Origin of the sequence: Pseudomonas sp. UBA4194, assembly GCF_002379585.1 — a bacterium.
Taxonomy (GTDB): domain Bacteria; phylum Pseudomonadota; class Gammaproteobacteria; order Pseudomonadales; family Pseudomonadaceae; genus Aquipseudomonas.
In genome coordinates, this window is sequence record NZ_DFUE01000042.1 from 37,679 (window position 1) to 90,237 (window position 52,559).

Genomic DNA, 52,559 nt, shown 5'->3' on the forward strand with positions numbered 1-52,559 from the left:
AGGAGCGGCGTACAGCCGCGAAGGCGCCAGCAGCGCCACCACCTGATCCGAAATGTGTAGCGCCAATGATGCCCCCATCGCGGGCAGAGCCCGGTCCCACAGGGTCCTATGACTCAGCGCAACACCGACCACACGGCCAACACCGCATACCACAGCACCCCGGCTCTGACGATCATCTGCCACAGATCATCCAGGCTCTCAACACCGGCAGCGCCGGTCACTGCATCGGGCGCTTCTGCGGCCACCCGCCCTACTCGCGCGATCAAGGCGGGCGCGGTGATTTCCCAGCTCAGCACCTCATGCAGCATTACTCGGCTGACCGCCACGAAGTTGCCCACCATCGCAAAGCTGGCGGCCAGCAAGCGCACCGGCAGCCAGTCGAAGGCGTGGCGCAGTTGGCCGGCGCGGTCGGCGACGGCGGTGTTGCGGGATTGCTCGGTGCTCAACGCCAGCAGCCGATACACCAGCGCCGCGACCGGGCCCAGCAAGGCGTACCAGAAGATGACCGCGAAAAAGCTCTGATAGGACTCCCACAACAGATGCCCCTGAACCCGCTTCAACAAACCTGTTTCATCCTCGGCGATCACGCCCATGTCACGCTCGGCGACATGCACCGCAGCCTGCACGTCTTCGCGTCGCCAGGCGTCACGAAACGGCCCCAGCCCCAGTTTGATATCACCGCGCCCCAGGCTGTAGACCAGCACCAGAAAATGCACAGGCAGCGCCAGTAAGCCGTAGGCCACTGGCTGCAGCACATGCAGAGTGAACGCCAGCAACAGCGCCGGCAGCAGCACGCTGATTGCCAGCACCAGCCAAGGCTGAGCGGCTAGCCGCGGGTGGCTTTCCAGGCGACGTAACTCGCCCAGGAAAAACCCGTCACGCTGAATCCGTTGACGCAGCGCGGAGAATTTTTCGGCCAGCAACACCAGCACCAACACCAGGAAAATCATTGTGTACCTTCTTTGTTCGTCAGCGCGGCGCGGTAGCGCGGCCAGTCGAAGTGGGGCCCAGGGTCGGTCTTGCGCCCGGGGGCGATGTCGCTGTGGCCGCAGATACGCTGCACCTCGATGGCCGGAAAGCGGGCCTGTAACTGCAAGGTCAGGTCGGTCAGCACACGGTACTGCGCTTCAGTGAAGGGCTGATCATCGGTACCTTCAAGCTCGATGCCCAGGGAGAAATCGTTACAACTTTCCCGCCCGTCGAACACCGACACGCCGGCATGCCAGGCTCGATCCAGGCAAGACACGAACTGGGTGACGGTGCCGTCGCGCTCGATCAGAAAATGGGCCGATACCCGCAGGTGCGCAATGCTTTCGAAATAGGGATGCTCGCTGCTGTCCAGGCGGTTCTGGAACAGCGCGTGAACCTTGCCCGTGGCAAATTGGGCGGGCGGCAGGCTGATGTTGTGAATGACCAGCAACGAGACTTCGCCACCCGGGCGTTCGTTGAAGTTTGGCGAGGGGCAATGCTGCACGCCTTCGCACCAGCCGCTGAGAGGGTCCAGCTGCATCGGGGTTCCTTGCTGCAGTTCGATCGGGGCGCTCAGTATGCCCCCTCCCGGCAGCCCAGGGCAGCCCTGGCAAAATGAAATCCCCCGATCAGGCTTTCAGCTTGCGCAGGTTGTTGACCACCGAATCCAGAGCGCGATCGAACAATAGGGTGTCATCGAGCACCCGCACCGTGCCGCGGCGGAACTCGACCGCCAGGCCCATGCGGGTCTTTTCCAGCACCTTCATACCCGTGCGGTTGACGAAGATGTACTTGCCCGACGCCTCGATGATGGCGGTCAGCTTGCAGCGCAGCTTGAACTCCTCGTCTTCCTGGATCTCGACCCAGGAGCCGACGCGCAGCTTGTCCACTTCGAGCAGGCCGGGATCGTTGTCCGGCAGACGGATCTGCGGCTCCAGCGGAACGCTTTCGCCGGGTGCGGTGAGGACGATTTCGTCGATCACCTCCACCATCGAATCATCTTCCTGGGCGCTACCTGGGGCATCGGTCAGCTCACGCTGGAACGCCTGCACATGCAGCAGCTCCAACTGACTGAAGAATTCGCTGGTCGCGAAAGGGTCGAACGCCGAGCTGGTCAGGCCGTCGCGCAGGGACTTCAGCAAGCTGGGCACCAGCTCCAGCAACTGCATGCGCGTTTCCGCGTCATCGTGGGGCTCCACGCTCCAGATCAAATCGTCCACGGTGCTCAGGGCCGCTTGCCATTCGGCAGAATCGGCGCCGTGTTTGAGGCACACCAGCAGCAGCACTCTGCTCCAGGCCTCCTGCAGCAAACGCACAACGACTTGTGGCAGGGTGCGGCCGAGCAGACGGCTATTGAGTTCCTTTTCCACCAGGTGCCGGGCCAGATCGGCACGGGCACGGCCTTCCTCGGCATCGCGCGTACGTTGCTCGAGCAGTTCGCTGCGTCGACGTTCGTCGTTGCTGAAGGCGAGGAAATCCACCAGCAACTCGGAGAACAGCGCCGGGTCGTCGACGAAGTCGTTGAGCAGCCGCTGAACGATCTGGTCGATGCGCATGTACAGACTGTCGCGCTGGTAGTCGTCGCGATTGCCCCAGCCCATGGCTGCAGAGGCAATTTCATTGAGCAGCCGCCGCGCCGGGTGGGCACCGCGGCTGAAGAAACTCTTGTCGATGACCGCGACCTTGAGCATCGGAATTTGCAGGCGAGCAATGAGCGCCTTGAGCGAGTCAGGCAGATTGCGGTCGTCGAGGATGAATTCGAAAAGCATGGCGATCAGGTTGATCACGTCCTCGTCGACCACACCTACCACACGGAACTTGCCGCTCTTCACGCTCACTCGGGTCAGCAATTGTTCCAGCTGATAGCGCAGGTCGTAGTCGTCCTGCGGCGCCTGCTGCGGCACGTACTGCTGCAGGTGGGAAAGCAGGCGCATCAAGTCGTTGGTAGAAATGGGCAGCGCTTCGGACGGCGCCTCCATCTTTGGCGAAATGCTGCCACGCAGATCGTGCAGCAGGTGTTGCAGGGCACCGAACACTTCCTGCACGCCTTCATCGAACTGGGCCGACTTGACCTTGGCTTCGGCCTTGGCTTCAGGCTCGGGCTTGCGCGGGCGGTCACTGGCCCGATCCGCCGCCCGGCGCGCTGGCGCCGCCTTGAGTTCCGGCAGAATGCCAGCGGCGATCAGCAGCTGGTTGGCTTCGGCGTACAGCTGGTCGGTATCGGTAAGCACGTACTTTTCGAACAGCTTGAGGATGATCAACTTGACCTTGATGTCCACACCCAGGCTGCGCCCGGCCTGCAGGAAGTAATCGCAGAGCATGGCCGGGCCCAGGGGATTGGTCGCGTCATCCAGGCGCTTGCTCAGCAGGACATTCAGCCGGGTGGTGAGCTGGCCGAGGGCGAAGCCGTCGCGACTGAATACCTTGGCAACCATGGCATCCAGAGCGACCGTGCGCTCCAGTTCGTCATTGGGCACCAGCGCCAGCTTGTCGTAGCTCAGGGGCGGCGGCGGAACGTCCGCCACTTCGTAATGACCTATACGAACGAAGGTTTCGTAGAATTTCTCCAGAAACCCCCGTTCGATGCTCTTTCGCTTGAGGCGCAGGTCACGCATGGCCTCGAAAAAGGTGTTCTGGTCGGCGTTGTTCAGCGCCCTGTCGGCCATCTCGAACAACGTGTCGTCGGCGTTATCGAACAACACCTGCAACGCTTGCTTGAGTTGCAGCGCAGACTTGTCACGCACTTGCAGCAGGACGACAGGCAAACGAGCACTGGCAGGTTGATTCACGTGCTCTGCGGCGGCCTTGTTCAGAGGCACCACCTTCCCGTCGTTCGGCATGCAAGTCTCCCAATGAAAGAAGTGAATCGTTAGCGACAATGGCATGACGCCATTATTCCGGCACGCCCATTTTCCGCCTGCTGTGACTGCGATTCCAGACTTCAGTTCACGGCTATAGGACCCAAGTGAGAGATTGACCACAAAAATGAACAAAAGCTCATCGGAGCCGACCAAATGCAGCCGTTTCGTCCGATCGACAAGGCGTCTGCCACGGGGCTTCGCTCCAGCCATGGCAGTGCCCTATAATCCGGCCACTTTGCCGATGGAGCTCGCCATGCCCAATCTTCGCCTCGCCGACCTGACTGCCGAAGTCGAAGCCAACGTGCGCCGCGCACTGCTGGAAGACATCGGCAGCGGCGACATCACCGCGCAGCTCATTCCCGCCGAGCGCCTGGCCAAGGCCACCATCATCACCCGGGACGACTGCAGCGTGGCCGGCACGGCCTGGGTCGACGCGGTATTTCGCCAGCTCGACCCGCGCGTGGCTGTGCACTGGCAGGTCATCGATGGGCAGCGGGCCGAGGCCAACCAACCGCTGTTTCACGTCGAAGGCCCTGCTCGCTCGCTGCTGACTGGCGAACGCAGTGCCTTGAACTTCCTGCAACTGCTGTCAGGCGTGGCCACACGCGCGCAGACCTTGGCCAATCAGGTGGCCCATACCCAGGTCAAACTGTTGGACACCCGCAAGACCCTGCCCGGCCTGCGCCTGGCGCAGAAATACGCAGTGACCTGCGGGGGTTGCCATAACCACCGTATTGGCCTGTACGATGCCTTCCTGATCAAGGAAAACCACATCGCTGCCTGCGGCGGCATTGCCCAGGCCGTCGCCGCCGCTCACCGCATCGCCCCTGGCAAACCGGTGGAAGTGGAAGTCGAGAGCCTGGAGGAGCTGCGCGAGGCGTTGGCGGCCGGGGCAGATATCATCATGCTCGACGAGCTGAATCTGGACGACATGCGCGAAGCCGTGCGCCTGAATGCAGGGCAAGCCAAACTGGAAGCCAGCGGCGGCATCAACGATTCGACCCTGGTAAGCATCGCCGAAACGGGAGTGGACTACATCTCCATCGGTGCCCTGACCAAGGATGTAAAAGCCGTAGACCTGTCCATGCGCCTGAGCCTGTGACAGCCACACATTGAATTCGACCAGCAAAGGTATGGAGTTTTTCGCAGTGACCACCACATTCACCCAGGGCGCCGACCAGGTCTACATCACTCGCATCGACGGCACCCGCTTCGGCCCCTTCCCCACGACTGCCGAGCCGAACAAGGTACTGATCTACGAAGTGACCTTGAACGCCGGCGCCGGCGACCACCTCGAGTTACGCCTGGCCGACGGCAGCGTGCACACCCACGTGATCTCCAACACACACTTCCAACCGCAGATGAGTGACGTACCAGCGCACTACACCCTTCGCTGGCGCGACTGAGGATGATGGCGATGCGGCTCGGGCCTTGGTTCGAGCTGCATCGAACTCACCGCACATCGCCTTGCACGGTAAAACTCCTTGACTCACCCTATCGATTCGCCCAAAGGTGCTTGAAACAAAACCAGCGTAAGGAAGCAGCCTTGAGCATCGTCGAACAGTTCTACACCGGCCTCAAAGCCGCACTGCCTGCCCCGAGTCTTGACGAACTGTCGTTCGCCACCGGTGCCTCGTCCACCCAGCTGGCCAGCTTGAAAGAAGTGTACCCGCTGTGCCCCGACAGCCTTCTGCAACTGCTGGGCAAGGTCAACGGTACCCATTGGGAAAAATACGAGAAAGGTGAAGTCTCGGTGCTGATCCTGGGTTCGGACATCTCCGAATACCCGTATTACCTGCGCTCGGTGGAGCAAATCCTCGAGGACCGCGCCAAGAACGATCAGAGCATCGCCGACGTCTACGGCGACGACTTTCTGGAAAACCCGGACATGCTGGACCGCCGCATCGACTCCGACGTGGTCCAGGGCGAGCGCCTGTGCTTTTCCTACTGCATGAACAACGGCGGCACCTCCACCCTGTTCATCGACTTCGCGCCGACAGCGAGCGGCAAAGTCGGCCAAGTGATCCGCTTCGTTCACGATCCCGATGAATTCGTGGTCATCGCCGACAGCTTCGATGCCTACCTGCAGATGCTGGTGGACGACAAATTCGGCTTCATTCTGGAGGATTGATAGTGACGCAGCCGTGCCCGCCGCAATGGAGGGCATGGCTGCTGATGCCGCGCAATAGCTAGAGACATGTCGTTCGGGCCCCATCGAAGCGAACACCGAAGATGACTGCCTGTATGGCGAGATCCGGTTCATTCGCGCCTTGGTCAGCTACGAAGCCGCAACCGTATCAGCGCTGGCGGACCTCCTCGCGCAGTATGGGTGACATCAACCCAACACCACCAACCGATCCGGCAACTCGTTGCGCGCCTGAGTAAGCTGTACATGCTGCTTCAAGTGTTGCCCACACGCCTCGATACAGGCGACGAAACCCTCCATGGTTTCCCCGCGCGCCACGCGCCGAGTGAAGTCCTCGATGATCGCGGCCCAGGTCTCGTTGCCGATACGACTGGAAATGCCTTCATCCACCAGGATCTCCACATACCGCTCGGCCTCGGACACGAAAATCAACATGCCCGTACCATTCTGCGTGTGATGCAACTGGCGCTCCAGAAACTGCCGGCGCGCCATATTGCCCGCACGCCAATGGCGAACATGCCGTGGCACAAGCCGAGTGGTAACACTCGGAATACGGAACACCAACCCCAGTACGATGAACGTCGCCCACTGCGCCAACAGCAGCAGATGCGCGTTCAGCCAGCCCGGTATGTAATTGATCAATCCCGGCACCACCAGCGCTAGCAGCCCTGCCCATAGCAAAGGGATGTAGGTGTAGTCGTCCGCCTGTGGCGCCAGCACCGTGACCAATTCGGCGTCGGTTTCCAGCTCAACCTTGGCAATCGCCGCGGCCACCCGCTTCTGCGCAGTCTCATCCAGCATCGTCATGACTCATTCCCGCCTTGTTCACCAACCACCGGACGCACCTCCGCCACCAAAACCGCCACCACCGCCGCCGAAGCCACCTCCGCCGCCGCCAAAACCACCTCCGCCACGACCACCGCCAAGCACGCTGCCCAGCACAGCACCGGTCAATACCGACCCGCCACCACCGCCGCCACGCCGACCACCACCGCCGCCGCCCTTGATCATCAACACTACGATGACGATCAAGATCAGAAACGCTGGCCACGGCAACCGCTGCTGCGAATGCTGCGGGGCATTGCTCTGCTGCGGTTGCGCCAGCGGATCACCACCCAGCACCTGCAACATTGCCGCCGCCCCGGCTCGAATACCGCCGGCGAAATCACCCTGGCGAAACGAAGGCAGGATCACGTTATTGATGATGATCGAAGACTGGGCATCGGTAAGTGTGCCCTCCAGGCCATAGCCCACCTCGATACGCACCTTGCGCTCGGCCTTGGCCACCAGCAACAACGCACCATTGTCCTTGCCCTTCTGGCCGATGCCCCAAGCCCGGCCCAGCTGGTAGCCGTAGTCCTCGATCGCTGTACCTTGCAGGTCCGGCACGGTGACCACCACGATCTGCTCGCTGGTGCTCTGCTCGTGGGCCTGCAGCATCTGGCTCAACTGGGCACTGGTTTGAGCGTCAAGCAAGCCGGCCTGGTCCACCACACGTCCACTGAGCGCCGGAAACTCCAGCGCCCCTGCCGTCATCGCCCACAGCAGCAACAGCAGCGGCAGGCACCGCCACGGCCTCATTGGAACTTCACGCTCGGCGCTTGCTCGGCGTTCGGCGCAGTGGCCTTGAAGTTTTCCCGGACTTTCTGGTCACGGTACATGGTCATCTGCCACAGCTTCCCGGGGAAAGTGCGGATTTCGGTGTTGTACTTCTCAACCGAAGCGATGAAGTCGCGACGCGCCACCGCGATACGGTTCTCGGTGCCTTCAAGCTGCGACTGCAATGCCAGGAAGTTCTGGTTGGATTTCAGATCCGGATAGCGCTCCACCGTCACCATCAGCCGGCTCAACGCACCGCTTAGCTGCTGCTGTGCCTGATCGAACTGCTGCAGCTTGGCCGGATCGTCCAGGGTGCTGGCATCCACCTGAATCGACGTCGCCTTGGCCCGCGCCTCGATCACCCGCGTCAGGGTGTCCTGTTCCTGCTTGGCATAACCCTTCACCGTTTCCACCAGATTGGGGATCAGGTCGGCACGCCGCTGATACTGGTTCTCCACCTGCGCCCAGGCCGACTTCACCTGTTCGTCGTACTGCGGAATGTTGTTGATGCCACAGCCGCTCAACAGTGTGGTGAACATCACCACGGCGAGCAGCCGCGTGCGCAATGAAATGGTCATGATAAGACTCAGCTCCTTGAGGGGGTGCAACGTGCCCCGGCCCAGGCTGGGCAAGCGGCAGGTAATGAGAGGTTAGCAGCCTGGAAAACCGGCAGTCGCCAAATCGCAGACAAAGAAAAGCCCGCCGACGGGGAGGAAAGCGGGCTTGAAGAAGGAGCAAGGTCAACACTACGCCCCAGGATGTGAAGATGGCGTGAAACGGATGTGAAGGCCAAGTGAGCCGCACTTTTCTTCGCCGGCCCCACGCGATTAATGGCTATCAGCCACTTTTCGCTCAATCTCGGCAGTCTTGCGTTGCAGGGTTTCAGCGTCCTGCTCCTTCTCTTTGATGGAGGTAGGCGTAATCACCTTATCCACACCTTCAGTGGCGGGCGTCTCGTTCTCGATGTCGCGCTCGACAACGTCGACCGGCTTGCCGCTCTGGTCGAGGGTCGGGGATTTGGGTTGGGTTTGATCTTGGGTGGTCATGGCAGTAGGTCTCGATAATGTGTACATGAATTCGAGACGCTGGCAGGAGGGTAAGTTCGATCTGTTTGGGTGGGGCGGCAACTGGGCCGGGTATTTCATCGGCCAGGGGCAGATCCATTGCACGACCAGCGCCCGGGCCGGTCACACCCTTTTAGGAACCTTACCAGGGAGATGAATCATGGCCGTTTCAGTCAAGAAACTTGAAGGCACCGACGTCCCCGAAGCGCTGCAGGCACAGGGGTTGGAAACGGTATTCGAGGTGCGAGACAGCGAGGGGCAGGTGCATATCAGGAAGACCGATGAGGAGGCCGCGGCGCTGGCGGTGGAGTTTAGTGAACGGGAGCAGAAAGAGCGGTGAGCCAGGCGGCTGGACCGCGTTTCTAGCCTGGCGCTACATCCCGCTCATCTAGTCCGCCCTAGGCTCACATTTGCGTCCTGATCAAGGGCTCGCACTACTCAATGGCCGCTACTGCCTCCGCGAACCGGGCGTCAGTGATGGCCTCGGTGCCGCCTCTCTCCCGGAACCGTCGCAGCGCCTGCTCGAAATAGACGCCGCGGATACGGCCGTCAGAGCCGACAAATGCCAAGGCGTCTGGCTTGGCCGCGATGTAGGAGCCAGGACGGACAGTGAAATCCGTCGAGAGGCTGGTGACCGTGGTGATGCGCAGGGTGGTGGTAGCGAAAGGGTCGTCGGAAAGGTCGTCGGAGGCTTTCTTAGCGTGGGCTTCAGAGAGGAGAAAGAGTAGCGGTAGCAGTAAGGGGTAGGGTTTCAACGGGTCGCGATCCTTGCGGGGTGGTAACTGAAAGAGATGAGGACGATACGCCTTTATTCTCTCTTGGCCGGGGCCATTATCTCCTTGAGATAGCCTAGGACCAACCCACCGAATGCGCTGCTGAATAGCATCTTGTCCATAGACTGAAGATCGACGTCGCTCAACCACCTCACTTCCCAACCAAAAAAAGAATAAGGTCCCGCTACATGCCAAAAACGGATGGTTACCATCACGGCTATCAGGAATGCACCGTACCGTAGAGCATGCCTGGCAATCACGTGAAGCTCACCTTGAACAGCTGTCCGCCCAGCAGCCAGCGCCTTTTCCTCTTTTTCTGCGTTTATGAGCGCGCCCGTAGGCATCGAGTTAGCCCTGATGGCTTTGAAAGGGTCTTCCTTATCGACCATGCCACGTCCCTTGTGCGCTATATTTTGTTTTTGTAGTGCTTTTCGATCAGGTCGTTGGGAATGATCGCGCCGCAATAATTATCTCCCCCCGCCGCGCGCCAGGTTTCGTCCCAAGGGGTGCCGGCCTGATGAGTCATTGCTGACAGCTGCACGCCGCCAAACCGGCTGTACGTGTCCCAAACTCGGTCCAGCAACGCGATTGTGTGCGGGTTTGGCGGAGGGTTCGCCGCATCACCAACGACGCCATATCCCGAGATTGGGGAATCTATATCTCGGCGCCCGTAACCCTTTACCTTGCGGTATAGATCAGGAATCACAGGCCCATATCGCCAAGCCTGCACAGCGTCGTTGATCAAGTTTTCCGAAAAATATCCGCGATGCCATCCATGAGCGATGTACACCAGCTTCAACAGCTTCATCGGAGTCAACCCGATGCCAGTGTCGAATGATTTCTGGATGAAATAGTTGGCAACGGCTTCGCTGTTCAACACAACCGCTCCTCCTCGTTGGGTGATCCGATGCAACGCTAATGCGGCCGAATTATGACTCGTGGATGTGGGCTGTCAAACACGACCAGCCCTAATAAGTGGCTATCCATCCAGTACAGGAAATTTTGCACCCTGGCTTCCAACTGTGCACTAGGAGGTTCGCGGTACCTGCGGTAAGTGATCGCCGACACCGTGCGAGATCGATTACGCGTGAGCGTATCGGCTTCGGATAAAAGCCGAGCCGTTGATAACGGTCATACCCATGTGCCTTGCCCGCGCGAGACACACACAGAGACTGGTGACTTGATCAACTACCCACCAGAAGCGTACATTCCCGCCGTCGCTGCCAATTCAGCGACCGGGTTTGGCGACCCGAACAGTAAACGGCGCAACAGCGCCCCATCATGACCGCAGCTGATTCTCTGACGCTAGCGGCTTCGTGTTATGGCGGCTGTGCGCGGGAGACCTTAGAGTCTGCCGGGTTCCGTTTACCCCGGTTCGCCAACCTGCGTACAGCTGCCACCCTGACCATTTGGCGATGGTTGTTGGCGGCTCCCACTGTAAACGGAGCTCTACATATGACTGCTACTACGATTGTCAAACTTACCCGCATTCAATCCTGCCTCTTTGCAACCGCCGAAGCCGCGGAATCCTCATCGACGTTGCTTCGTGAGCAAGTAGCGCTGCTTTCGGACGGGCTATGCCGCGTGCAGAGCCTCGTCCGCGAGATAGGTGAGGTGAGCGCCGCTCTTGATACCCTCCAGCAATTGCTCGATACCGCAGAGGCCAATCATTTCTCGGGCGATCAAATGCACAGTTTGATTGGGCCGATCCACGCCAAATTAGCCGATAGCTTGGAAGGCTTAGAGCGCGTGCTTTAAGACGACGAAGGAATAGCGCTGCGTTACTGCCGTCAATGCAGCGCTATCAACGAACGTTGGATAGAAGCCGTATTCTTTGCGGGTAGATTCAGGCTGATGACTTACTTGGCTGCCTATGACGCGCGTACATCACCGGTGGTCCACCTGTTCCATTCCTGGCCTCCAGCTCGAAAGCATGTGGATAGCCTCTGATCAACTCACTCAATTTTTTGTAACCATGAGTGCGAGGATCGAACGCCGGTCTGAGCTTCGTGATGTTCATACCAAGGGCTCCCAGATGAGCCCAGCCATCCTCATCAGCGATGTCATCCATAATCTTGGCGATGAAATTGACAGGGGCTTTGGGTTTCTTGGGCCGCTCGACCGGAGGGGATTTAGCAGTATCGGCAGCGGCGACCAAGCTTGGAGAGGTATCTGCGCCTACTGGAACCACCGCCTCCTCCCGCAACAGTTCGATGTAGATGAACTTGTCGCACGCAGCGACGAATGGCCTGGGCGTCTTCTCCTCGCCAAAGCCATAAACGGTCAATCCTTCCTCTCGCAACCGAGATGCCAATCGGGTGAAATCACTGTCACTGGAAACCAGGCAGAAGCCGTCGAAACGTCGGGTGTAAAGCAAGTCCATAGCGTCGATGATGAGCGAACTGTCCGTAGCATTTTTACCTTTGGTGTAAGCGAACTGCTGGATCGGCTGGATTGAGTAATCGAGCAATATCTTTTTCCAACCACCGAGCTGAGGGCCTGTCCAGTCGCCGTAAATACGCTTGACGCTAGCGACGCCATACTTTGCGATTTCTTCGAGAAGTTCTTCGACAATGGCCGCAGGAGCGTTGTCGGCGTCGATAAGGACGGCGAGGCGTCTTTGCGAGTGATGGATGTTAGAGCTGGGCATGGTTCGTCCTTGATGGGTGATTCAGCCTACCGTGAAATTGGATCGTTATGTTTTCCGCACACAGATGCAGTTTGACCGTAAATTGAGCATCGAGATCAAGCCGCACTTATTTTTGGGAGCCTACGAGACGTGCCGGCCCCAATTTAGCCCTTCGCCAAGCTCCGCAAGAAAAGCCCGAGCTTGCCGATTGGAACGCAGGTGGACAACCCTGCAGGTCGAAGGCGCTGTTGCCGCCAACTGCCTCATCCTCGCACGCGCCGACTTCCGGGTGTCCCACATGAATTTGAAAAACCCTGGGAGGTTACCGAGCTGCTCAGGGCGGTTCACCGGAAGATCTGGCCGCGTGCTGCCGCGCTGAAGCACAGTTCTAAGCAGCACCCGCCAGAACCTCAGTGCAGAAGATCGATCAATCCAGACCAACAGATCGGCACGGGCAACCCTGTTATTCCAGGTAGTCGAGTGCCCGCCTTCGAATATCCAACGCTCGCCAGCCTCGACTTCAAGGCAAAGTCGGGTCTTCTCGGCAGCGCTGCGCTCGATCCAGCCAGGCTGCCAGTGAATAGTGTCGATGTGGATAACTGGCAGGCCAGTGCGCTTGCCCATTTCCCGTGCCAGAGTACTCTTACCGGAGCCAGGCTGGCCGATGATCATGACACGCTGCATATAACTTCCTTGTTGATGCGTAGGTTGATCCTATCAAGCCCAGCGCCAGATCTTCGCCGCAGCCCAAGCGTAGTCCGCCTAGCCCCTGAAGAACACATTAGTCTGTCACGAGGTCTGTACCAGAAGCTTTAGCGCCGGTTTTGAGAAGATAGGCGATTCGAGCACCTGCTCCGGGAGTGATCTTGCGCGGTTGTCTTTCAGCAAGTTGCTTTGAAAGGTCCAGCCCACCTTGGAGGCGCAGGCCGGTAATGACCGGAGGCAGGTAGTACCGGCGAAAAGACAGGTATGAAAGTGAGATACGGTAGCTAGCGATGGTGCCGGAGATAGGAATCGAACCTACGACCTTCGCGTTACGAGTGCGCTGCTCTACCGACTGAGCTACACCGGCGTTCAATCAGGATATAAAGACTCGATCTTGCAACGGCATGAATCAAGAGAATGCAGGCGGCAGCCTTTGATCCGGCTGCCGCGCGCGCTCTAAAGGCTCCGACCCGCGCGAATAGTCTTAGCGGCAGGCGTTGGCAGCCAAGCAGGTACCAGTCTGGCCCCATACCAAAGCGCTGCCAGCGGCGTTCTGAACAGGTGTCAGTATGCTTGTCAGGCCGCCGGCAGCCGCAGTGCCGGTCATAGTGATAACACCATCTACAACAGTCATACCACCTGCCAGGTTGGCGGTAGCGGCCGCAGCAGCAGGAACGCCGTTGGTGCCGGCATCGCATACGGTCAAGTCATTTGTGGTGCTGTGGCAAAGCGCAACAGCTGTCTTGTAAGAATCGCCAATCGAAACTACTTCAGCAAAACGTGCTCGAGTGGTGTAGTTGTTATAGGCCGGCAATGCAATGGCCGCCAAAATACCGATGATCGCTACAACAATCATCAGTTCGATCAGGGTGAAACCTTTCTGAGCCTGCATACACTTCTCCACAATAGATAGGAGGCCAAAAAACCAGCCTTGACTAGACCTAAGCATATGACGTGCCAACATCTTCAGGCTTAAGAACGTGAGGATCGGCCTTTTCCGCGTGATGCTAAGCGCCAAAAGGATCAAAAACTGACATTTTTGGTCACCTCGGACCGAAGCGTTTGGCTTCAATCGCTGACTGCGCTATAAGACACGTACTGCAGGTACTCGGTGCTCAAATGAACGACATCACCCTAACAGGCCTCGCCAAACAACTAGTAGTGGCGGAGCTTATAACAGATAAAAATGCCCAGTTGGCTATTCAAAATGCCCAGCGCGCGCGGACTCCTCTGATCCACTATCTTGTAGAAAACAAGCTTATAAAGAGTCGCGACATCGCCGAAGTGGCGTCTGACCAGTTTGGGATCTCTTTTCTGGATCTATCTTCATTGGATAGAGAAAGTCAACCCAAAGGACTAGTTAGCGAAAAGCTGGTGAGACAGCACCATGCATTGCCACTGTGGAAAAGGGGAAACAAACTATTTGTAGGCATCTCCGATCCGACAAACCACCAAGCCATCACGGACATTCAATTTAGCACCGGCCTGACCACCGAAGCGATATTAGTTGAGGATGACAAATTAAGCGATTTAATCGAAAAATTTTTCGAAACCTCAAGCACTGGTCTTGAGGAACTCAGCGATGTCAGTCTCGACGACTTAGATGTTCAAAGTATAAACGACGATAAAAACGACCCAGTCACCTCCCAAGACGCTGATGACGCTCCCGTAGTACGGTTCGTAAACAAGATGCTATTGGACGCAATACGAGGAGGATCGTCTGATCTTCACTTCGAGCCCTACGAAAAAACATATCGGGTACGATTCAGGACGGATGGTATTCTGAGGGAAATGGCCAGACCTCCGATCAATCTTGCCGGCAGGATAGCAGCTCGACTCAAAGTAATGGCAAGTCTTGATATTTCGGAACGCCGCCGCCCGCAGGATGGTCGGATTAAGATGAGAATATCAAAAAACAAGGCAATTGATTTCCGTGTCAATACCCTACCGACGCTGTGGGGTGAGAAAATCGTCATGCGAATACTCGATCCTTCGAGTGCGCAGATGGGTATTGATGCATTGGGTTACGAACCAGACCAGAAAGAGCTTTACGTTCAAGCTCTTAAACAACCTCAAGGAATGATATTAGTAACAGGTCCGACGGGCTCAGGTAAAACCGTCTCCTTATACACCGGGATTAACATCCTAAACACCGTTGACATAAATATCTCGACGGCTGAGGACCCTGTAGAAATAAATATGGAGGGGATCAACCAAGTCAACGTCAACAACCGCCAAGGCCTGGACTTCGCTCAAGCCCTTCGCTCCTTCCTCCGTCAAGACCCTGACGTTATTATGGTAGGCGAGATACGAGACCTCGAAACTGCTGAGATCGCGATAAAAGCGGCACAGACTGGTCACCTAGTGCTATCAACGCTACACACAAACAGCGCTGCTGAGACGTTGACCAGGCTGCAGAATATGGGTGTTGCAAGCTTTAACATCGCGACGTCGGTGAGCTTGATTATTGCTCAACGACTGGCCCGAAAACTCTGCACTCACTGTAAAATTGAGGCCGACGTCCCGCGTGAGGTGCTGATAGAAGAAGGATTCCCAGCGGATGCTATCGGAAACTTCACGCTCTATGAGCCGGCAGGATGCGAACACTGCAATGGTGGATACAAAGGCCGTCAAGGCATTTATGAAGTGGTGCGTAACACTAAAACGCTCCAGCAGATGATCATGGAGTCTAGCAACTCTTTAGAGATCTCGGCGCAAATGCGCAGAGAAGGCTTCGCGGACTTGCGGACCTCCGGGCTTCGCAAGGTTATGCAGGGCGTGACCAGCCTCGCCGAGATTAACCGAGTTACGAAGGATTAAATGATGGCCGGAAAACCTTTGAAGCCCACGATGTTTTCGTGGGAGGGCGTTGATCGTAAGGGCACAACTCTTAAAGGTGAGATGAACGGTCAGAGCATTGCCCTCATTCGAGCTCAGCTTCGTAAACAAGGCATAACCCCCAAAAAAATTCGCAAGCGCGCGACGCCATTATTTTCACGAGACAAGAAAATAACTCCCCGTGACGTCGCGCTTTTTACAAGGCAGATGGCCACCATGATGAGGGCAGGCGTTCCACTGCTCCAATCGTTTGACATCATTGCAGAGGGCACCGATAACCCTAGCATGGCAAGACTCGTCATTGAGATCAAACAGGAAGTAGCGGCGGGCAATGGTTTTGCCGCGTCATTGAGCAAACACCCAAAGTATTTCGATGAGTTGTATTGCAGCCTTGTTAATGCGGGAGAGCAAGCGGGGGCACTGGAAACCCTTTTAGATCGCGTGGCCACTTACAAAGAAAAAACTGAAGCGCTCAAAGCAAAGATAAAAAAAGCTATGACCTACCCGCTTGCAGTCGTCGTTGTGGCAGTTATCGTGTCAGGCATTCTATTAATCTATGTGGTACCTCAATTCCAACAAGTATTCGCCGGATTCGGCGCAGAGTTGCCTGCGTTCACGCTTATGGTGATAGGCCTGTCGAACGTGGTACAGAAATGGTGGTACATACTACTAGGCATCGCGGCTGCAGTGGGCTACATTTTAAAGCGTTTCCATGGAACCAATCAGAAGTTCAGAAATGCGGTCGACAGAACAACGCTTAGAATCCCAATCGTCGGTCAAATCATCTACAAGTCCTCCGTAGCCCGATATGCCCGAACGCTATCTACGACGTTTGCAGCTGGTGTGCCGCTCGTGGAAGCTTTGGACTCGGTTTCAGGCGCAACTGGCAACATTGTCTTCAAAAATGCCGTTGGCTCAATTCGGCAGGATGTTTCTAGCGGATCCCCCCTAAATACCTCAATGCGCACCACCGGCGTCTTCCCCACCCTAGCCATCCAAATGACCGCCATCGGCGAAGAGTCCGGCGCCCTAGACGACATGCTCGACCGCGTAGCCACCATCTACGAAGCCGAAGTCGACAACATGGTCGACAGCCTCACCAGCCTCATGGAACCCATGATCATGGCCGTCCTAGGCGTCGTCGTGGGTGGGCTGGTTATCGCGATGTACCTCCCCATCTTCCAACTCGGCAACGTAGTCTGACCCATGCCCCTATTTGATTCCCTGGCCAACTCCCCCCTGGCCCTGACCCTCTGCGCCCTCCTCCTGGGCCTGTGCGTCGGCAGCTTTCTCAACGTCGTCATCCACCGCCTGCCGATCATGCTCAACCGTGATTGGCAAACCCAGGCCCGGGAGATGCTCAACCTCCCCCCCGAGCCCAAGCTTGCCACTTACAACTTGGTTCTCCCCCACTCTACCTGTCCCCACTGCGCCCACAAGATTCGCAGTTGGGAGAACATCCCGCTCATCAGCTACATGATCCTCAAAGGCAAATGCGCCAGCTGCAAAGCCCGCATCAGCCCGCGCTATCCGCTGGTGGAACTGGCCGCCGGGGTGCTCAGCGCCTATGTCGCCTGGCACTTCGGTTTCACCTGGCAGACCGGTGCATTCCTGTTGCTGACCTGGGGTCTGCTGGCGATGAGCATGATCGATGCCGATCATCAGATTCTGCCGGACGCCCTGGTGCTGCCGCTGCTGTGGCTGGGTTTGATCGCCAATAGCCAAGGCCTGTTTGTGAGTCTGGAAGATGCGCTATGGGGCGCAGTGATCGGTTATCTCAGTCTGTGGCTGGTGTTCTGGGCGTTCAAACTGGTGACGGGCAAGGAAGGCATGGGCTATGGCGACTTCAAGTTGCTGGCCATGCTGGGCGCCTGGGGCGGCTGGCAGATTTTGCCGCTGACCATCCTGCTGTCGTCGCTGGTGGGGGCTGTTCTGGGGGTGATCATGCTGAAGATGCGCAATGCGCAGACCAGCACGCCGATCCCTTTCGGGCCTTATCTGGCCATTGCGGGGTGGATTGCATTGCTCTGGGGTGATCAAATAACCACCTCATACATGCAGTTCGCTGGTTTCCGATGACGACAGCTGTGGATAAACCTTGGGTGCTGGGCCTTACCGGTGGCATCGCCAGCGGCAAGAGTGCTGCGGCGCAGCGCTTTGCCGAGCTGGGCGTGCACGTGGTGGACGCCGATCAGGCGGCGCGCTGGGTGGTGGAGCCTGGGCGGCCGGCGCTGGCGCAACTGGTGGAGCGCTATGGGGTGGATCTGCTGCAGGCCGACGGCAGTCTGAACCGTGCGGCGCTGCGCAAGGTCATCTTTGAAGAGGCCGAGCAGCGGCGCTGGGTGGAGGCGTTGCTGCATCCATTGATCGCCGATGAAATCGCCCGCTCGCTGGCCAGCGCCACTTCGCCCTATGCGGTGTTTGTGTCGCCACTGATGGTGGAGTCGGGGCAGTACCGCATTACCCAGCGGTTGTTGGTGATCGATGCGCCGGAGGATCTGCGCGTAGCGCGTACGTTGTCGCGCGATAACACCACCCCGGAGCAAGTGCAGGCCATTTTGAAGGCGCAGGCGAGCCGCGAGCAGCGCTTGGAGCTGGCCGACGATGTGATCGTCAATGATCGCGATCTGGCCTGGCTGCACTCGGAAGTGGAGCGGCTGCATTCTTTTTATCTGACTTTGCATGGAGGCCAGCAATGAGCCAACCCTTGACCGTAGATTGCCCCACGTGTGGCGCCCCGGTGGAATGGACCCCAGACAACGTGAACCGGCCGTTCTGTTCCGAGCGCTGCAAGCTGATCGACCTGGGCGCATGGGCGGCCGAAGAGCACAAGATTCCGGTCAGCCCGGATGCCGAGGACGATTTGTTCAGCGAAGACCTGCCCCCGCGCGGCCACTGAGGCCCGAGATTGCGGCGATTGTTGCTTGATGCGACAATCACGCAATTGTGAATGACTATCAAAAACCTCCGAAACTGCTGCTGATCGAAGACGATGCCGAGCTGCGTGAGCATTTGCGCCAGCACTTGCAATATCGTGGCTTGACGGTGCAGACCCGCGAGCGCGGCGACCTGGGCTTGCTGCTGGCGCGTAGCGAGCCGTTCGATCTGATCCTGCTGGATATCATGCTGCCGGGCCTGGACGGCTTGAGTGTGCTCGGCAGGCTGCGTCATGAACTGGGTACGCCGGTGATGTTGATGTCGGCCCTGGGCGCGGAGCAGGACCGCATCAGCGGTTTCACCCGGGGCGCTGACGATTACCTGCCCAAGCCCTTCAGCCTGGCTGAGCTGGACGCACGCATCGATGCGCTGCTGCGACGTGTGGCGTTGGACAGGCGGGGGCCGGCAGTGCCGCCGTCTGCGCCACTGCATGGGCTGATTCGCGACGGCGAGGCTCAGGACGTCGGCTTTGACGGGCAGATGGCAGGGTTGACGCCGTCGGAGTACCGGCTGCTGCTGACCTTGCTCGACCACCCCGGCGAGTCGCTGAGCAAGGCCTTTCTGTATCAGCACGTGCTGCACCGTATCTACACCCGTCTTGATCGCGGGCTGGATGTGCATGTGTGCAACGTACGGCGCAAGCTGAGCGCTATCGGCGCCAGCCAGGTGCAGATTCATGCGGTGCGTGGCCAGGGTTACGTGCTGGTGGTGGAGCCCTGATGCGCCTGCGTCATTCGCTGCTGTGGAAGCTGGCGTTGTTGCAGGCGGGGTTCTGTCTGTTGCTGGTGTGGTTGGTGTGGTTCTGGGGGCTGCATGTGGAGCGGCGCACCTACTTTCTTGACCGCGCCGATCAGGACCGTTTGGCCCAGTACGCCGCGCAGGCGGAGCAGGTCTGGCGCGACGCTGGAAGGGTGGGCGTGGAGCAGTGGCGACGCGCGTTCGAAGCCGAGCACCAGACCTGGGCGGCGGTGATCGATGGCCACCTGCAAAGCCTTGGGACGACCCCGCTGACCTTGGAGGAATCCGCTCACCTGACCTTCATGCGCAAGCTGAACTGGCCCATGAGCCGGCGGCTGGACGACGATTTGCCGTACGTCAGCATCGCGTTTCCGGAGCAGTCAGAACGAGGCCGGTTGGTGCTGCAGCTGCCCGAACAGCTGCTGCCTGCCGGGCTGACGCCCTGGACGCATCTGGTTACCCACGGCGCGGTGCCCGTGCTGCTGGCGGCGTTGTTGGGCCTGCTGCTGTATCGGCATCTGGTGGTGCCGCTGAACGATCTTCGCGAACGCGCCAACGCGCTGCGTGCCGATGATCTGGACAGTGTCGACACCAGCACAGTGGCGCGGCGGCGTGATGAGCTGGGCGAATTGGCCCAGGCCTATGAGCATATGGCTGAACGCGTTCGGCAAAGCCTGCAGCAGCAGCGGCAGCTGTTGCGCACCTTGTCTCATGAAATGCGCACACCGTTGGTACGCCTGCGGGTGGCCAGTGAAAGCGGATTGCCTGGCGAGCAGTTGCAGCAGCGGGTGGCGCGGGAGATCGACGATATGCAGCGGCTGGTGGAGGACGCGCTGGACCTGGCCTGGCTGGATACCGAGCGCCCGGAGCTAGCCTGTGAAGCGGTAGACGTGCGCTCGGTGTGGGAGGCATTGGTGCAGGATGTGATGTTCGAAAGCCAGTGGCCGGCGCAACGGTTTCGCTGTGACTTGCCGGAAAACTGCGTGGTGTCGGCGCACCTGAACAGCCTGGCCCAGGCGCTGGAGAATGTGTTGCGCAATGCGGTGCGGCACTCTCCGGCAGGAGGCGCGGTTACGCTGACAGGCCAGCTGGAGGATGGGCGTTGGTTGTTGTGTGTGGAGGATCAGGGTCCGGGGGTGGACGAGGCGGACCTGGAACGGATATTCGAGCCGTTTCGGCGGTTGGATGGCGCGGTGGGCAAGGGGTTCGGATTGGGTCTGAGTATTGCTCGGCGCGGTATCGAGCTGCAGGGCGGGCAGTTGTGGGCCAGTGGTGGGGAGGCCGGGCTGAGGATGAACATGCTGTTGATGGCGGCTTGAGCACTGAAATGAGGATGCCGCACACCCAATTGTTTAGAAAGTTAATGATCTTTACTATCATTTAGCAATCATTACCATCAGCGATCTTCCGGCCACCTCTGGCCTGCATTCATGGAGATCACCGATGCGCCTGCGTCTGCCGCCCCTGCCCTTCTTCGCCCTGTTGCTCGGCGCCTGCAACCTGCTGCCGGTCGCGGCCCAGGCCGAGACCGCCGCCCAGCCCATCGAGCTGGAATCGCAGTCGGTAATCGCCACCGCCGAAGAGGAAATCAAGCAGGCGCCGGGGGTCTCGATCATCACCGCCGAAGACATCAAGAAGCGCCCGCCCGCCAACGACCTGTCGCAGATCATCCGTACCATGCCCGGCGTCAACCTCACAGGTAACTCCAGCAGCGGCCAGCGCGGCAACAATCGGCAGATCGACATCCGTGGCATGGGCCCGGAAAACACGCTGATTCTGGTGGACGGCAAGCCTGTGGGCAGTCGCAATTCGGTGCGTTACGGCTGGCGCGGGGAGCGCGACAGCCGGGGCGATACCAACTGGGTGCCAGCCGATCAGGTCGAGCGCATCGAAGTCATTCGGGGTCCCGCCGCCGCGCGCTATGGCAACGGCGCGGCAGGGGGTGTGGTGAATATCATCACCAAGCAGCCGGGTAGCGAAACCCACGGCTCGGCCACGGTGTATCAGTCGTTCTCGCAGCACAGCGAGGAAGGCGCCAGCAAGCGGGTCAATTTCGGCTTGAACGGCCCACTCACTGACAGCCTCAGCTACCGGGTGTACGGCAACATCGCCAAAAGCGATGCGGATGATCAAGACATCAACGCCGGCCATGAGTCAGTGCGCACCGGCAATCAGGTGGGCACGCTGCCAGCCGGACGCGAAGGCACGCGCAACAAGGACGTCAACGGGCTGTTGAGCTGGAAGCTGAGCCCTGAGCAGACCCTGGATGTCGAGGCCGGCTACAGCCGTCAGGGCAACATCTACACCGGCGACACGCAGAACACCAACAGCAACGCCACGGTGCGCAGCATGGTGGGCCACGAGACCAATATCCTGTACCGCGAAAACTTTGCCCTCACCCACCGTGGTGACTGGGATTTCGGCACCTCGCTGGCCTATCTGCAATACGAGAAGACCCGCAACCGTCGTCTCAAGGAAGGTCTGGCCGGCGGTACTGAAGGGATCTTTTCCAGCAACGATTTCAGCACCAATACCCTGCGTGATCTGGCCGCCCATGGCGAGGTGAATCTGCCGCTGCACTGGGGCGTCGACCAGATGCTGACCCTGGGTACCGAGTGGGTCGAGCAGAGCTTGGGAGACCCTAATTCCAACGTGCAGACCACCACGGCGGGCGGTGCGGTGCCTGGGCTGGCCAGCAGTAACCGCAGCAGCCATTCCGAAGCACATATTTCGTCGGTGTTCGTGGAGGACAATATCGAACTGATGCCGGGCACCAAGCTGACTCCGGGCTTGCGCTTCGACCACCACGATATCGTCGGCAACAACTGGAGCCCGTCGCTGAACCTGTCGCAGGTGCTGACCGACACGCTGACGCTCAAGGCCGGCATTGCCCGTGCCTACAAGGCGCCCAACCTGTACCAGGTGAATCCCAACTATCTGCTCTACAGCAATGGCCAGGGTTGCTATGGCCAAACCACCAGTTGCTACCTGCAAGGCAATGCGAATCTGGAGGCGGAAACCAGCGTCAACAAGGAATTGGGGCTGGAGTACCGCAACGACGGTGTGGTGGCCGGCCTGACGTACTTTCGCAACGACTACAAGAACAAGATCGAGTCCGGCCTGACCCCGGTAGGCACGGCCATCGGCGGTAGCGGCACCACGGCCAACGCCAGCATCTTTCAGTGGGAGAACGTGCCCAAGGCATTGGTCGAGGGCCTGGAGGGCACATTGACCCTGCCGCTGAACGACGACCTTAACTGGACCAACAATTTCACCTACATGCTGCGTTCGGTGAACAAGGAAACCGGCGACGTGCTGTCGGTGACGCCCAAGTACACCCTCAATTCCATGCTCGACTGGCAGGCCAGTGAAGACCTTTCGCTGCAACTGAGCGTGGCGTGGTACGGCAAACAGAAACCGAAAAAATACGACTATCACGGCGACCGTGTGACGGGCTCGTCCAACAATCAGCTGTCACCCTATGCCCTGACCGGGGTCAGCGGCACCTATGTGCTGAGCAAGAACCTGAGCCTGACCGCTGGCATCGACAATCTGTTCGACAAGCGTCTGTATCGTGAGGGTAACGCCCAGGGTGTGAATAACATCGAGGGCGCGGGCGCGGCGACCTACAACGAGTCTGGGCGTACCTTGTACACCAGCCTGACGGCGTCATTCTGATGAAAAAATCCATGTTGATCGGGCTGGCCGTCGCCGGGCTGCTGACCCACGGTGCTGTACAGGCCCGGCCCGACTTGCAGCAGCCCATGGTGGCTCCGGTGCTGGAACAGACGGACACGGGGTATGGTTTCCAGACCCGCACCCTGGACTCTGTCGACGGCCAGCGCCATTACCGCCTGTACATCGGCCGGCCCGAGCACAGCGCGCCTGCCAAGGGCTATCCGGTGGTCTACCTGCTCGATGGCAACGCGGCGGTCGGCGCGCTGGACCGGCGGTTGTTGCGCCAGCTCAATGCCAGCGCCGAGCCGCCTGTGATCGTGGCGATCGGCTCCACTTCGCCGTTGCGCATCGACCGGGTGGCGCGTACCTATGACTACACACCGAGACTGGAAAGTGGCCCGCAACTCGATCCTGCCAACGGGCTGCCCAGCGGTGGTGCGGATGAGTTTCTGGATCTGCTGGCGCAGCGGATCAAGCCCATGGTGCAGCAAACGGTGCCGGTGGATCTGAAGCAGCAGACGCTGTGGGGGCACTCCTACGGAGGGCTGCTGGTGCTGCATGCGCTGATGACGCGGCCTGGGGAGTTTTTAACCTATGCGTCGGCCAGCCCGTCGTTGTGGTGGGGCGAGGGGGCGGGACTGAAGGGGCTGTCGGGGTTGCCGGCCATGCTGGGCAGTGGCTCGGCGAATCTGCTGTTGATGCGTGGCGACAGTGAGGGCCGCGGGCCTGGAGCGCAGACCGGGGCGCCGGACCCAGGGGCTGCCGTGCGCCAGTTGCTGGATGGGGTGTACGCGGTGCCAGGGTTGCACACGCGTTACCGGATCTTTCCGGGGCTGGAGCATGGGCCAATGCTGGGCGCTTCGTTGCGATATACCTTGGGGCAGCCCTGAGCAGGAGCGCCGTCTGCACCGGCCTCATCGCGGGCAGAGCCCGCTCCCACAGGGAAATCGCGCTGTCCACTCGATCCCCTTCAGCACCACAGATCCCTATGCCAGTAGAAAACCCCTGTGGGAGCGGGCTCTGCCCGCGATGAGGCCGGTACAGACGGCGAATCCCTCAAGGAATATCTGCACCCTGCTTTCTCGCCAAGCATGATGCGGGCTAAGCTAAGGCCATGGATGATTCCGACTACCTACGCCTGCTCACCAGCCAAGCCGAGCAGGCCAACGCCTTCCTTTCCAATGCCCGCAAATGGGAGCGTGAGCGTTGGGTTTGCGAGCGCCTGCTGCAAGGGTTGAACATCCCCTACCGCCCGGACGAGTTCACGCCTGCCGGCCAGGAGCCTCCCGACGTGCTGTTTCGCGAGGCCAGCTTCGAGGTGTTCTTCGTATTGGACGAGGGTCGCCGGCTCAACGACGAATGGCGCGAAGAACTGCAACGCCGGCGCAGTGCGTTTTCCCTGAGCCAGTTGGTACGCCGCGAGGCACGCCCAAAGCGAATACGGGCGCCAGAGCTGTTGCAGCGTCTGGCGCCGACCCTGCGCAAAAAAGCCCACAACTACCGCGAGCGGGGGCTGGATCTAGGTGAACTGGACATCATCGCCTTCGCCAGTCTCAAGCGAGAGATCCTCGATCTGAACAGCCATTTCCCGCCCCCCACGGAGTTTCTGCGCCAGGGGTGGCGGTCGCTGTCGTTGGTCGGGCCTACGTTTGCTCGGGTGTTGTTTGCCCATCCCGATGCACCTGATTTTCTACGGGCCAATCTGGGGCGCAGCATTGTGTTCGATGTGGGGATCAGTTTATGAGAAGTGGGTTGGCCGGGCTGGCCTCATCGCGGGTAGAACCCGCTCCCACAGGGGGCCGCAGTGCATGCGGGATCCTGGGTGGGATCTAGGCCTGGCTGGGATGATGGCCGTGAGAGGTGGGTTGGCTGGGCTGGCCCCATCGCGGGTAGAACCCGCTCCCACAGGGGGGCCGCAGTGCATGCGGGGGCCTGGGTGGGACCTGGGTCTGGCTGGCGTGATGGCTGTGAGAGGTGGGTTGGCCTCATTGGGGGTGGAACCTGCTTCAACAGCAGATCGCGCTGCATGCAGGCTCCTGTGGGAGCGGGTTCTACCCGCGATGGGGCCAGTGCTCACAACACAAATCCCCCTGCTGCCACTGAACACTGTAGCTTTATCACAGTCTGAAACGTCTATCCTTTCGAGGCCATCATGACCAGCCGCCTGAACCCCGACGACCAGCAACGTGTCGACGAGTACCTGCGAGCCCCTCAGCACCAAGTCGAGCGCCGGCCTTTTCGGCCCTGGCTGCTCCTTGTGCTGACGATCGCAGTGGTGATTGGCCTGGGTCTGTTGAGCCGTCTGCTCAGTGGAATGGTGCTATGAGCTGCCTGGCGCTCGCCCTTCCCGCAGACCTCCCGAATTCCGTAAACCTTATGAGATATCCCCATGACACACCGTATCGTTATTGTCGGCGGCGGCGCCGGCGGCCTGGAGTTGGCTACCCGCCTGGGTAAAACCCTGGGCAAGCGCGGCACTGCCAGCGTCACGCTGGTAGACGCCAATCTCACGCACATCTGGAAGCCTCTGTTGCATGAAGTGGCGGCCGGCTCGTTGAACTCGTCCGAGGATGAGCTGAACTACGTCGCCCAAGCCAAGTGGAACCACTTCGAATTCCAGTTGGGCCGCATGAGCAGCCTGGATCGTGCCGCCAGGCAGATCCACCTCAGCGCCACCCTGGACCCGGAAACCGGTCAGGACCTGGTGCCTGCCCGTTCGATCAGCTACGACACCCTGGTGATCGCGGTCGGCAGCACCACCAACGACTTCGGTACCCAGGGCGCCGCAGAGCACTGCCTGTTCCTGGACACCCGCAAACAGGCCGAGCGCTTCCACCAGCAATTGCTCAACCACTACCTGCGTGCCCACGCCGGCCACGATGAAAGCCGCGAGCAGATCAGCGTGGCGATTGTCGGCGCCGGTGCCACCGGGGTGGAACTGGCCGCCGAGCTGCACAACGCCGCCAAGGAACTGGCCGCCTATGGTCTGGGCCGGATCGCGCCGGAAAACATGCGTATCACCCTGATCGAGGCCGGACCACGCGTATTGCCCGCACTGCCGGAACGTATCGGCAACCCGGTGCACAAGACCTTGGAAAAGCTCGGCGTGACGGTGCTCACCAATGCCGCGGTCAGCGAAGTGACCGCCGATAACCTGGTGACCGCCACAGGCCAGGTGATTCCGGCGGGCTTGAAGGTATGGGCGGCGGGCATCCGCGCGCCGGGCTTCCTGCATGAGATCGATGGCCTGGAAACCAACCGCATCAACCAATTGGTGGTACGCCCTACCCTGCAGACCACACGCGACGACAACATCTTCGCCTTCGGCGACTGTGCCGCCTGCCCTCAACCCGGCACGGATCGCAACGTACCGCCGCGCGCCCAAGCCGCTCACCAGCAGGCCTCCCTGCTGGCCAAGTCGCTGAAGCTGCGCATCGAGGGCAAGGCGCTGCCGGAGTACACCTACAAGGACTACGGCTCGCTGATTTCGCTGTCGCACTTCTCGGCGGTCGGCAACCTGATGGGCAACCTGACCGGCAGCGTGATGCTGGAAGGGTGGCTGGCGCGGATGTTCTATGTGTCGCTGTACCGGATGCACCAGGCGGCGCTGTATGGGTTGTTCAGGACCGCGATGTTGATGCTGGGCAGCCGTATCGGGCGGGGCACGGAGCCGCGGTTGAAGTTGCACTGATCCGAGGGAGGTAGCGGCTGTACCGACGCCTTCGCGGCTGTACGCCGCTCCTACGCGAGCAGTACGTGTCCTGTAGGAGCCGCGTACAGGCCCGCTCAAACCTGTGGGAGCGGGCTCTGCCCGCGATGAGGCCGACACAGCCACTGATGAACCTCAAAAAACACGCAAAAAAAAGGCGCCCATCTAAGGCGCCTTTTTTTCGAATATGGTCGGGGTAAGGGGATTCGAACTCCTGACATCCTGCTCCCAAAGCAGGCGCGCTACCGGACTGCGCTATACCCCGGTACAAAAAAGGCACCCCGAAAGGCGCCTTCTTTGGTGCCTGATGCTGTTAAACACCAGGACTTCCTTAAGATCTGACCCGGCGAACCGGAATCAAAAATGGTGGGTCGTGTGGGATTCGAACCTACGACCAATTGGTTAAAAGCCAACTGCTCTACCAACTGAGCTAACGACCCAAATATGGTCGGGGTAAGGGGATTCGAACTCCTGACATCCTGCTCCCAAAGCAGGCGCGCTACCGGACTGCGCTATACCCCGATATGAAATTTGGCTCCGTGACCAGGACTCGAACCTGGGACCCAATGATTAACAGTCATTTGCTCTACCGACTGAGCTATCACGGAACTATCAATTTCAGTACATCTACAACTGCTACAGCTTCAAGCCTGTATCACTACCGCCTTGAACTCTTCGACCTGTTCGCATCGCTGCGTTCATGTCTCTGAGGCGCGCTATTCTACAATCTTCAAAACCCCTGTCAACCCTTAAATCGCTTTCAAGACACTGATTTGCAACTTTTTTTCAGAACCGGGTGAAACGTTCGGCTCTGCGGGATGACCGACAGCGGGGCGCACTTTACAAGCCTTGAAATGAAAATGCAACGGGAAATCAATGGGGTGTGTCAGATCGGGCCTCATCGCGGGCAGAGCCCGCTCCCACAGGATCAATGGGTGCCGGTCATTTCCGATACACCCCTATTTCGGTGGGAGCGGGCTCTGCCCGCGATGGCGACCTCCCTCACACCACGTTACCCAAAAACAATCTCATCATCTGCCACCGACGCCGTCACCGACGTGCCCGGCAGGAATCGCCCGGACAGGATCAACTGCGCCAGCGGGTTCTCGATCCAGCGCTGGATTGCCCGCTTGAGGGGCCGCGCGCCGTACACCGGGTCGTAGCCAACGGCAATCAGCTTGTCCAACGCCTCGTCGCTCAGTTCCAGGCGCAGCTCGCGCTCGGCCAGGCGGCTGCGCAGGCGGGCCAGTTGGATCTGGGTGATACCGGCAATCTGATCCCGGGCCAACGGCTCGAAGATCACCACCTCGTCGATACGGTTGACGAACTCCGGCCGGAAGTGGCTACCCACCGCGTCCATTACCGCCGCGCGTTGCGCCTCGCGGTCGCCCACCAACTCCTGAATCCGCGCCGACCCCAGGTTGGAGGTCATCACGATCACGGTATTGCGAAAGTCCACCGTACGGCCGTGGCTGTCGGTCAGACGGCCGTCTTCAAGCACTTGAAGCAGCACGTTGAACACATCCGGATGCGCCTTCTCCACCTCGTCCAGCAGCACCACCGAGTACGGCTTGCGGCGCACGGCTTCGGTCAGGTAGCCACCCTCCTCGTAACCCACATAGCCCGGTGGAGCACCGATCAGCCGCGCCACGGAATGCTTCTCCATGAACTCGGACATGTCGATACGCACCATGGCTTCTTCGGTATCGAAGAGAAACTCGGCCAGCGCCTTGCACAACTCGGTCTTGCCCACGCCGGTAGGGCCCAGGAACATGAACGAGCCACTGGGGCGGTTGGGGTCCGAGAGGCCGGCACGTGAGCGCCGTACCGCATTGGAGACAGCCACCACGGCCTCGTTCTGACCAATCACACGCTGGTGCAAAAGGCTTTCCATCTTCAACAGCTTTTCACGCTCGCCTTCGAGCATCTTGGACACCGGAATCCCGGTCCACTTGGACACCACTTCGGCGATCTCTTCCTCGGTCACCTTGCTGCGCAGCAGTTGGTTGTCGCTCTTGCCGTGCTGGTCGACCATCTGCAGGCTGCGTTCCAGATCCGGGATGACCCCATACTGCAACTCGGCCATGCGGCTCAGGTCGCCACGTCGACGGGCGGCTTCCAGCTCCTGGCGGGACTGTTCGATCTTCTGCTGAATCTGAGCAGAGCCTTGAACCTCGGCCTTCTCGGACGTCCAGATTTCCTCGAGGTCGGCATACTCACGCTCCAACCGATTGATTTCTTCGGTGAGCTTCTCCAGGCGCTTGATCGCGGCCTCGTCGTCTTCCTTCTTCAGTGCCTGGGATTCCACCTTGAGCTGAATCAGGCGGCGCTCCAAACGGTCCAGCACTTCGGGCTTGGAATCGATTTCCATGCGAATACGGCTGGCGGCTTCGTCGATCAGGTCGATGGCCTTGTCGGGCAACTGACGATCGGTGATGTAGCGATGGCTGAGCTTGGCCGCCGCGATGATCGCGCCGTCGGTGATGGCCACCTTGTGGTGCACTTCGTAGCGCTCCTTCAGGCCGCGCAGGATGGCGATGGTGTCTTCTTCGCTCGGCTCCTCCACCAGCACCTTCTGGAAACGCCGCTCCAGCGCTGCATCTTTCTCTATGTATTGGCGGTACTCATTGAGCGTGGTCGCGCCCACGCAGTGCAGTTCGCCGCGAGCCAGGGCCGGCTTGAGCATATTGCCAGCGTCCATGGAGCCTTCGCCCTTGCCGGCGCCGACCATGGTGTGCAGCTCGTCGATGAACAGGATGATTTGCCCTTCCTGCTTGGACAGATCGTTGAGCAGCCCCTTGAGGCGCTCTTCGAACTCGCCGCGGAACTTGGCGCCGGCGATCAACGCCCCCATGTCCAGGGACAGCAGGCGCTTGCCCTTGAGGCCGTCAGGCACTTCACCATTGATGATGCGCTGCGCCAGGCCCTCGGCAATGGCGGTCTTGCCCACACCGGGCTCGCCGATCAACACGGGGTTGTTCTTGGTACGGCGCTGCAGGACCTGGATGGTGCGGCGAATTTCATCGTCGCGGCCGATGACCGGGTCCAGCTTGCCCTCTTCGGCGCGCTTGGTCAGGTCGACCGTGTATTTTTCCAGGGCCTTGCGCGATTCCTCGGCGTTGGGGTCATTGACCGCTTCACCGCCGCGCAGGTTGACGATGGCGTTTTCCAGCGCTTTCTTGCTCACGCCCTGACCGAGCAGCAATTTACCCAGCTTGCTGTTCTCGTCCATGGCGCCCAGCAGCACCAGCTCGCTGGAGATGAATTGATCACCCTTCTGCTGCGCCAGGCGGTCAGCCTGGTTGAGCAGGCGCGCCAGGTCCTGGGACATGTTGACGTCGCCGGTAGGGTTCTGGATTTTCGGCAGCTGGTCGAGTTCCTTGCTCAACGCCTTGCGCAGGCTGTTGACGTCGAAACCGACCTGCATCAGCAGGGGCTTGATGGAACCGCCCTGTTGGTCGAGCAGCGCCTGCATGAGGTGGGCCGGCTCGATGGCGGGATGATCCATACCCACCGCCAGGGATTGGGCATCGGATAAGGCTAATTGCAACTTGCTGGTCAAACGGTCTATACGCATGAGTCACCTTCCTAATGGGGCAGGCCGGAGCGATGGACACACCTGATGAAGAAAACCTGCCAGAGATGACAGTTAGATGGGGGGTGTTGGGGAAGATTCAAGGATGGGGGTTGCAAACAATGCTGTGGTGTGCCAATACCGGCCCCTTCGCGGCTTCACGCCGCTCCTACAAAAGCCCCCCCTGTAGGAGCGGCGTAAAGCCGCGAAGAGGCCCCTGAGCCGTACAAAAAACCATACAAACCTGTGGGAGCGGGTTCTACCCGCGATGAGGCCCTGAAGCCCTGCACACTTCCATACAACCCTGTGGGAGCGGGTTCTACCCGCGATGAGGCCCGCCGCCGCGCAGCTACTCTTCCAGCCACACCACCGAAGCAAACCGTCCGGTACGCGCAGCGCGACGATACGAGAAAAACCGCTCATCCTCGATCGTGCACAGCCCTCCCCCGTACACCGCCGTCACCCCCACCGCCGCCAGACGCAAACGGGCCAGGGCATAGATGTCGGCAATGAACTTATCGGGGGCCGCCCCAGGCACAAAAGCCTCAGCGGTTTGCGGATGGGTAGCCAGGAAGGTTTCGCGCACCTCGGCGCCCACCTCGAAATTGCGCGGCCCGATCGCCGGGCCCAGCCACACCAGCAACTGATCCGGCGACTCGGCAAAACTGTGAACGGTGGCTTCGAGCACCCCGTTGGCCAGTCCTCGCCAACCGGCGTGGGCCGCCGCCACCTGCGTGCCGTTGCGGTTGCAGAACAGTGCAGGCAGGCAGTCAGCCGTCATCGCCGTACAAGCGATGCCAGGGGTGGTGCTCCAGCTGGCGTCGGCTTCCAGCACCCGCGCCGGATCGGCCTCGACCACCTTGATACCGTGGACCTGGCTCAACCATGCCGGCAGGATGCCGAAGTGTGAGGTCAAACGCTGGCGATTCTGGGCCACGGCCTCGGCGCTGTCGCCAACGTGATTGCCCAGATTCAGGCTCGCATAGGGCGCCTCGCTGACGCCCCCTTCACGGGTAGTCACGCAGGCCCTGACCCGCTCTGGCGCCGGCCAGTCGGGAATCAGCAGGCCCTGCGCGAAGTCATTCACCCGACGAATGCCTCGCGATCCTGCTTGAGCAGGGAGAGCAGCCAGACGAAATCGTCCGGCAGCGACGACTCCCACCCCATGCGCTCACCGGTGGTCGGGTGATCCAGCTCCAGGAAGCGCGCGTGCAGCGCCTGGCGCGGGAAGGTTTTCAGCGCATCGACCATGGTCGCGCTGGCGGCCGGCGGAATGCGGAAGCGACCGCCATAGGCCTGATCGCCGACCAACGGGAAGTTGATGTGCGACATATGGACACGGATCTGGTGAGTCCGACCGGTTTCCAGCTTCACCCGCACATGGGTGTGGGAACGGAAGCGCTCGAGCACGCGGTAGTGGCTGACAGCCTGCTTGCCGCCTTCCATCACCGCCATGCGCTGGCGCTGCTGGCCGTGCCGACCGATGGGCGCGTTGATCTTGCCGCCGGCGGTGACCACGCCGATGACGATGCACTCATAGATGCGGCTCACCGACCGGCTCTGCAACTGAGCGACCAGTTGGGTCTGTGCCTGGATGGTCTTGGCGACCACCATCAGACCGGTGGTGTCCTTGTCCAGACGATGGACAATGCCCGCGCGCGGCACATTGATGATGTCCGGCACGTGGTGCAGCAGGGCATTGAGCAAGGTACCGTCGGCATGACCGGCGGCGGGATGCACCACCAGGCCCGCGGGCTTGTTGATGACAAGGATCTGGTCGTCTTCGTAGACGATGTCCAGTTCGATGTCCTGGGCCACCCATTCACCTTGCGCCTCTTGCTCGGCATTGAGCTCGAGCACGGAGCCGCCATGCACGGTATCGCGCGGGCGCAGCACGCCCCCGTCCACGGTCAGGCGGCCCTCTTTTATCCAGGCGGAAAGGCGCGAGCGCGAGTGCTCGGCGAACAATTGGGCGGCGACTTGGTCGAGGCGTTGACCGCCCAAATCGGACGGTACCTCTGCGCGAAGTTGTATGATCTCGGACATGCTCGGACTAGGCGGCGGCACAGCCTTTGGTTTCAGCTGCACGCTTGTGGTTAAATACGGCGTCTTTTGCCCCGGGGGTTCCACGGGGTGCTCATCATAACAGGACGGCCACGCCCGAGACAGCGGCCGTTTATAGGGACGCAAGCCGCCATGCAAGTGAAACACCTGCTGCTGATCGCCATCCTCGGACTCACCGCGGCCTGTTCTTCGACCAAAGAGGTCGTCGATGAAAACCTCAGCGAAGTCGAGTTGTACCAGCAGGCACAGACCGACCTGGACAACAACAGCTACACCAGTGCCACCGCCAAGCTCAAGGCCCTGGAGTCGCGTTACCCGTTCGGGCGCTATGCCGACCAGGCGCAGCTCGAGCTGATCTACGCCAACTACAAGAACTCGGAGCCCGAAGCCGCCAAGTCCGCTGCGGAGCGCTTCATTCGTCTGCACCCGCAGCATCCGAACGTCGACTACGCCTACTACCTCAAGGGCCTGACCTCGTTCGACCAGGACCGCGGCCTGGTGGCGCGCTTCGTGCCGCTGGACATGACCAAGCGTGACCCTGGCGCCGCCCGCGACTCCTACAACGAGTTCGCCCAGCTGACCAGCCGCTTCCCCAACAGCCGCTACGCGCCGGACGCCAAGCAGCGCATGATCTACCTGCGCAACCTGCTGGCTTCCTACGAAATCCACGTGGCCGACTACTACCTGACCCGTCAGGCCTACGTCGCCGCCGCCAACCGTGGCCGCTACGTGGTGGAGAACTTCCAGGAAACGCCGTCCGTCGGCGACGGCCTGGCTGTGATGACCGAAGCCTACATGCGCCTGCATCTGGACGACCTGGCCGCTACCAGCCTGGAGACCCTGAAAACCAACTATCCGGACCACCCAAGCCTGGATGACGGCAAATTCGTGCCCCAGCAGGATGAAGCGGACAACCGCTCGTGGCTGTCCAAGGCCACTCTGGGCTGGATCGGCAACAACACCGACCCACTGCCGCCGGGCGAAACCCGCGCCAACCAGGACGTGCAGCGTCAGTACCAGGAAGCCAAGGACGCCATTCCCAAGGAGCTGTTGCCAGCCTCCGAGGGGGGTACCGCCGAAGAGCAGGAACCCGCGGCTGAGGAAGGCAAGAGCCGTTCCTGGTTCAGCTACGCCACCTTTGGTCTGTTCGACTGAGAAATCGGGTTGGCGGATTGAAAAGAAGGGGCCTGCGGGTCCCTTTTTTTGTTTGTGGGAGTTGGGGTGTTAATTCTGGCCTCATCGCGGGCAGAGCCCGCTCCCACAGGGGATCTTTGGGGCTTCAGGAGGGCGGGAAGATCCGCTGATCATTGTGGGAGCGGGCTCTGCCCGCGATGACGCCAGCCTGAGCACTGCAACCTCTAAACCCTATGACCATCGCTTGCTCACCACCGCCCCCCCTCCTACACTGCGCCATCTCCCTCACCAAAGCTGAACACCCCCATGATTCGCCTGATTTTCTGGATCGCCGTCGTTTTTGCCGCCATCTGGCTATGGCGCAAGTTCAACGCCCCCGCCCGTCAGCCTCGCGGCGACGACAAACCGGCCTCATTGACCATGGTTCGCTGCGCCCAGTGTGGCGTGCATCTGCCCCAGGACCGTGCCCTGCGCCGCGACAGCCACTGGTATTGCAGCCAGCCTCATCTGGAGCAAGGGCCGACCAACGGTGCCCGCTGAAGCTCAATTTCTAGGGGGTGCCCAGGCGCAGCGAATGCTGCGTCTGTACCACCTCTACCGCCTGACCATCGGTTTGTCGCTGGTGCTGCTGATCTCCAGCAACATGGACAACCGCTTGCTGGAACTGGCCGATGGCGAATTGTTCCGTACGGGCAGCTGGCTCTACCTGATTCTCAACATCCTGGTCGTGGTGCTGATGGGCAATCCCCGTCGGCTGCTGCCGGTGTTCAGTCTGGCCACCACGGATATCGTCCTGCTGGCCGGGCTTTTCTATGCCGGAGGCGGTACTGCCAGCGGCATCGGCAACCTGATGATTGCCTCGGTGGCCATGGGCAACCTGTTGGTACGCGGCCGCCTCGGACTCTTGATCGCTGCCCTTGCCACCATCGGCATCATCTACCTGACGTTCTACCTCAGCATCTCGCGCCCGGCCGCTGCCAACGACTACCTGCAAGCCAGCACCCTGGGTGTGCTGTGTTTCGCCGTGTCGTTCATGGTGCAGGGCCTGGGTCGGCTGCTGAGCACCAGCGAAAACCTCGCTGAACAACGCGCCAGCGATATGACCAATCTGGAGGCGCTGAATGCTTTGATCCTGCAACGCATGCGCACGGGCATTCTGGTACTGGACGCCGAACTTCGGGTGCAGATGGCCAACCAGGGGGCTTTGAGTCTGTTCGGGCGGCTGCACCTTCAGGACGAATTGATCGCCGACCATTCCCCCGACCTCATTGAACGCCTGCTGCAATGGCAGACCAATCCGGCGCTGCGGGTCAAGAGCCTCAAGCTCAAGGCCACCGGGCCGTCGATTCAGGCCAGCTTCATTGCCCTGCGCCGCGGCGGCGAACAGCAGCAGACGCTGATCTTCCTCGAGGACCTGTCGCAGATCGCCCAGCAGGCGCAACAGCTCAAACTGGCCGCACTGGGTCGGCTGACCGCCGGCATTGCCCACGAGATACGCAATCCATTGGGTGCGATCAGCCATGCAGGGCAGTTGCTGCAGGAGTCTGACGAGTTGCCGGAGAGCGACCGGCGGCTGACGCAGATCATTCAGGATCAGTCCAAGCGCATGAACCTGATCATCGAAAACGTGCTGCAGCTGTCGCGACGTCGGCCCGCTGCCCCGGAGCCGTTGGACCTCAAGGCATGGCTGGAAAATTTCGTGGCCCAGTTCCGCACCGTCGCCCGCGCCGGCCAGCAGTTGCACATGTACGTGACCGACGGCGCGCTACACACCCGGATGGATGCCAATCAGCTCACCCAGGTGCTGAACAATCTGGTGGAAAACGGCTTGCGCTACAGCGCCCAGCACCACGGCACCGCGCAAGTCTGGCTGAACCTGTTCGTCGATCCGACCAACGGCCTGCCGATACTGGAAGTGCTGGACGACGGCCCCGGTTTCCCGGCAGATCAGCTGCAGCACATGTTCGAGCCGTTCTTCACCACCGAAAGCCAGGGCACGGGGCTGGGCCTGTATATTTCCCGCGAGTTATGCGAAAGCAACCAGGCGCACCTAGACTACAGAGCACGTGAGAGAGGGGGCAGCTGTATGCGAATCACCTTCGCCCACCCGCGCAAACAGGGATGACTATGAGCGCTCGGCAAAAAATTCTGATCGTGGACGACGAGCCGGACATCCGCGAACTGCTGGAGATCACCTTGGGGCGCATGAAGCTGGACACCCGCAGCGCCCGGAATGTCAAAGAAGCGCGCGAGTGGTTGGCCCGCGAGGCCTTCGACCTGTGCCTGACCGACATGCGCCTGCCCGACGGTACCGGGCTTGAGCTGGTGCAGTTCATCCAGCAACGTTATCCACAGGTGCCGGTAGCGATGATCACCGCCTTCGGCAGCCTGGAAACGGCGATCAACGCCCTCAAGGCCGGCGCCTTCGACTTCCTCACCAAACCGGTGGACCTGGCTCGCCTGCGTGAACTGGTGGGCACTGCCCTGCGCATGCCTGCCCCTGTGCCTGTGGGCAAGGAGCCCAGCATCGACGAACGCCTGCTGGGCGACTCGCCGCCGATGCTGGCGCTGCGCAAGCAGATCGGCCGCTTGGCGCGCAGCCAGGCGCCGGTGTACATCAGCGGCGAATCGGGTAGCGGCAAGGAGCTGGTCGCCCGCTTGATCCACGAGCAGGGCCCGCGCGCAGACCGGCCCTTCGTTCCGGTGAACTGCGGGGCGATCCCTGCCGAGTTGATGGAGAGTGAATTCTTCGGCCATCGCAAGGGCAGCTTCACCGGCGCCACCGAAGACAAGCCAGGGCTGTTCCAGGTGGCCCATGGCGGCACCCTGTTTCTGGATGAAGTCGCAGACTTGCCGCTGGCGATGCAGGTCAAGCTGCTGCGGGCCATCCAGGAGAAGGCCGTGCGCACAGTGGGTGGGCAAACCGAGAACGTGGTGGACGTGCGTATCTTGAGCGCAACCCACAAAGACCTCGCCGACGAAGTGACGGCCCAGCGCTTTCGCCAGGACCTGTATTACCGGCTCAATGTGATCGAACTGCGCGTGCCCTGCCTGCGCGAGCGCCGCGAAGACATCCCGCTGATTGCCAGCAACGTGCTCAAGCGTCTGGCGGGCGGCCAGGCGCCTGCCCAACTAAGCCCCGAGGCGCTGGAAACCCTCAAGGGCTACCGCTTCCCCGGCAACGTGCGGGAACTGGAGAACATGCTCGAACGGGCGTACACGCTGTGTGAAGACGAGCGTATCGAGGCCAGCGACCTGCGCCTGAGCGAGTCGGCAGCAGCGCCGGAAGCCGGTGAGCCCAGCTTGGCGGAGGTGGATAATCTGGAAGATTACCTGGAGAGCGTGGAACGCAAGCTGATACTGCAGGCGCTGGAAGAGACGCGCTGGAACCGAACAGCGGCAGCGCAGCGGCTGAATATGTCGTTCAGGTCGATGCGGTATCGGTTGAAGAAGTTGGGGTTGGATTAGGCCATGGCTGGGGATCGGTGGTGACGGGTCCCCTCACCCCAGCCCTCTCCCTTGGGGAGAGGGAGCCGATCGCGTACTACAGGAGAGAACCTACACCAACCCCAATCGCGCATCCGGCGCGTACAGCCCAGCGTCCATTACCGGTGGCCTCCCCACCAGCAAATCCGTCAGCAGCTCACACGAAGCGGGTGCCAGCACCAGCCCGTTACGATAATGCCCGCAATTCAGCCACAGCCCCGGATGCCGCTCCAGCGGTCCAATGAAGGGAATCCCCTCCGGCGACCCTGGGCGCAACCCTGCCCAATGCTTCACCGGCGTTGCGTCCGCCAGCGCCGGCAACAACTCGATCGCCGACAGTTTCAGACTTTCCAGCGCATCCAGCGTCGGTGTCTTGTCGAAACCGGCGTGCTCCAGCGTACTGCCCACCAGAATATGTCCATCACGCCGTGGAATCGCGTAGCGCCCCTTGGCCAGTACCATGGTCGGCAGAAAGTCCGCCTCGCACTTGAACAGAATCATCTGCCCTTTCACCGGCTCCACCGGCAAGCCAATGCCCAGAGTCTGCAACAACTCCCCGCTCCAGGCGCCGGCGGTCAACACCACCTGATCGCTGCGCACATCGCCCTCGGCGGTGCGCACCCCCACGACCCGATCGCCATCGCGCAGGAAACCGCCGACCTCGCAATGCTCACGCAGGGTCACATTGGGCATTGCCTGTAACGCCGCCTTCAGCGACTTCACCAACCGCGGATTGCGCACATTGGCCACCCCGGCCATGTAGATCGCCCGCTTGTAGCCGCCACCCAGCGCCGGCACGGCATCGTAGGCGGCCGAGATATCCACAGCCGACAGCGGCCGCCGATTGCGCTCGGCCCAGGCCAGCGCCTGGGCCTCATCGTCCAGGTCCAGCCAGTAAAGGCCGGTGGTGTGCACTTCGGGATCGATACCCGTGGCGGCAGCCAGTCGCTCGCCCAGCTGTGGGTAAAAATCCTGCGACCAATGAGCCAAAGCCGTCACCGCCGGGCTGTAACGCCATGGGTACAGCGGCGACACGATACCGCCGCCCGCCCAGGAGGATTCCTGGCCCATGGCACTGCGGTCGATCAGGGTGACATGGCCGCCGTGAGCAGCCAGGTTGTAAGCGGTCAGCAAGCCAATGACGCCGCCGCCGACGATCAGGGTGTGTTCGTGCATCGAAGTGTCCAAAGCAGGCTCAGCGGCCCCAGCAGGAGGCGGAGGTGGTGCCGGCGGCCATGCCGGTGTTGGTGCGGGCGCCGGTTTGATCGATGACGAAGCTGCCACACTTGTCGCCCACCATCATGGCCCCCGCCCTTGGCGCTGCGGTCAGGCTGAAGGCAGTGGCATTCTTCACCGTTACCACGGTGTACCAGGTGTTGCCAGCCACATCGGGCACATCCGCATAGGAGCCCGTCCGGGTAAACGCACGCTCGAATGTCTGGGCGCCTTCGACCAGCACTTGGCCAATCTCCACCCGGTGTGTGCGTCTCACGTACTCGGTATAGCTGGGGTAGGCGATAGCGGCCAGAATCCCGACGATCGCTACCACAATCATCAACTCGATAAGGGTAAAGCCTTGCTGCTTGTGCATACGGACACTCATTGTCGTTGTTGCCACATGATACGGCGGTTCAGGTTGCTGCCCGGGTCGGGGACTGCGGGACCGCCGGGGGCGGGGCCACTGTCGCCGGTGTTGGGCGTCTGGATCGCAACCTTTTCGTCACCATTGGCGTCGACATAGGACACCACGGACGCCGTGTTGATCAAGCCACCCGCCACCACCATCCCGGACGTGGCCTCGGTGCCGCCAAAGATATTGAAGGTGGTGATCATCTTGCCAGATTCCGCATTCACCTCCATCAACTTGCTCGAACCGGCGCTGGCACAGGGGTCGCTGGTATCGAGGATTGCCGTGGTGAAGTACACCCGCCCATCGATCAGCAATGCCGGGTACAGCACCCGCTCGCCCGTGGAAGTGGTGCCGTAGGTCAGCGGCATGTACCAGCCCTTGCGGGTGTTGTAGTCCACATCGTTCTGGCTGGTATAGACCTTGTTACCGGTGATGTTGGTGATGGTCTGGCGTTGCAGCATGGACTCGGTGTAGTTGGCGGTAGCGCCATTGGCGTCGACCACGGCGTAGAACGCCTGGGTGGTTGTGGTGGTCTTGTCCGCCACTTCATTGAGCTTGCCCGTGCCGAAGAAGATGATCTGCCGGCCTTGGGTGTAGCTGCCGATGGTCGGCTGGGCGGTGATCGCCTGTGTCGCCCCACCTGAAGCGGTGAACAGTGGCGTATTGGAGAAGCCCACTACGCCATTGGTAGTATTGGTGAAGTCGAACTTCCACAGGCGCCCCTTCAAGTCCCCGCCATAGGCATACTGCACGACGCCTTGGCTGTTGACCTCCAACGCCACCGATGAAAGTCCGTTATCCGTTTCGCCGGAGTTGACGATGGGCGTCTGGATCTCTTTGATCAATGCCCCTGTGGACAAATTGACCACAAACAGCGAAGCCCGACCGGTTGTGCTGCCGTAACCGTTGGAGATAAAGGCCGCCCAGGTGCCATCCTTGAGACGGGCCACTTCCGGCTTGCCATAGGCATACCCCATGTTGCTGTAGCCTGTGGTGTTGTTGGAAATCTCCCACAGCGCCCGCGTGGTGTTGCTGCCCCCGGCTTCGAACAGTTGCAGGGCGTAGTAGGCCCGGCCACCGGCCCCTACCCCACCCAAGGCCAATGTTTTCCAGCTGTTGTTGACCTGGGCGTCGGCCACGGTGAGTTGGCCGTCGTTCATGAACTTGTGGCCAACGCCATTGATGTAGTTGGGATTGGCCACCGCACTCAGGTTGGACAGCGTCGTTGATGGCAGGTACGCATAGCGCCGGGTGCCGTCGGTGTTGAGGACGTTGGTCATGCCATCGTTGCTGTTGACCACCAGGCTCGCACTCATGCTCGCAGCCTTGATTCCAAGGTAGGTGGTATAGCTGAAATCACCCGTAGTGTCGGAGCTGTTGATGGCAGTGGGCGAAGCGTACACGAGCGGCGAGTTGATGATGTCGCCGAGCAGTACCGAGCGCACTTTGAGCCCGGTCTTGTTGGTACCCTTGGTCCACTCGACCAGATCATTGGCGGACACAGGTTTCTCAAGCGTACTCAGACTCGAGGCGCCGGAACCCAGGGTAAGGATCTGGGCGGGTGAGAAATTGAGCAACGAAAGCGTTATCGGTTGGCCAGTCAATATGTTCCATGACTGAAACGTCGTGGTGCCTGCGGTCTTGATCTTGTCGTCCGTGCTCCACACCGGTGGAGAAGTCGGGTTGCCGGCGCTGTCGAGGTTGTAGGCGCGTACCGTGCCGCGCCAGTCGGTAGGATCGTAGAACGTCTGGAAATACAGGGAAGAGGCCGTCAGGTTGACCGAGTTGACCGCGCCACCGCCGCCCGAGCCGGCTTTGGAGGAGATGTCGTTCAGCGCAGAGGTCAGTGCCGCGCTGAGCTCGTCCGCACCGGTCGCCTGGTAATACTTGCCCTGTCCGTAACCCGCTTTCTCCGCAGCGTCCCGGAGCATCTGGTTGTTGGCGGCAAAACCCACCGTGTAGGTGGACATGTTCTGCTTGGGAAAGTCGGCGGCATCCCAACTTTTACCTGCCGCGTCGGTTCCACCTGAACGCATATCGATGTCGTAGGCGAACTTGGCGATATCATCCAGGTAGAGGGTGTCGCCCTCACCGTCGCCATTGAGGTTATCGCCGTCGTTGCTGCTGTCGCCGTCCCAGTTGGGCAGTCGCGCTCCACCCTGTGGGTCATTGGTGGGAAAGGTACGGTCATAGGTAGGCAGACCATCGGTGATCACCACACCGTAGTTCTTCTGGCAGCGATACTGGATGGGGCTGGTGTAGGTGCTCGGCGTGCTGTTGTAGTACGGCGACATGCCCCGGAAGTACCGGGTGACTTCGTAATACGCTTCGGCCAAGGGCGTGTTGGCAATGGAGCGCAAGTCGCCGATGGCGTCCTGCAGGGCATTGTAGTTGGCATTGGTGGCCGTGGACGTGGTGCTGATGTCGGCAATACCCCGCGAGATAAATCCACCCGGGCCTGAGTCCCCCGAGCGCGGCGAGTTGAAGGTGGCCAAACCAATGCGCAATGTACGGTTGGCGTCGACAATCGCGGAGGCGGAGTTGCGCGCCACATTGATACGCGAGTCTGTCGGGATGGTGCCGTCCAGGTAGTTCTTGGTGGTGGTACCGCTGGGCAAGAGGTCGATCAGATACGAGATGTAGCGCGCCGAATAACGCGTATTGCCGCCGCCGACCGGATCGGGCAGACGAAGGCAGTATCTGGTCCCGTTGGGACGCAGGAAACCAGAATAGTTGTTCGCGCAGTTACCTTGGCGGAACGCACTATAGAACAGGTTTTCATTGTCCATATCGACGTTGTAGTACTGGTTGCACGAGTTGCTGTAGCCGCAGATGTAGATCTGCGTTCTCGATACCGACTGATCGAAACCCGGCGCGCGGATGAGGTTATCCATACTGCCGGAGTCATCCACCAGCAGCATCACGTTCGGCGTCACCGAGCCCGAACTCAGCAGGGGTGAATCCGAGGGCGTGAACGCATACAAAGGCGCACTGACGTAAAGCCCCATCACCAGGCCCAGACAGAACTTGAACACACCGCGCCATTTACTGCTGCTTGGCATAGATACTCTCCAACACGGTTCGCGAAGTACCTTGGATGCCTACTCCGGTGATGCGGTACAGCTCGTAGAATTTTCGGGTGGTATTGATGGGCACACCACTGGCGATGATCGAAGGGTTGTTCGTGGTGCCGACTTTCTGGATAGCGTAATAGCCCGACCCGGACTGCACCCACACCACCCCGTTGGCGGCGGCATAACTGCTCGTACCGATGGTGTTGGCAGTGGTGGGCGGGGCGCAGTTGGCGGCGGTGTTGCAGAACGTCTGGGTATAGGCCGTGGCCTTCACGGTGTTCTCGCCCAGACGCAACATGGCCTCCGCTATCTGGAACGAGCCGTTGCGCAAGGTCACGCTACCCGCCATCTTTTCCTGCAATGTGGCGTTCTGCATCGACGAAACGCCTATCAGGGTAAGCAGCAGCAGAAACACCAGGCAGACCACCAGGGTCATCCCTCGTTGCCCGCTCGCGGCCCGGTAACGGGTTCGAATACTCATGCAAGCCTCATCACAGCAGCCGGTTGCGCAAGGCAATCACGGTATTGAACGTGCGGGTCTGCGCCCGCGTGTTGGGTGCTGCCGCCTGATCGGCCACCCGCAGACTGATACGCACGCTGCGGATCAGATCGAAGTTGGTCGGCGTGGCGACGTAACTGCTCGCATTGATGTTGTTTACCGATGAAGCCACGCCGAAGGACACGTCAAACGCCAGGACGTTGCTGATCAGCGGGCTTTGGTTGTTCGCCAGATTGCCTGCCAGTACCTGGTTGTTGTTGAACGTATAGACGATGCGGCGTATCGGGATGACCTGCTGCCCTACCACTGCAGCAGGCATGTTTGCCGGGGTGAAGGCGGTGGAGAAGGTCCGGCAGTCGGTCAATATGTTCCAGTTGGCATTGGTGCCGTTGTTGCCGACATCCGCGGTGATCAACGTCAGAATCACACTGTTGTTGGCGCCCCGGGTAATGCTGATGGGCGTTCCATAGGCGGCCGCGAAATCACCGTTGATGCTGCTGTCCAACGGGTTGGCCTGGCATCCGAAAAAACCGGCCATGCGTATTTCCTGGGTCATCTTGCTCAGCAGGAATCGCGCGTCCTCCTGAATACCGGCCGCGGCATTCTGGCTCTGATAGGTGTTCTTGGCGGCCAGGAATATCTGCGTGACCCCCAGCACGATGATCAGGCCCAGGGTCATGGCCACCATCAGCTCGATCAAACCGATGCCCCGTGATGAGCGTCTCATTTGATCCCCTTGTCGATGGCCACGCGACTGACCAGCGTGTAGGTCTGCAAGCCGTCGCCGGCCGTCTGGGTGTTGGAAACGCTGCTGGCATTGGCGGCGCGGCTGTCGCTCCACCTCACGGTAATGGTGACGGTCCTGCCGTCGACGGCAATGCTGCTACCGTCACCCACGCCATTGGGGGCGATGGCGCGGATATTGGCGGCGAAGTCGATCAAATCCTGAGTGCGGGTATCGGCTGCCGTGCCCGTGGGCGCGGCGCTCAGATTGGCCAGCACATAGTTGGCATCGGGATTGGCGCGGATGCGGTCCATCATGTCATAGGCGATGAAACTGGCCTGACTGGTGACCGCCGAACTGTCGGTGAACTTCAGCGCGTTGAGCTGCAAGGCCGCTGCACCGAGCAGGCCGATGCCCATGATCAGCAGGGACACCAGCACTTCGATCAGGCTGACACCGGTTTGTCTGGCCGCCGATTTCATGGGCAGGCCCCTCCCAGAATGACCCGACCGTTGAGGCATACGCCAATGTTCCTGGTGAACGTGCCGCGGGTATAGACGAACGCCACCGCAGTCGTCGGTGTGGCCAGGGCGCCGAGATTGTTGTATTCGATGAAAGCCAGGTTGTTGGGTGTTACCACTGCGGATGTGGCCATGGGCGCAATCACTCGATAAACCGGCGCAACGACCGAGCCTCCGCTGACCCCCTGGATCGTCAGTGTGCTGGTCCAGGTGTTTGCGGTGCCGGGCGTGATCCGTACGTTCACACCTCTGTTTATCGCCTCCAACCGCGCATAGTTGAGGGCGCGATACAAATCGGTCGATTCGGTATCGGCCTTGGTGTTGTTCATCAGGCTGACAAACGAAGGAATCCCGACTGTCACCAGAATGGCCAGCACTGCGACGGTGACCATCAACTCGACCAGCGTAAATCCCTTGTAACCATGCCGCATTGGACGCCTCCCCCAAGGAGCACCGACTATAAACCAGCGCTTGCGCGGTTTGGTGCGGGCACAGGATATACGGTTGTTTCGGGGGGATCAGCGCATTTTTGCAAGGTTCTTGCGGGCACCTGTGCAGCCAGGCATCACCCAGGGAGGGTACGCATGAACAAGGGAATGACGTTGGTGGAATTGCTCGCAGTGCTGGCCATTGCGGGAATCCTGGCCATGCTGGCGGTACCGTCGTTACAGGGTTTTGTGGCGGAGCAGCGACGGCAAGTGGTGGCCAGAGAACTGGCGGCAGCCTTGCGCACGGCACGCATGGAGGCCATTACCCGGCAGGCGCCGGTGGTCGTTCGGGCCTTCTATAACGGTTGGAGCTGGGGATGGACCACCGCGCTGGACATTCGCGGCCTGCGCAATGCCCCGAGGACGGTGCTGCGCCGGCATGTTCTGGACGGCCAAACGCGCATCGTGGGAAATCTGTGGCTGAAGAACGAAGTCCGTTTCGACAGCTCCGGCGCGCCTACAGGCACCGCAGGCCACTCCAATATCGGCTCACTGTACCTGTGCGACACGCAGCGGCCCCTGATGCGCCTGCGGATCGTGCTCGACTGGGTCGGCAGGATTCGGCTGACCGACCAGCTCGACCGTGGCACCACCGACGCCTGCGCCAAACCTGTCAAACGATAGCCTTGACCCGCAATTCCTTGGGCACCGAGAACGTGATGTTCTCCGGCCGGCCGATCAGTTCTTCCGCACCCGAGGCGCCCCACGCGTGCAACTGCTCGATCACCGCCCGCACCAGCACCTCGGGCGCCGAAGCACCGGCGGTGATGCCGATCCGCTGTACGCCATCGAACCAGCTCTGCTGCATGTCCTCGGCGCCATCGATCAGGTAGGCCGGAGTGGCCATGCGTTCGGCCAATTCGCGCAGACGGTTGGAGTTGGAGCTGTTCGGGCTGCCGACCACCAGCACCACGTCGCACTCGTCTGCCAGTTGTTTCACGGCGTCCTGGCGGTTCTGCGTGGCGTAGCAGATGTCGTCCTTGCGCGGCCCGCCGATGGCTGGGAATTTTGTCCGCAGGGCATCGATGACCACACTGGTGTCATCCATCGACAATGTGGTCTGGGTCACGAAAGCGAGGTTTTCCGGGTTGATCACCGTCAGTTGGGCGACGTCGTTCTCGTTTTCCACCAGGTAGATGGCGCCGCCGTTGCTGGCGTCGTACTGCCCCATGGTGCCTTCGACTTCGGGATGGCCGGCATGGCCGATCAGAATGCATTCGCGGCCGTCGCGGCTGTAGCGGGCGACCTCGATGTGCACTTTGGTGACCAGCGGGCAGGTGGCGTCGAAGACCTTCAGGCCGCGCCCGGCGGCTTCCTGGCGCACGGCCTGGGATACGCCGTGGGCACTGAAGATGACGATGACGTCGTCGGGCACCTGGTCCAGTTCTTCAACGAACACGGCGCCACGGTTACGCAGGTCTTCGACCACGAACTTGTTGTGCACCACTTCGTGACGCACATAGATCGGTGGGCCGAAGACTTCCAGCGCGCGGTTGACGATTTCGATCGCCCGGTCCACGCCAGCGCAGAAGCCACGGGGGTTGGCGAGTTTGATTTGCATGCTTGCCTCGGTGCCCTAAAGGGCCGTGACCGAAAGAATTTCCACTTCGAAGTTGAGCGTCTTGCCGGCCAGTGGATGGTTGAAGTCCACTGTGACCTGGTCGCCATCAAAGGCTTTTACCACGCCCGGCAACTCGGTGTTGGCGGCATCGTTGAAAATCACCAGCAAACCCTCCGACAGCTCCATGCCTTCGAACTGCGAAGCCGGCATCACCTGCACGTTCTGCGGGTTGGGCTGGCCAAAGGCGTTTTCCGGCAGCACCCTGACGGTACGCTTGTCACCGGCCTTGAAGCCGAACAGCGCGGCTTCGAAGCCCGGCAACAGGTTGCCGTCGCCGACCTTGAACGTGGCAGGCGACTTGTCGAACGTGCTGTCGACGGTATCACCGTTTTCCAGGTGCAGGGCGAAGTGCAGGGTCACTTCGGTGTTTTCCCTGATCCGCTGTTCAGTCATGCACCGCTTCTCCGCTTTTCTTGCTCTTGAACATATCCAACGCCAGCATGATTGCGCCGACGGTGATGGCGCTGTCGGCGAGGTTGAACGCCGGGAAACGCCAGCGATCCTGCCAGTGCACCAGAATGAAGTCCACGACGTGGCCGAGCACCACCCGGTCGAACAGGTTGCCGACGGCACCACCGAGCACCAGCGCCAGGGCGATGGCCAGCCAGGTGTCGCCGCGGCCCAGACGCTTGAGCCACACCACCAGCACCACACTGACCACCACCGCGATCAGGGTGAACAGCCAGCGCTGCCAGCCACCGCTGTCGGCCAGAAAGCTGAAGGCGGCGCCGGTGTTGTAGGCCAGGGTCCAGCTGAGCAGGTCGGGGATCACCACGATCTGCTCGTACATTTGCAAGGTGCCGTCGAAGTAGAACTTGGTGGCCTGGTCCAGCGCCATGACCAGCACGCTGAGCCACAGCCACTTCAAGTGCCCGAAGCGACCGAATGACGCCGATGAATCAGGCATAGTGACGCACCTCGCCATCGCCGCTGATGTTGTCCACGCAACGGCCGCAGATTTCCGGATGCTCCGGGTTCACGCCGACGTCGTCGCGGAAGTGCCAGCAGCGGGCGCATTTGACCCCGCCCGACTTGACCACTTTGAGCTTGAGCCCAGCCACGTCGGTGACCACGGCATCGGCCGGGGCCTGGGCGAACGGTGCCAGGGTGGCGCCGGAAGTGATCAGCACGAAGCGCAGCTCGTTGCCCAGCTTGGCCAGGTCGGTATTCAGGGCGTCTTCGCTGTACAGGGTGACTTCGGCCTGCAGGTTGCCGCCGATCGCCTTGGCCGCACGCTGGTTTTCCAGTTCCTTGTTGACCGCGGTCTTCACCGCCATCACCCGCTCCCAGTAGGCGCGGTCCAGCTCGACGCCTTCGGGCAGCTCGGTCAGGCCCTGGTACCAGGTGTTGAGCATCACCGACTCGTTACGCTCGCCCGGCAGGTACTGCCACAGCTCGTCGGCGGTGAACGCCAGGATCGGCGCGATCCAGCGCACCAGCGCTTCGCTGATGTGGTAGAGCGCGGTCTGGCAAGAGCGCCGGGCAACGCTGTTGGCACCGGTGGTGTACTGGCGGTCCTTGATGATGTCCAGGTAGAAACCGCCCAGCTCCTGCACGCAGAAGTTGTGCACCTTGGAATAGACGTTCCAGAAACGGTACTCGGTGTAGTGCTCTTCCAGCTCGCGCTGCAACAGCAGTGCGCGGTCCACGGCCCAGCGGTCCAAGGCGATCATTTCGTCGGCCGGCAGCAGGTCGGTGGCCGGGTTGAAACCGCTGAGGTTGGAAAGCAAAAAGCGCGCGGTATTGCGGATGCGGCGATAGGCATCGGCGCTGCGCTGCAGGATGGTTTCCGACACGGCCATTTCGCCGGAATAGTCGGTGGCCGACACCCACAGGCGCATGATGTCGGCGCCCAAGGTGTCGTTGACCTTCTGCGGAGCGATGACGTTGCCCAGCGACTTGGACATCTTGCGGCCGTTCTCGTCCACGGTGAAACCGTGGGTCAGCAGCTCGCGGTACGGGGCGTGATCATCGATGGCGCAACCGGTCAGCAGCGAGGAATGGAACCAGCCACGGTGCTGGTCGGAACCTTCCAGGTACAGGTCGGCGCGCGGGCCGTTTTCATGACCCATCGGGTGCGAGCCGCGCAGCACGTGCCAGTGAGTGGTGCCCGAATCGAACCAGACGTCCAGGGTGTCGCTGATCTTGTCGTAGTTGGCCGCCTCGTCACCCAGCAGCTCGGCTGGGTCCATCTTGAACCAGGCCTCGATGCCTTCGACTTCGACGCGCTGGGCCACTTCCTCCATCAGCTCGACGGTGCGCGGGTGCAGCTCACCGGTCGCCTTGTCGAGGAAGAACGGAATCGGTACACCCCAGTTGCGCTGGCGCGAGATGCACCAGTCGGGGCGGTTGGCGATCATCGAGTGCAGACGCGCCTGGCCCCAGGCCGGGACGAACTTGGTCTGCTCGATGGCTTTCACCGCGCGTTCGCGCAGGGTATCGCCTTCGACTGGCGGCTTGTCCATGCCCACGAACCACTGCGCGGTGGCGCGGTAGATCAGCGGGGTCTTGTGACGCCAGCAGTGCATGTAGCTGTGGCTGACCACTTCGGTGTGCATCAGCGCGCCAACTTCAGCCAGCTTGTCGACGATGTTCTGGTTGGCCTTGAAGATGAACTGGCCGCCGAAGAACGGCAACGACTCGACGTACACGCCGTTGCTCTGCACCGGGCTGATGATGTCGTCATTGGTCAGGCCGTACTGCTTGCTGGTGACGAAGTCGTCGACACCATAGGCCGGGGCACTGTGGACCACGCCGGTACCGGCGCCCAGTTCGACGTAGTCGGCCAGGTACACCGGCGACAGGCGGTCATAGAACGGGTGACGGAAGTTGATCAGTTCAAGCTTGGCGCCCACCGTGGTGGCGATGGCCGAGCCTTGCAGGTTGTAGCGGGCCAGACTGCTTTCGACCAGTTCTTCGGCCAACACCAGCAGGCGGTCACCGACGTCCACCAGGGCGTAGGTGAATTCGGGATGCACGTTCAGCGCCTGGTTGGCCGGGATGGTCCACGGGGTGGTGGTCCAGATCACGATGCTGGCGGGCTTTTCCAGGCCCGGCAGGCCGAAGGCGTTGGCCAGCGCCTGCTGGTCGGCGATCGGGAAGGCCACGTCGATGGTCGGCGATTTCTTGTCGGCGTACTCGACCTCGGCTTCTGCCAAGGCCGAACCGCAGTCGAAACACCAGTTCACAGGCTTGAGGCCCTTGAACACGAAGCCGTTTCTGACCATTTCCGCCAGGGCGCGGATTTCTCCGGCCTCGTTGGTGAAATTCATGGTCTTGTAGGGGTTGGACCAGTCGCCCAGCACGCCCAGGCGGATGAACTCGGACTTCTGCCCTTCGATCTGCTCGCTGGCGTAGGCGCGGCACAGTTCGCGGGTCTTGTCGCCGCCCAGGTTCTTGCCGTGGGTGACTTCGACCTTGTGCTCGATCGGCAGGCCATGGCAGTCCCAGCCTGGCACATACGGGGCATCGAAGCCGGCCAGGGTCTTGGAACGGATGATCATGTCCTTGAGGATCTTGTTGACCGCATGACCGATGTGAATGTTGCCGTTGGCATAGGGCGGGCCGTCGTGCAGGACGAACTTGGGACGGTCCTTGCCAATTTCGCGAAGCTTCTGGTACAGGCCAATGCTGTCCCAGCGCTGCAGAGTTTGCGGCTCGCGCTGGGGCAGGCCGGCCTTCATTGGGAAGGCGGTGTCCGGAAGGTTTAGCGTGGCTTTGTAGTCGGTCATTTCAGGCTCTTCAATTTAAGCGGTTGGCTTTGCCCAGTGGGCACGAGCGGCGGCGACATCCGCAGCGATCGCCGACTTCAGCGCCTCCAGCGAGGCGAAACGCTGCTCATCACGCAGCTTGTGGTGGAACGCCACCGTTAAATGCCGGCCATAGAGGTCACCGGCAAAGTCCAGCAAATGCACTTCCAGGTGGGCACTGCCATCACCTGCAACAGTTGGCCGCACGCCTATGTTGGCGACTCCCGGCCAGGCTTTGCCGTCGATATCGACGCTTACCAGGTAGACCCCGGTCAGCGGCACGCGACGGCGTTTGAGTTGCACGTTGGCGGTTGGCCAGCCCAGCTGGCGCGCCAGCTTCTGCCCGTGCAATACCCTTCCTTCGATGCAGAAGGGGCGGCCGAGCAATTGCCCGGCGGTGTCGAAGTCGGCAGCCGCCAGGGCCTTGCGGACCTGGGTACTGCTCACCCGCATGCCGTTCATTTCGACGGTTTGTGCGGCTTCGACGGAAAAACCCTGCAGGCTGCCGGCCTGGGTGAGGAAGTCGAAGTCCCCTACCCGATCGCAGCCGAAGCGGAAGTCGTCACCGACCTCCAGATGTTTCACACCCAGGCCGTCGACCAGGATGGTGTCGACGAACTCGGAGGCGCTGAGCTTGCACAGGCGCTGGTTGAAGGCCAGGCACAGCACCCGATCGATGCCCTCCTCGGCCAGCAACAGCAGCTTGTCGCGCAGGCGAGCCAACCGGGCGGGCGCGGTCTGGGGCGCGAAGTACTCGCGCGGCTGGGGTTCGAAAATCACCACGCAGCTGGGTACACCCAACTCCAGGGCGCGCTCGCGAAGCCTGGCCAGGATAGCCTGGTGGCCGCGGTGAACACCGTCGAAATTGCCAATAGTGGCGACACAGCCCCGATGCTGGGGCCGCAGGTTGTGGAGGCCTCGAACCAGCTGCATAACGCGCTTCTTGCTCATAAAGTGGTCGATTATAACCACACCCACGCGCCGACGACAGGCGACAGCGTGCATGGATGTGCGCTAATTCGGAAAACCGATGCCTGGCGCACCGCCTTGGCGCGCCTGACCTGGCCCTGCGGCTTCAGGCAAGGCCGCGGCGGGCGAAATCCTTGAGCCGGAAACCGAGGGCCAACAACATCCCGAAATACACCACTACACCCGCCAGCACCAACAGCCCCAGGCGCATGAAACGTTCGAGCATCTGTCCTTCACCCCACGCTGGCATGTAGTGCATCAGCACCAGCAGCACCGCCGACATCGCCAGCACGGCGACGCACAGTTTGCCCAGGAACACCGCCCAGCCGGGTTGCGGCTGGAACAGGTCCTGCTGGCGCAGCTTCCAGTACAGCAGGCCAGCATTGAGGCAGGCGCCCAGGCTGATGGCCAGCGCCAGGCCCGCATGCTGCAGATGAGTGATGAACATCAGGTTGAACAGCTGGGTGGCCACCAGGGTGAAGATGGCAATCTTCACCGGCGTACGGATGTTCTGCTGGGCATAGAAGCCCGGCGCCAGCACCTTGATCAGAATGATGCCGAGCAAGCCGATGGAATAGGCCATCAGTGCCCGCTGGGTCATGGCCGCGTCGAACGCGCTGAACTTGCCGTACTGGAACAGCGCCACCGTCAGTGGTTCGGCGAGGATGGCCAGGGCCAGCGCGCAGGGCAGCACCAGCACGAAGCACAGGCGCAGGCCCCAGTCGAGAATCCGCGAGTACTCGTGGCGATCCTTGTTGGCGTAGGTCTTGGCCAGCGTCGGCAGCAGGATGGTGCCCAGGGCCACGCCCAGCACCCCGGATGGCAATTCCATCAGGCGATCGGCGTAGTACATCCACGACACCGAGCCTGCGACCAGAAACGAGGCGAAGATGGTGTTGATGATCAGGGAAATCTGGCTTACCGATACCCCCAGGATCGCCGGCAGCATCTGCTTCATGACGCGCACCGCGCCGGTGTCCCGCAGGCTCAGGCGCGGCAGCACCAGCATGCCGACCTTCTTCAGGTGCGGCAGTTGATACAGCAATTGCATCAGCCCGCCGGCCAGTACCGCCCAGCCCAGCGCCATGACGGGCGGGTCGAAGTACGGGGTCAGAAACAGGGCGAACACGATCATCGCGACATTGAGCAGCGTCGGCGTGAACGCGGGCACCGAGAAACGGTTGTAGGTGTTGAGGATGGCGCCCACGAACGACGACAGCGAGATCAGCAATATATAAGGAAAGGTCACCCGCAGCAGGTCGGTGGTCAGCTGGAATTTTTCCGGGGTATCGGCAAAACCTGGTGCAGTGGCCCAGATCACCCAGGGCGCGGCGAGCACGCCAACCACCGTTACCAGGGCCAGGGCCAGGGTCAGCAGGCCGGCGACATAGGCGATGAAGGTCCGAGTGGCCTCCTCGCCCTGCTGATGCTTGTATTCGGCGAGGATCGGCACGAACGCTTGGGAAAACGCGCCTTCTGCAAAGATACGCCGCAGCAGGTTGGGTAATTTGAAGGCAATGAAGAAGGCGTCGGTGGCCATGCCGGCGCCGAAGATACGCGCCACGATGGTATCGCGCACAAAGCCCAGCACTCGCGAAACCATGGTGATGGAGCTGACCGCAGCCAGGGATTTGAGTAGATTCATCGAAAGTTTTTCATGCCTGTAGACGAAGAGCAGGCCCACATCCGGCCCAGGTGTGCGATACTCCGCGCCGCATCAGCAGGCAGAGCCAAAACCCCGCGAGTGTACAGGTCACTGGGAAGAAGTGAATCACTTCGACGCCGGGCCGACCACTCAGCAGTTCGTCTCAAGTACCCTTGACAACCTATTCGTTGATGGGCATGATTCGCGGCCTTATTTGTTTGCTATTTCAAAAAGTCTTTCGAGGAGCTCGACGGTGGCCAACTCACCTTCCGCCAAAAAACGTGCAAAACAGGCTGAGAAGCGTCGCAGCCACAACGCCAGCCTGCGTTCCATGGTTCGCACCTACATCAAGAATGTAGTCAAAGCCATCGACGCAAAAGACGCCGAAAAAGCACAAGCTGCTTATGTTCTGGCCGTGCCAGTTATCGACCGTATGGCCGATAAAGGCATCATCCACAAGAACAAGGCTGCTCGTCATAAAGGCCGTCTGAATGGCCACATCAAAGCACTGAACCAGGCTGCTGCTGCCTGATCAGCTGTTTGATGTAGAAAAAGCCGACCTCAGGGTCGGCTTTTTTGTGGGCGGGGTTTGGTGGCGCGGCATGTTGCATGTTGGCTGACCGGGGGTTTTGGGGTGGATGGTCCCCTCACCCCAGCCCTCTCCCTAGGGGAGAGGGAGCCGATCACCGTCAGTCGATACACCGCGATCCGCTTTTAGCTCCCTCTCCCCTAGGG

Annotated in this window: 52 protein-coding genes, 5 tRNA genes and 1 pseudogene; 24 read left to right on the forward strand and 34 right to left on the reverse strand. The window is 60.7% G+C overall.

What is annotated here, in order from left to right; genetic code table 11:
- Positions 1–113 precede the first annotated feature (113 nt).
- From ampE to B3397_RS10995, 3 genes are all read right to left on the reverse strand, one after another.
- Complete coding sequence (gene ampE / locus B3397_RS10985; RefSeq protein WP_296249913.1) at positions 114–950, reverse strand: regulatory signaling modulator protein AmpE; 837 nt, start codon at positions 948–950, stop codon at positions 114–116.
- Positions 947–1,510: a 1,6-anhydro-N-acetylmuramyl-L-alanine amidase AmpD gene (gene ampD / locus B3397_RS10990; RefSeq protein ID WP_296249915.1), complete on the reverse strand. Its 564-nt coding sequence runs from the start codon at positions 1,508–1,510 to the stop codon at positions 947–949. The genes ampE and ampD overlap by 4 nt, the downstream gene beginning before the upstream one ends.
- Before the next feature lie 88 nt (positions 1,511–1,598).
- Complete coding sequence (locus tag B3397_RS10995) at positions 1,599–3,809, reverse strand: DUF1631 domain-containing protein (protein ID WP_296249917.1); 2,211 nt, start codon at positions 3,807–3,809, stop codon at positions 1,599–1,601.
- 274 nt (positions 3,810–4,083) lie between these two features.
- On the opposite strand from B3397_RS10995, the gene nadC reads away from it, so the two are divergent.
- The 4 genes and pseudogenes from nadC to B3397_RS11015 form a co-directional block, all read left to right on the forward strand.
- Complete coding sequence (nadC, locus tag B3397_RS11000; protein ID WP_296249918.1) at positions 4,084–4,932, forward strand: carboxylating nicotinate-nucleotide diphosphorylase; 849 nt, start codon at positions 4,084–4,086, stop codon at positions 4,930–4,932.
- Between the two features lie 46 nt (positions 4,933–4,978).
- Positions 4,979–5,236, forward strand: coding sequence for a hypothetical protein (locus tag B3397_RS11005; RefSeq protein ID WP_296249919.1), 258 nt, complete (start codon positions 4,979–4,981; stop codon positions 5,234–5,236).
- A gap of 140 nt (positions 5,237–5,376) precedes the next feature.
- Positions 5,377–5,961, forward strand: coding sequence for an SMI1/KNR4 family protein (locus B3397_RS11010; RefSeq protein ID WP_296249921.1), 585 nt, complete (start codon positions 5,377–5,379; stop codon positions 5,959–5,961).
- 82 nt (positions 5,962–6,043) lie between these two features.
- Positions 6,044–6,136: pseudogene (locus tag B3397_RS11015) on the forward strand (type II toxin-antitoxin system HicB family antitoxin); the annotation flags it as partial.
- Between the two features lie 29 nt (positions 6,137–6,165).
- Here the strand turns inward: B3397_RS11015 and B3397_RS11020 are convergent.
- The 4 genes from B3397_RS11020 to B3397_RS11035 all read right to left on the reverse strand — a co-directional run bounded on the left by B3397_RS11020 (position 6,166) and on the right by B3397_RS11035 (position 8,621).
- The gene (locus B3397_RS11020) at positions 6,166–6,783 is read right to left on the reverse strand and encodes a TPM domain-containing protein (protein ID WP_296249923.1); all 618 of its coding nucleotides are present in this window, start codon (positions 6,781–6,783) and stop codon (positions 6,166–6,168) included.
- A gap of 18 nt (positions 6,784–6,801) precedes the next feature.
- On the reverse strand, positions 6,802–7,557 hold the full coding sequence (locus B3397_RS11025; RefSeq protein WP_296249924.1) for a TPM domain-containing protein: 756 nt from the start codon (positions 7,555–7,557) through the stop codon (positions 6,802–6,804).
- Complete coding sequence (locus tag B3397_RS11030; protein WP_296249926.1) at positions 7,554–8,153, reverse strand: LemA family protein; 600 nt, start codon at positions 8,151–8,153, stop codon at positions 7,554–7,556. Before B3397_RS11030 ends, B3397_RS11025 begins: the two co-directional genes overlap by 4 nt.
- Positions 8,154–8,402: 249 nt before the next feature.
- A complete protein-coding gene (locus B3397_RS11035; protein ID WP_296249928.1) occupies positions 8,403–8,621 on the reverse strand; it encodes a hypothetical protein in 219 nt (72 codons plus the stop codon).
- 178 nt (positions 8,622–8,799) lie between these two features.
- Between B3397_RS11035 and B3397_RS11040 the strand changes: the two genes are divergently transcribed.
- Positions 8,800–8,979 carry a hypothetical protein gene (locus B3397_RS11040; RefSeq protein WP_296249929.1) on the forward strand — a complete coding sequence of 60 codons (180 nt, stop codon included), beginning with the start codon at positions 8,800–8,802 and terminating at the stop codon, positions 8,977–8,979.
- Between the two features lie 94 nt (positions 8,980–9,073).
- Here the strand turns inward: B3397_RS11040 and B3397_RS11045 are convergent, their stop codons facing one another.
- The 3 genes from B3397_RS11045 to B3397_RS11055 are packed head-to-tail and all read right to left on the reverse strand — an operon-like array spanning position 9,074 to position 10,289.
- A complete protein-coding gene (locus B3397_RS11045) occupies positions 9,074–9,394 on the reverse strand; it encodes a DUF2388 domain-containing protein (RefSeq protein WP_296249931.1) in 321 nt (106 codons plus the stop codon).
- 53 nt (positions 9,395–9,447) lie between these two features.
- A complete protein-coding gene (locus tag B3397_RS11050) occupies positions 9,448–9,801 on the reverse strand; it encodes a hypothetical protein (protein ID WP_296249933.1) in 354 nt (117 codons plus the stop codon).
- Positions 9,802–9,818: 17 nt separating this feature from the next.
- Positions 9,819–10,289 (reverse strand): Panacea domain-containing protein, encoded by a 471-nt coding sequence (locus B3397_RS11055; RefSeq protein WP_296249934.1) that lies wholly within the window; start codon positions 10,287–10,289, stop codon positions 9,819–9,821.
- A gap of 578 nt (positions 10,290–10,867) precedes the next feature.
- On the opposite strand from B3397_RS11055, the gene B3397_RS11060 reads away from it, so the two are divergent.
- Positions 10,868–11,170, forward strand: coding sequence for a hypothetical protein (locus tag B3397_RS11060; protein ID WP_296249935.1), 303 nt, complete (start codon positions 10,868–10,870; stop codon positions 11,168–11,170).
- An 88-nt stretch (positions 11,171–11,258) separates the two neighbouring features.
- Here the strand turns inward: B3397_RS11060 and B3397_RS11065 are convergent, their stop codons facing one another.
- The 4 genes from B3397_RS11065 to B3397_RS11080 all read right to left on the reverse strand — a co-directional run bounded on the left by B3397_RS11065 (position 11,259) and on the right by B3397_RS11080 (position 13,638).
- Complete coding sequence (locus B3397_RS11065) at positions 11,259–12,062, reverse strand: NYN domain-containing protein (protein WP_296249936.1); 804 nt, start codon at positions 12,060–12,062, stop codon at positions 11,259–11,261.
- A 120-nt stretch (positions 12,063–12,182) separates the two neighbouring features.
- On the reverse strand, positions 12,183–12,725 hold the full coding sequence (locus tag B3397_RS11070) for an AAA family ATPase (protein WP_296249937.1): 543 nt from the start codon (positions 12,723–12,725) through the stop codon (positions 12,183–12,185).
- Positions 12,726–13,037: 312 nt separating this feature from the next.
- Positions 13,038–13,113: transfer RNA gene (locus tag B3397_RS11075), tRNA-Thr, on the reverse strand.
- A 117-nt stretch (positions 13,114–13,230) separates the two neighbouring features.
- The gene (locus tag B3397_RS11080) at positions 13,231–13,638 is read right to left on the reverse strand and encodes a pilin (protein WP_296249938.1); all 408 of its coding nucleotides are present in this window, start codon (positions 13,636–13,638) and stop codon (positions 13,231–13,233) included.
- Positions 13,639–13,865: 227 nt separating this feature from the next.
- On the opposite strand from B3397_RS11080, the gene pilB reads away from it, so the two are divergent.
- The 12 genes from pilB to B3397_RS11140 all read left to right on the forward strand — a co-directional run bounded on the left by pilB (position 13,866) and on the right by B3397_RS11140 (position 26,628).
- Positions 13,866–15,566 carry a type IV-A pilus assembly ATPase PilB gene (gene pilB, locus B3397_RS11085; protein WP_296249940.1) on the forward strand — a complete coding sequence of 567 codons (1,701 nt, stop codon included), beginning with the start codon at positions 13,866–13,868 and terminating at the stop codon, positions 15,564–15,566.
- A gap of 3 nt (positions 15,567–15,569) precedes the next feature.
- Positions 15,570–16,787, forward strand: a complete 1,218-nt coding sequence (locus tag B3397_RS11090) for a type II secretion system F family protein (RefSeq protein WP_296249941.1) — start codon at positions 15,570–15,572, stop codon at positions 16,785–16,787.
- A 3-nt stretch (positions 16,788–16,790) separates the two neighbouring features.
- Complete coding sequence (locus tag B3397_RS11095) at positions 16,791–17,663, forward strand: prepilin peptidase (protein ID WP_296249943.1); 873 nt, start codon at positions 16,791–16,793, stop codon at positions 17,661–17,663.
- The gene (gene coaE / locus B3397_RS11100; RefSeq protein ID WP_296249944.1) at positions 17,660–18,283 is read left to right on the forward strand and encodes a dephospho-CoA kinase; all 624 of its coding nucleotides are present in this window, start codon (positions 17,660–17,662) and stop codon (positions 18,281–18,283) included. Before B3397_RS11095 ends, coaE begins: the two co-directional genes overlap by 4 nt.
- Positions 18,280–18,483, forward strand: coding sequence for a DNA gyrase inhibitor YacG (gene yacG / locus B3397_RS11105; RefSeq protein ID WP_296249946.1), 204 nt, complete (start codon positions 18,280–18,282; stop codon positions 18,481–18,483). Before coaE ends, yacG begins: the two co-directional genes overlap by 4 nt.
- Positions 18,484–18,530: 47 nt before the next feature.
- Entirely contained in the window at positions 18,531–19,241 is a 711-nt protein-coding gene (locus B3397_RS11110; RefSeq protein ID WP_296249947.1) for a response regulator transcription factor, read from the forward strand.
- Positions 19,241–20,578, forward strand: a complete 1,338-nt coding sequence (locus B3397_RS11115) for a HAMP domain-containing sensor histidine kinase (RefSeq protein ID WP_296249948.1) — start codon at positions 19,241–19,243, stop codon at positions 20,576–20,578. The genes B3397_RS11110 and B3397_RS11115 overlap by 1 nt, the downstream gene beginning before the upstream one ends.
- A gap of 124 nt (positions 20,579–20,702) precedes the next feature.
- Positions 20,703–22,937 (forward strand): TonB-dependent siderophore receptor, encoded by a 2,235-nt coding sequence (locus tag B3397_RS11120; protein WP_296249950.1) that lies wholly within the window; start codon positions 20,703–20,705, stop codon positions 22,935–22,937.
- Positions 22,937–23,827: an alpha/beta hydrolase gene (locus B3397_RS11125; RefSeq protein ID WP_296249952.1), complete on the forward strand. Its 891-nt coding sequence runs from the start codon at positions 22,937–22,939 to the stop codon at positions 23,825–23,827. Before B3397_RS11120 ends, B3397_RS11125 begins: the two co-directional genes overlap by 1 nt.
- 224 nt (positions 23,828–24,051) lie before the next feature.
- Positions 24,052–24,681 (forward strand): DUF1780 domain-containing protein, encoded by a 630-nt coding sequence (locus B3397_RS11130; RefSeq protein WP_296249953.1) that lies wholly within the window; start codon positions 24,052–24,054, stop codon positions 24,679–24,681.
- Between the two features lie 408 nt (positions 24,682–25,089).
- The gene (locus tag B3397_RS11135) at positions 25,090–25,263 is read left to right on the forward strand and encodes a DUF3094 family protein (protein WP_296249955.1); all 174 of its coding nucleotides are present in this window, start codon (positions 25,090–25,092) and stop codon (positions 25,261–25,263) included.
- 63 nt (positions 25,264–25,326) lie between these two features.
- Positions 25,327–26,628, forward strand: coding sequence for an NAD(P)/FAD-dependent oxidoreductase (locus tag B3397_RS11140; RefSeq protein ID WP_296249956.1), 1,302 nt, complete (start codon positions 25,327–25,329; stop codon positions 26,626–26,628).
- 206 nt (positions 26,629–26,834) lie between these two features.
- On the opposite strand, the gene B3397_RS11145 is transcribed toward B3397_RS11140, so the two are convergent.
- The 7 genes from B3397_RS11145 to rluD form a co-directional block, all read right to left on the reverse strand.
- Positions 26,835–26,911 (reverse strand) — tRNA-Pro (locus B3397_RS11145).
- Between the two features lie 99 nt (positions 26,912–27,010).
- Positions 27,011–27,086 (reverse strand) — tRNA-Lys (locus B3397_RS11150).
- Between the two features lie 5 nt (positions 27,087–27,091).
- A tRNA-Pro gene (locus B3397_RS11155) sits at positions 27,092–27,168 on the reverse strand.
- Positions 27,169–27,178: 10 nt separating this feature from the next.
- A tRNA-Asn gene (locus B3397_RS11160) sits at positions 27,179–27,254 on the reverse strand.
- 404 nt (positions 27,255–27,658) lie between these two features.
- Entirely contained in the window at positions 27,659–30,223 is a 2,565-nt protein-coding gene (gene clpB, locus B3397_RS11165) for an ATP-dependent chaperone ClpB (RefSeq protein ID WP_296249957.1), read from the reverse strand.
- Positions 30,224–30,569: 346 nt separating this feature from the next.
- Positions 30,570–31,307, reverse strand: a complete 738-nt coding sequence (pgeF, locus tag B3397_RS11170) for a peptidoglycan editing factor PgeF (RefSeq protein WP_296249958.1) — start codon at positions 31,305–31,307, stop codon at positions 30,570–30,572.
- On the reverse strand, positions 31,304–32,266 hold the full coding sequence (gene rluD / locus B3397_RS11175; protein ID WP_296249959.1) for a 23S rRNA pseudouridine(1911/1915/1917) synthase RluD: 963 nt from the start codon (positions 32,264–32,266) through the stop codon (positions 31,304–31,306). The genes pgeF and rluD overlap by 4 nt, the downstream gene beginning before the upstream one ends.
- Positions 32,267–32,416: 150 nt before the next feature.
- On the opposite strand from rluD, the gene B3397_RS11180 reads away from it, so the two are divergent.
- The 4 genes from B3397_RS11180 to B3397_RS11195 all read left to right on the forward strand — a co-directional run bounded on the left by B3397_RS11180 (position 32,417) and on the right by B3397_RS11195 (position 36,886).
- Positions 32,417–33,439 (forward strand): outer membrane protein assembly factor BamD, encoded by a 1,023-nt coding sequence (locus B3397_RS11180; protein WP_296249961.1) that lies wholly within the window; start codon positions 32,417–32,419, stop codon positions 33,437–33,439.
- A 285-nt stretch (positions 33,440–33,724) separates the two neighbouring features.
- Complete coding sequence (locus tag B3397_RS11185) at positions 33,725–33,958, forward strand: PP0621 family protein (RefSeq protein WP_296249962.1); 234 nt, start codon at positions 33,725–33,727, stop codon at positions 33,956–33,958.
- On the forward strand, positions 33,948–35,543 hold the full coding sequence (locus tag B3397_RS11190; protein ID WP_414704373.1) for a sensor histidine kinase: 1,596 nt from the start codon (positions 33,948–33,950) through the stop codon (positions 35,541–35,543). The genes B3397_RS11185 and B3397_RS11190 overlap by 11 nt, the downstream gene beginning before the upstream one ends.
- Before the next feature lie 2 nt (positions 35,544–35,545).
- Entirely contained in the window at positions 35,546–36,886 is a 1,341-nt protein-coding gene (locus tag B3397_RS11195) for a sigma-54-dependent transcriptional regulator (protein ID WP_296249965.1), read from the forward strand.
- A gap of 90 nt (positions 36,887–36,976) precedes the next feature.
- On the opposite strand, the gene thiO is transcribed toward B3397_RS11195, so the two are convergent.
- The 7 genes from thiO to B3397_RS11230 are packed head-to-tail and all read right to left on the reverse strand — an operon-like array spanning position 36,977 to position 43,783.
- Positions 36,977–38,080, reverse strand: a complete 1,104-nt coding sequence (thiO, locus tag B3397_RS11200) for a glycine oxidase ThiO (RefSeq protein ID WP_296249967.1) — start codon at positions 38,078–38,080, stop codon at positions 36,977–36,979.
- A 19-nt stretch (positions 38,081–38,099) separates the two neighbouring features.
- Entirely contained in the window at positions 38,100–38,495 is a 396-nt protein-coding gene (locus B3397_RS11205) for a type IV pilin protein (protein ID WP_296249970.1), read from the reverse strand.
- An 8-nt stretch (positions 38,496–38,503) separates the two neighbouring features.
- Positions 38,504–41,596 carry a pilus assembly protein gene (locus B3397_RS11210; RefSeq protein WP_296249971.1) on the reverse strand — a complete coding sequence of 1,031 codons (3,093 nt, stop codon included), beginning with the start codon at positions 41,594–41,596 and terminating at the stop codon, positions 38,504–38,506.
- Complete coding sequence (locus B3397_RS11215) at positions 41,580–42,089, reverse strand: pilus assembly PilX family protein (RefSeq protein WP_296249973.1); 510 nt, start codon at positions 42,087–42,089, stop codon at positions 41,580–41,582. The genes B3397_RS11210 and B3397_RS11215 overlap by 17 nt, the downstream gene beginning before the upstream one ends.
- A gap of 10 nt (positions 42,090–42,099) precedes the next feature.
- Positions 42,100–42,834, reverse strand: a complete 735-nt coding sequence (locus B3397_RS11220; protein WP_296249974.1) for a PilW family protein — start codon at positions 42,832–42,834, stop codon at positions 42,100–42,102.
- Positions 42,831–43,319 (reverse strand): type IV pilus modification protein PilV, encoded by a 489-nt coding sequence (gene pilV / locus B3397_RS11225; RefSeq protein ID WP_296249992.1) that lies wholly within the window; start codon positions 43,317–43,319, stop codon positions 42,831–42,833. Before pilV ends, B3397_RS11220 begins: the two co-directional genes overlap by 4 nt.
- Positions 43,310–43,783 carry a GspH/FimT family pseudopilin gene (locus B3397_RS11230; RefSeq protein WP_296249975.1) on the reverse strand — a complete coding sequence of 158 codons (474 nt, stop codon included), beginning with the start codon at positions 43,781–43,783 and terminating at the stop codon, positions 43,310–43,312. Before B3397_RS11230 ends, pilV begins: the two co-directional genes overlap by 10 nt.
- Positions 43,784–43,936: 153 nt before the next feature.
- Here B3397_RS11230 and B3397_RS11235 point away from each other — a divergent pair, with 153 nt between their 5' ends.
- Positions 43,937–44,464: a GspH/FimT family pseudopilin gene (locus B3397_RS11235; protein ID WP_296249976.1), complete on the forward strand. Its 528-nt coding sequence runs from the start codon at positions 43,937–43,939 to the stop codon at positions 44,462–44,464.
- On the opposite strand, the gene ispH is transcribed toward B3397_RS11235, so the two are convergent.
- From ispH to murJ, 6 genes are all read right to left on the reverse strand, one after another.
- Positions 44,454–45,401 carry a 4-hydroxy-3-methylbut-2-enyl diphosphate reductase gene (gene ispH / locus B3397_RS11240; protein ID WP_296249977.1) on the reverse strand — a complete coding sequence of 316 codons (948 nt, stop codon included), beginning with the start codon at positions 45,399–45,401 and terminating at the stop codon, positions 44,454–44,456. The genes B3397_RS11235 and ispH overlap by 11 nt on opposite strands.
- Positions 45,402–45,416: 15 nt before the next feature.
- Complete coding sequence (locus tag B3397_RS11245) at positions 45,417–45,854, reverse strand: FKBP-type peptidyl-prolyl cis-trans isomerase (RefSeq protein WP_296249979.1); 438 nt, start codon at positions 45,852–45,854, stop codon at positions 45,417–45,419.
- On the reverse strand, positions 45,847–46,368 hold the full coding sequence (gene lspA / locus B3397_RS11250) for a signal peptidase II (protein ID WP_296249981.1): 522 nt from the start codon (positions 46,366–46,368) through the stop codon (positions 45,847–45,849). Before lspA ends, B3397_RS11245 begins: the two co-directional genes overlap by 8 nt.
- The gene (ileS, locus tag B3397_RS11255; RefSeq protein WP_296249982.1) at positions 46,361–49,192 is read right to left on the reverse strand and encodes an isoleucine--tRNA ligase; all 2,832 of its coding nucleotides are present in this window, start codon (positions 49,190–49,192) and stop codon (positions 46,361–46,363) included. Before ileS ends, lspA begins: the two co-directional genes overlap by 8 nt.
- A gap of 15 nt (positions 49,193–49,207) precedes the next feature.
- Positions 49,208–50,143, reverse strand: a complete 936-nt coding sequence (gene ribF, locus B3397_RS11260; RefSeq protein ID WP_296249984.1) for a bifunctional riboflavin kinase/FAD synthetase — start codon at positions 50,141–50,143, stop codon at positions 49,208–49,210.
- 142 nt (positions 50,144–50,285) lie between these two features.
- Positions 50,286–51,824 carry a murein biosynthesis integral membrane protein MurJ gene (murJ, locus tag B3397_RS11265; RefSeq protein ID WP_296249986.1) on the reverse strand — a complete coding sequence of 513 codons (1,539 nt, stop codon included), beginning with the start codon at positions 51,822–51,824 and terminating at the stop codon, positions 50,286–50,288.
- A gap of 253 nt (positions 51,825–52,077) precedes the next feature.
- On the opposite strand from murJ, the gene rpsT reads away from it, so the two are divergent.
- Complete coding sequence (rpsT, locus tag B3397_RS11270) at positions 52,078–52,356, forward strand: 30S ribosomal protein S20 (protein WP_043192805.1); 279 nt, start codon at positions 52,078–52,080, stop codon at positions 52,354–52,356.
- The last annotated feature ends 203 nt before the right edge of the window (positions 52,357–52,559 follow it).

Coding starts and splice junctions, on each gene's coding strand:
- ispH (WP_296249977.1), bottom strand. CDS start 45,401: ATGCAAATCAAACTCGCCAACCCCCGTGGCTTCTGCGCTGGCGTGGAC.
- B3397_RS11180 (WP_296249961.1), top strand. CDS start 32,417: ATGCAAGTGAAACACCTGCTGCTGATCGCCATCCTCGGACTCACCGCG.
- B3397_RS11030 (WP_296249926.1), bottom strand. CDS start 8,153: ATGACCATTTCATTGCGCACGCGGCTGCTCGCCGTGGTGATGTTCACC.
- B3397_RS11070 (WP_296249937.1), bottom strand. CDS start 12,725: ATGCAGCGTGTCATGATCATCGGCCAGCCTGGCTCCGGTAAGAGTACT.
- B3397_RS11060 (WP_296249935.1), top strand. CDS start 10,868: ATGACTGCTACTACGATTGTCAAACTTACCCGCATTCAATCCTGCCTC.
- B3397_RS11025 (WP_296249924.1), bottom strand. CDS start 7,557: ATGAGGCCGTGGCGGTGCCTGCCGCTGCTGTTGCTGCTGTGGGCGATG.
- B3397_RS11095 (WP_296249943.1), top strand. CDS start 16,791: ATGCCCCTATTTGATTCCCTGGCCAACTCCCCCCTGGCCCTGACCCTC.
- B3397_RS11140 (WP_296249956.1), top strand. CDS start 25,327: ATGACACACCGTATCGTTATTGTCGGCGGCGGCGCCGGCGGCCTGGAG.
- nadC (WP_296249918.1), top strand. CDS start 4,084: ATGCCCAATCTTCGCCTCGCCGACCTGACTGCCGAAGTCGAAGCCAAC.
- B3397_RS11035 (WP_296249928.1), bottom strand. CDS start 8,621: ATGACCACCCAAGATCAAACCCAACCCAAATCCCCGACCCTCGACCAG.
- B3397_RS11195 (WP_296249965.1), top strand. CDS start 35,546: ATGAGCGCTCGGCAAAAAATTCTGATCGTGGACGACGAGCCGGACATC.
- B3397_RS11125 (WP_296249952.1), top strand. CDS start 22,937: ATGAAAAAATCCATGTTGATCGGGCTGGCCGTCGCCGGGCTGCTGACC.
- B3397_RS11130 (WP_296249953.1), top strand. CDS start 24,052: ATGGATGATTCCGACTACCTACGCCTGCTCACCAGCCAAGCCGAGCAG.
- pilB (WP_296249940.1), top strand. CDS start 13,866: ATGAACGACATCACCCTAACAGGCCTCGCCAAACAACTAGTAGTGGCG.
- ribF (WP_296249984.1), bottom strand. CDS start 50,143: ATGCAGCTGGTTCGAGGCCTCCACAACCTGCGGCCCCAGCATCGGGGC.
- thiO (WP_296249967.1), bottom strand. CDS start 38,080: ATGCACGAACACACCCTGATCGTCGGCGGCGGCGTCATTGGCTTGCTG.
- B3397_RS11090 (WP_296249941.1), top strand. CDS start 15,570: ATGGCCGGAAAACCTTTGAAGCCCACGATGTTTTCGTGGGAGGGCGTT.
- B3397_RS11215 (WP_296249973.1), bottom strand. CDS start 42,089: ATGAGTATTCGAACCCGTTACCGGGCCGCGAGCGGGCAACGAGGGATG.
- B3397_RS11185 (WP_296249962.1), top strand. CDS start 33,725: ATGATTCGCCTGATTTTCTGGATCGCCGTCGTTTTTGCCGCCATCTGG.
- B3397_RS11245 (WP_296249979.1), bottom strand. CDS start 45,854: ATGACTGAACAGCGGATCAGGGAAAACACCGAAGTGACCCTGCACTTC.
- B3397_RS11230 (WP_296249975.1), bottom strand. CDS start 43,783: ATGCGGCATGGTTACAAGGGATTTACGCTGGTCGAGTTGATGGTCACC.
- B3397_RS11235 (WP_296249976.1), top strand. CDS start 43,937: ATGAACAAGGGAATGACGTTGGTGGAATTGCTCGCAGTGCTGGCCATT.
- ampE (WP_296249913.1), bottom strand. CDS start 950: ATGATTTTCCTGGTGTTGGTGCTGGTGTTGCTGGCCGAAAAATTCTCC.
- B3397_RS10995 (WP_296249917.1), bottom strand. CDS start 3,809: ATGCCGAACGACGGGAAGGTGGTGCCTCTGAACAAGGCCGCCGCAGAG.
- B3397_RS11220 (WP_296249974.1), bottom strand. CDS start 42,834: ATGAGACGCTCATCACGGGGCATCGGTTTGATCGAGCTGATGGTGGCC.
- lspA (WP_296249981.1), bottom strand. CDS start 46,368: ATGCCTGATTCATCGGCGTCATTCGGTCGCTTCGGGCACTTGAAGTGG.
- B3397_RS11040 (WP_296249929.1), top strand. CDS start 8,800: ATGGCCGTTTCAGTCAAGAAACTTGAAGGCACCGACGTCCCCGAAGCG.
- ileS (WP_296249982.1), bottom strand. CDS start 49,192: ATGACCGACTACAAAGCCACGCTAAACCTTCCGGACACCGCCTTCCCA.
- B3397_RS11115 (WP_296249948.1), top strand. CDS start 19,241: ATGCGCCTGCGTCATTCGCTGCTGTGGAAGCTGGCGTTGTTGCAGGCG.
- B3397_RS11205 (WP_296249970.1), bottom strand. CDS start 38,495: ATGCACAAGCAGCAAGGCTTTACCCTTATCGAGTTGATGATTGTGGTA.
- B3397_RS11065 (WP_296249936.1), bottom strand. CDS start 12,062: ATGCCCAGCTCTAACATCCATCACTCGCAAAGACGCCTCGCCGTCCTT.
- B3397_RS11020 (WP_296249923.1), bottom strand. CDS start 6,783: ATGACGATGCTGGATGAGACTGCGCAGAAGCGGGTGGCCGCGGCGATT.
- coaE (WP_296249944.1), top strand. CDS start 17,660: ATGACGACAGCTGTGGATAAACCTTGGGTGCTGGGCCTTACCGGTGGC.
- B3397_RS11135 (WP_296249955.1), top strand. CDS start 25,090: ATGACCAGCCGCCTGAACCCCGACGACCAGCAACGTGTCGACGAGTAC.
- clpB (WP_296249957.1), bottom strand. CDS start 30,223: ATGCGTATAGACCGTTTGACCAGCAAGTTGCAATTAGCCTTATCCGAT.
- B3397_RS11050 (WP_296249933.1), bottom strand. CDS start 9,801: ATGGTCGATAAGGAAGACCCTTTCAAAGCCATCAGGGCTAACTCGATG.
- B3397_RS11210 (WP_296249971.1), bottom strand. CDS start 41,596: ATGCCAAGCAGCAGTAAATGGCGCGGTGTGTTCAAGTTCTGTCTGGGC.
- ampD (WP_296249915.1), bottom strand. CDS start 1,510: ATGCAGCTGGACCCTCTCAGCGGCTGGTGCGAAGGCGTGCAGCATTGC.
- B3397_RS11080 (WP_296249938.1), bottom strand. CDS start 13,638: ATGCAGGCTCAGAAAGGTTTCACCCTGATCGAACTGATGATTGTTGTA.
- B3397_RS11120 (WP_296249950.1), top strand. CDS start 20,703: ATGCGCCTGCGTCTGCCGCCCCTGCCCTTCTTCGCCCTGTTGCTCGGC.
- murJ (WP_296249986.1), bottom strand. CDS start 51,824: ATGAATCTACTCAAATCCCTGGCTGCGGTCAGCTCCATCACCATGGTT.
- yacG (WP_296249946.1), top strand. CDS start 18,280: ATGAGCCAACCCTTGACCGTAGATTGCCCCACGTGTGGCGCCCCGGTG.
- rluD (WP_296249959.1), bottom strand. CDS start 32,266: ATGTCCGAGATCATACAACTTCGCGCAGAGGTACCGTCCGATTTGGGC.